This is a genomic window from Luteibacter sp. NPDC104163 (assembly GCF_055584245.1).
In genome coordinates, this window is record NZ_JBVJMK010000017.1 from 1 (window position 1) to 55,330 (window position 55,330).

54 protein-coding genes, 1 tRNA gene and 1 riboswitch (1 of these 56 cut by a window edge) are annotated in these 55,330 nt (G+C 64.7%); of the genes, 37 read left to right on the forward strand and 18 right to left on the reverse strand.

Annotated elements, in window-relative coordinates:
* Positions 1-104 precede the first annotated feature (104 nt).
* A complete protein-coding gene (locus ACZ6YI_RS17270) occupies positions 105-1,133 on the reverse strand; it encodes an alpha/beta fold hydrolase (protein WP_465779742.1) in 1,029 nt (342 codons plus the stop codon).
* A gap of 121 nt (positions 1,134-1,254) precedes the next feature.
* On the opposite strand from ACZ6YI_RS17270, the gene ACZ6YI_RS17275 reads away from it, so the two are divergent.
* Positions 1,255-3,186: a M61 family metallopeptidase gene (locus ACZ6YI_RS17275; RefSeq protein WP_465779743.1), complete on the forward strand. Its 1,932-nt coding sequence runs from the start codon at positions 1,255-1,257 to the stop codon at positions 3,184-3,186.
* A 91-nt stretch (positions 3,187-3,277) separates the two neighbouring features.
* Here ACZ6YI_RS17275 and ACZ6YI_RS17280 read toward each other — a convergent pair whose 3' ends face one another.
* The gene (locus ACZ6YI_RS17280) at positions 3,278-6,928 is read right to left on the reverse strand and encodes a LamG-like jellyroll fold domain-containing protein (protein ID WP_465779744.1); all 3,651 of its coding nucleotides are present in this window, start codon (positions 6,926-6,928) and stop codon (positions 3,278-3,280) included.
* A gap of 231 nt (positions 6,929-7,159) precedes the next feature.
* Between ACZ6YI_RS17280 and ACZ6YI_RS17285 the strand changes: the two genes are divergently transcribed.
* Genes ACZ6YI_RS17285 through ACZ6YI_RS17295 form a run of 3 tightly spaced genes read left to right on the forward strand, consistent with a single transcriptional unit; the run spans position 7,160 to position 9,575 of the window.
* Positions 7,160-7,615 (forward strand): MarR family winged helix-turn-helix transcriptional regulator, encoded by a 456-nt coding sequence (locus tag ACZ6YI_RS17285; protein ID WP_465779745.1) that lies wholly within the window; start codon positions 7,160-7,162, stop codon positions 7,613-7,615.
* Entirely contained in the window at positions 7,612-9,012 is a 1,401-nt protein-coding gene (locus tag ACZ6YI_RS17290; RefSeq protein ID WP_465779746.1) for an MFS transporter, read from the forward strand. The genes ACZ6YI_RS17285 and ACZ6YI_RS17290 overlap by 4 nt, the downstream gene beginning before the upstream one ends.
* A gap of 11 nt (positions 9,013-9,023) precedes the next feature.
* Positions 9,024-9,575, forward strand: coding sequence for an isochorismatase family protein (locus ACZ6YI_RS17295; protein ID WP_465779747.1), 552 nt, complete (start codon positions 9,024-9,026; stop codon positions 9,573-9,575).
* 109 nt (positions 9,576-9,684) lie between these two features.
* On the opposite strand, the gene ACZ6YI_RS17300 is transcribed toward ACZ6YI_RS17295, so the two are convergent.
* Complete coding sequence (locus ACZ6YI_RS17300; protein ID WP_465779748.1) at positions 9,685-10,413, reverse strand: hypothetical protein; 729 nt, start codon at positions 10,411-10,413, stop codon at positions 9,685-9,687.
* 67 nt (positions 10,414-10,480) lie between these two features.
* A complete protein-coding gene (locus ACZ6YI_RS17305) occupies positions 10,481-11,479 on the reverse strand; it encodes an SDR family NAD(P)-dependent oxidoreductase (RefSeq protein ID WP_465779749.1) in 999 nt (332 codons plus the stop codon).
* Positions 11,480-11,573: 94 nt separating this feature from the next.
* Here ACZ6YI_RS17305 and ACZ6YI_RS17310 point away from each other — a divergent pair, with 94 nt between their 5' ends.
* The 5 genes from ACZ6YI_RS17310 to ACZ6YI_RS17330 all read left to right on the forward strand — a co-directional run bounded on the left by ACZ6YI_RS17310 (position 11,574) and on the right by ACZ6YI_RS17330 (position 15,855).
* Complete coding sequence (locus ACZ6YI_RS17310) at positions 11,574-12,476, forward strand: LysR family transcriptional regulator (RefSeq protein ID WP_465779750.1); 903 nt, start codon at positions 11,574-11,576, stop codon at positions 12,474-12,476.
* A gap of 119 nt (positions 12,477-12,595) precedes the next feature.
* Entirely contained in the window at positions 12,596-13,192 is a 597-nt protein-coding gene (locus ACZ6YI_RS17315) for an anthranilate synthase component II (RefSeq protein ID WP_465779751.1), read from the forward strand.
* Between the two features lie 20 nt (positions 13,193-13,212).
* The gene (gene trpD / locus ACZ6YI_RS17320; protein WP_465779752.1) at positions 13,213-14,244 is read left to right on the forward strand and encodes an anthranilate phosphoribosyltransferase; all 1,032 of its coding nucleotides are present in this window, start codon (positions 13,213-13,215) and stop codon (positions 14,242-14,244) included.
* Between the two features lie 48 nt (positions 14,245-14,292).
* On the forward strand, positions 14,293-15,144 hold the full coding sequence (gene trpC / locus ACZ6YI_RS17325) for an indole-3-glycerol phosphate synthase TrpC (protein WP_440327357.1): 852 nt from the start codon (positions 14,293-14,295) through the stop codon (positions 15,142-15,144).
* Between the two features lie 6 nt (positions 15,145-15,150).
* A complete protein-coding gene (locus tag ACZ6YI_RS17330) occupies positions 15,151-15,855 on the forward strand; it encodes a haloacid dehalogenase-like hydrolase (protein ID WP_465779753.1) in 705 nt (234 codons plus the stop codon).
* Between the two features lie 50 nt (positions 15,856-15,905).
* On the opposite strand, the gene ACZ6YI_RS17335 is transcribed toward ACZ6YI_RS17330, so the two are convergent.
* Positions 15,906-16,652, reverse strand: a complete 747-nt coding sequence (locus tag ACZ6YI_RS17335; protein WP_465779754.1) for a sulfite exporter TauE/SafE family protein — start codon at positions 16,650-16,652, stop codon at positions 15,906-15,908.
* A 143-nt stretch (positions 16,653-16,795) separates the two neighbouring features.
* On the opposite strand from ACZ6YI_RS17335, the gene ACZ6YI_RS17340 reads away from it, so the two are divergent.
* Positions 16,796-17,746 (forward strand): bifunctional helix-turn-helix transcriptional regulator/GNAT family N-acetyltransferase, encoded by a 951-nt coding sequence (locus tag ACZ6YI_RS17340; RefSeq protein ID WP_465779755.1) that lies wholly within the window; start codon positions 16,796-16,798, stop codon positions 17,744-17,746.
* 17 nt (positions 17,747-17,763) lie between these two features.
* Here ACZ6YI_RS17340 and crp read toward each other — a convergent pair whose 3' ends face one another.
* Positions 17,764-18,459, reverse strand: coding sequence for a cAMP-activated global transcriptional regulator CRP (crp, locus tag ACZ6YI_RS17345; RefSeq protein WP_465779756.1), 696 nt, complete (start codon positions 18,457-18,459; stop codon positions 17,764-17,766).
* A 343-nt stretch (positions 18,460-18,802) separates the two neighbouring features.
* Between crp and speD the strand changes: the two genes are divergently transcribed.
* Positions 18,803-19,588 carry an adenosylmethionine decarboxylase gene (gene speD / locus ACZ6YI_RS17350; RefSeq protein WP_036109987.1) on the forward strand — a complete coding sequence of 262 codons (786 nt, stop codon included), beginning with the start codon at positions 18,803-18,805 and terminating at the stop codon, positions 19,586-19,588.
* A 130-nt stretch (positions 19,589-19,718) separates the two neighbouring features.
* On the opposite strand, the gene coq7 is transcribed toward speD, so the two are convergent.
* Complete coding sequence (gene coq7, locus ACZ6YI_RS17355; protein WP_465779757.1) at positions 19,719-20,360, reverse strand: 2-polyprenyl-3-methyl-6-methoxy-1,4-benzoquinone monooxygenase; 642 nt, start codon at positions 20,358-20,360, stop codon at positions 19,719-19,721.
* Positions 20,361-20,633: 273 nt separating this feature from the next.
* On the opposite strand from coq7, the gene rplM reads away from it, so the two are divergent.
* The 5 genes from rplM (at position 20,634) to ACZ6YI_RS17380 (ending at position 23,723) form a co-directional block, all read left to right on the forward strand.
* Complete coding sequence (gene rplM / locus ACZ6YI_RS17360) at positions 20,634-21,062, forward strand: 50S ribosomal protein L13 (RefSeq protein WP_045828717.1); 429 nt, start codon at positions 20,634-20,636, stop codon at positions 21,060-21,062.
* Between the two features lie 9 nt (positions 21,063-21,071).
* On the forward strand, positions 21,072-21,464 hold the full coding sequence (gene rpsI / locus ACZ6YI_RS17365) for a 30S ribosomal protein S9 (protein ID WP_045828716.1): 393 nt from the start codon (positions 21,072-21,074) through the stop codon (positions 21,462-21,464).
* A 48-nt stretch (positions 21,465-21,512) separates the two neighbouring features.
* Positions 21,513-21,586: transfer RNA gene (locus ACZ6YI_RS17370), tRNA-Gln, on the forward strand.
* Between the two features lie 80 nt (positions 21,587-21,666).
* The gene (locus tag ACZ6YI_RS17375; RefSeq protein WP_465779758.1) at positions 21,667-23,148 is read left to right on the forward strand and encodes a DUF6538 domain-containing protein; all 1,482 of its coding nucleotides are present in this window, start codon (positions 21,667-21,669) and stop codon (positions 23,146-23,148) included.
* Positions 23,145-23,723 carry a hypothetical protein gene (locus ACZ6YI_RS17380; protein WP_465779759.1) on the forward strand — a complete coding sequence of 193 codons (579 nt, stop codon included), beginning with the start codon at positions 23,145-23,147 and terminating at the stop codon, positions 23,721-23,723. Before ACZ6YI_RS17375 ends, ACZ6YI_RS17380 begins: the two co-directional genes overlap by 4 nt.
* 323 nt (positions 23,724-24,046) lie before the next feature.
* Here the strand turns inward: ACZ6YI_RS17380 and ACZ6YI_RS17385 are convergent, their stop codons facing one another.
* Positions 24,047-24,376, reverse strand: coding sequence for a hypothetical protein (locus ACZ6YI_RS17385; protein WP_465779760.1), 330 nt, complete (start codon positions 24,374-24,376; stop codon positions 24,047-24,049).
* A gap of 150 nt (positions 24,377-24,526) precedes the next feature.
* Between ACZ6YI_RS17385 and ACZ6YI_RS17390 the strand changes: the two genes are divergently transcribed.
* Positions 24,527-24,778, forward strand: a complete 252-nt coding sequence (locus ACZ6YI_RS17390) for a hypothetical protein (protein ID WP_465779761.1) — start codon at positions 24,527-24,529, stop codon at positions 24,776-24,778.
* Between the two features lie 241 nt (positions 24,779-25,019).
* On the opposite strand, the gene ACZ6YI_RS17395 is transcribed toward ACZ6YI_RS17390, so the two are convergent.
* The gene (locus tag ACZ6YI_RS17395; RefSeq protein ID WP_465779762.1) at positions 25,020-25,481 is read right to left on the reverse strand and encodes a hypothetical protein; all 462 of its coding nucleotides are present in this window, start codon (positions 25,479-25,481) and stop codon (positions 25,020-25,022) included.
* A gap of 53 nt (positions 25,482-25,534) precedes the next feature.
* Here ACZ6YI_RS17395 and nhaA point away from each other — a divergent pair, with 53 nt between their 5' ends.
* The 3 genes from nhaA (at position 25,535) to ACZ6YI_RS17410 (ending at position 31,408) form a co-directional block, all read left to right on the forward strand.
* The gene (gene nhaA, locus ACZ6YI_RS17400) at positions 25,535-26,731 is read left to right on the forward strand and encodes a Na+/H+ antiporter NhaA (protein WP_465779763.1); all 1,197 of its coding nucleotides are present in this window, start codon (positions 25,535-25,537) and stop codon (positions 26,729-26,731) included.
* 323 nt (positions 26,732-27,054) lie between these two features.
* Entirely contained in the window at positions 27,055-28,704 is a 1,650-nt protein-coding gene (locus tag ACZ6YI_RS17405) for a MobA/MobL family protein (protein ID WP_465779764.1), read from the forward strand.
* A 94-nt stretch (positions 28,705-28,798) separates the two neighbouring features.
* Positions 28,799-31,408 carry an AAA family ATPase gene (locus tag ACZ6YI_RS17410; RefSeq protein WP_465779765.1) on the forward strand — a complete coding sequence of 870 codons (2,610 nt, stop codon included), beginning with the start codon at positions 28,799-28,801 and terminating at the stop codon, positions 31,406-31,408.
* A 17-nt stretch (positions 31,409-31,425) separates the two neighbouring features.
* On the opposite strand, the gene ACZ6YI_RS17415 is transcribed toward ACZ6YI_RS17410, so the two are convergent.
* From ACZ6YI_RS17415 to ACZ6YI_RS17425, 3 genes are all read right to left on the reverse strand, one after another.
* Complete coding sequence (locus tag ACZ6YI_RS17415; protein WP_465779766.1) at positions 31,426-32,616, reverse strand: site-specific integrase; 1,191 nt, start codon at positions 32,614-32,616, stop codon at positions 31,426-31,428.
* A gap of 818 nt (positions 32,617-33,434) precedes the next feature.
* A complete protein-coding gene (locus ACZ6YI_RS17420; RefSeq protein ID WP_465779767.1) occupies positions 33,435-33,944 on the reverse strand; it encodes a hypothetical protein in 510 nt (169 codons plus the stop codon).
* A gap of 28 nt (positions 33,945-33,972) precedes the next feature.
* Positions 33,973-34,359: a hypothetical protein gene (locus ACZ6YI_RS17425; protein ID WP_465779768.1), complete on the reverse strand. Its 387-nt coding sequence runs from the start codon at positions 34,357-34,359 to the stop codon at positions 33,973-33,975.
* Positions 34,360-34,484: 125 nt separating this feature from the next.
* On the opposite strand from ACZ6YI_RS17425, the gene ACZ6YI_RS17430 reads away from it, so the two are divergent.
* Positions 34,485-34,796 (forward strand): helix-turn-helix domain-containing protein, encoded by a 312-nt coding sequence (locus ACZ6YI_RS17430; RefSeq protein WP_465779769.1) that lies wholly within the window; start codon positions 34,485-34,487, stop codon positions 34,794-34,796.
* 33 nt (positions 34,797-34,829) lie between these two features.
* On the forward strand, positions 34,830-35,243 hold the full coding sequence (locus ACZ6YI_RS17435) for a very short patch repair endonuclease (protein ID WP_465779819.1): 414 nt from the start codon (positions 34,830-34,832) through the stop codon (positions 35,241-35,243).
* A gap of 8 nt (positions 35,244-35,251) precedes the next feature.
* Here the strand turns inward: ACZ6YI_RS17435 and ACZ6YI_RS17440 are convergent, their stop codons facing one another.
* The 4 genes from ACZ6YI_RS17440 to ACZ6YI_RS17455 all read right to left on the reverse strand — a co-directional run bounded on the left by ACZ6YI_RS17440 (position 35,252) and on the right by ACZ6YI_RS17455 (position 39,026).
* Complete coding sequence (locus ACZ6YI_RS17440) at positions 35,252-35,998, reverse strand: GIY-YIG nuclease family protein (protein WP_465779770.1); 747 nt, start codon at positions 35,996-35,998, stop codon at positions 35,252-35,254.
* A complete protein-coding gene (locus ACZ6YI_RS17445; protein WP_465779771.1) occupies positions 35,976-37,220 on the reverse strand; it encodes a DNA cytosine methyltransferase in 1,245 nt (414 codons plus the stop codon). The genes ACZ6YI_RS17440 and ACZ6YI_RS17445 overlap by 23 nt, the downstream gene beginning before the upstream one ends.
* Positions 37,221-37,538: 318 nt before the next feature.
* Positions 37,539-38,144, reverse strand: coding sequence for a carbonic anhydrase (locus ACZ6YI_RS17450; protein WP_465779772.1), 606 nt, complete (start codon positions 38,142-38,144; stop codon positions 37,539-37,541).
* Positions 38,145-38,210: 66 nt separating this feature from the next.
* On the reverse strand, positions 38,211-39,026 hold the full coding sequence (locus ACZ6YI_RS17455; protein ID WP_465779773.1) for a helix-turn-helix domain-containing protein: 816 nt from the start codon (positions 39,024-39,026) through the stop codon (positions 38,211-38,213).
* A 127-nt stretch (positions 39,027-39,153) separates the two neighbouring features.
* Here ACZ6YI_RS17455 and ACZ6YI_RS17460 point away from each other — a divergent pair, with 127 nt between their 5' ends.
* Together ACZ6YI_RS17460 and ACZ6YI_RS17465 are read left to right on the forward strand one after the other, a co-directional pair.
* Positions 39,154-40,239 carry an acyltransferase family protein gene (locus ACZ6YI_RS17460; RefSeq protein ID WP_465779774.1) on the forward strand — a complete coding sequence of 362 codons (1,086 nt, stop codon included), beginning with the start codon at positions 39,154-39,156 and terminating at the stop codon, positions 40,237-40,239.
* A 117-nt stretch (positions 40,240-40,356) separates the two neighbouring features.
* A complete protein-coding gene (locus ACZ6YI_RS17465) occupies positions 40,357-42,735 on the forward strand; it encodes an HsdM family class I SAM-dependent methyltransferase (protein WP_465779775.1) in 2,379 nt (792 codons plus the stop codon).
* Here the strand turns inward: ACZ6YI_RS17465 and ACZ6YI_RS17470 are convergent.
* The gene (locus ACZ6YI_RS17470; RefSeq protein ID WP_465779776.1) at positions 42,696-43,295 is read right to left on the reverse strand and encodes a winged helix-turn-helix domain-containing protein; all 600 of its coding nucleotides are present in this window, start codon (positions 43,293-43,295) and stop codon (positions 42,696-42,698) included. The two genes, ACZ6YI_RS17465 and ACZ6YI_RS17470, sit on opposite strands and share 40 nt — an antisense overlap.
* A gap of 133 nt (positions 43,296-43,428) precedes the next feature.
* Between ACZ6YI_RS17470 and ACZ6YI_RS17475 the strand changes: the two genes are divergently transcribed.
* From ACZ6YI_RS17475 to ACZ6YI_RS17510, 8 genes are all read left to right on the forward strand, one after another.
* Complete coding sequence (locus ACZ6YI_RS17475; protein ID WP_465779777.1) at positions 43,429-44,127, forward strand: response regulator; 699 nt, start codon at positions 43,429-43,431, stop codon at positions 44,125-44,127.
* 162 nt (positions 44,128-44,289) lie between these two features.
* Positions 44,290-44,817 carry a DUF2589 domain-containing protein gene (locus tag ACZ6YI_RS17480; protein WP_465779778.1) on the forward strand — a complete coding sequence of 176 codons (528 nt, stop codon included), beginning with the start codon at positions 44,290-44,292 and terminating at the stop codon, positions 44,815-44,817.
* 79 nt (positions 44,818-44,896) lie between these two features.
* The gene (locus tag ACZ6YI_RS17485) at positions 44,897-45,499 is read left to right on the forward strand and encodes a DUF2589 domain-containing protein (protein ID WP_465779779.1); all 603 of its coding nucleotides are present in this window, start codon (positions 44,897-44,899) and stop codon (positions 45,497-45,499) included.
* A gap of 65 nt (positions 45,500-45,564) precedes the next feature.
* On the forward strand, positions 45,565-45,822 hold the full coding sequence (locus ACZ6YI_RS17490) for a hypothetical protein (RefSeq protein ID WP_440326482.1): 258 nt from the start codon (positions 45,565-45,567) through the stop codon (positions 45,820-45,822).
* A gap of 378 nt (positions 45,823-46,200) precedes the next feature.
* Complete coding sequence (locus ACZ6YI_RS17495) at positions 46,201-46,626, forward strand: hypothetical protein (RefSeq protein ID WP_465779780.1); 426 nt, start codon at positions 46,201-46,203, stop codon at positions 46,624-46,626.
* A 10-nt stretch (positions 46,627-46,636) separates the two neighbouring features.
* Positions 46,637-46,960 (forward strand): hypothetical protein, encoded by a 324-nt coding sequence (locus ACZ6YI_RS17500; RefSeq protein ID WP_440326479.1) that lies wholly within the window; start codon positions 46,637-46,639, stop codon positions 46,958-46,960.
* Positions 46,957-47,253 carry a hypothetical protein gene (locus tag ACZ6YI_RS17505; protein ID WP_440326477.1) on the forward strand — a complete coding sequence of 99 codons (297 nt, stop codon included), beginning with the start codon at positions 46,957-46,959 and terminating at the stop codon, positions 47,251-47,253. Before ACZ6YI_RS17500 ends, ACZ6YI_RS17505 begins: the two co-directional genes overlap by 4 nt.
* 204 nt (positions 47,254-47,457) lie before the next feature.
* The gene (locus tag ACZ6YI_RS17510) at positions 47,458-47,904 is read left to right on the forward strand and encodes a hypothetical protein (protein ID WP_465779781.1); all 447 of its coding nucleotides are present in this window, start codon (positions 47,458-47,460) and stop codon (positions 47,902-47,904) included.
* Between the two features lie 51 nt (positions 47,905-47,955).
* On the opposite strand, the gene ACZ6YI_RS17515 is transcribed toward ACZ6YI_RS17510, so the two are convergent.
* Positions 47,956-48,918 carry an MASE1 domain-containing protein gene (locus tag ACZ6YI_RS17515; RefSeq protein ID WP_440326473.1) on the reverse strand — a complete coding sequence of 321 codons (963 nt, stop codon included), beginning with the start codon at positions 48,916-48,918 and terminating at the stop codon, positions 47,956-47,958.
* 208 nt (positions 48,919-49,126) lie between these two features.
* On the opposite strand from ACZ6YI_RS17515, the gene ACZ6YI_RS17520 reads away from it, so the two are divergent.
* The 5 genes from ACZ6YI_RS17520 to ACZ6YI_RS17540 form a co-directional block, all read left to right on the forward strand.
* Positions 49,127-49,864, forward strand: coding sequence for an HvfC/BufC family peptide modification chaperone (locus tag ACZ6YI_RS17520; protein WP_465779782.1), 738 nt, complete (start codon positions 49,127-49,129; stop codon positions 49,862-49,864).
* A gap of 39 nt (positions 49,865-49,903) precedes the next feature.
* Complete coding sequence (locus ACZ6YI_RS17525) at positions 49,904-51,040, forward strand: phosphotransferase enzyme family protein (RefSeq protein ID WP_465779783.1); 1,137 nt, start codon at positions 49,904-49,906, stop codon at positions 51,038-51,040.
* Between the two features lie 17 nt (positions 51,041-51,057).
* A riboswitch (TPP riboswitch) is annotated at positions 51,058-51,153 on the forward strand.
* 61 nt (positions 51,154-51,214) lie between these two features.
* Positions 51,215-53,392 carry a TonB-dependent siderophore receptor gene (locus ACZ6YI_RS17530; RefSeq protein ID WP_465779784.1) on the forward strand — a complete coding sequence of 726 codons (2,178 nt, stop codon included), beginning with the start codon at positions 51,215-51,217 and terminating at the stop codon, positions 53,390-53,392.
* Positions 53,382-53,960, forward strand: a complete 579-nt coding sequence (gene pnuC / locus ACZ6YI_RS17535; protein WP_440326465.1) for a nicotinamide riboside transporter PnuC — start codon at positions 53,382-53,384, stop codon at positions 53,958-53,960. The genes ACZ6YI_RS17530 and pnuC overlap by 11 nt, the downstream gene beginning before the upstream one ends.
* Positions 53,961-54,051: 91 nt before the next feature.
* On the forward strand, positions 54,052-55,330 hold the 5' portion of the coding sequence (locus tag ACZ6YI_RS17540; RefSeq protein ID WP_465779785.1) for an aspartyl protease family protein. 530 nt of this gene lie beyond the right edge of the window; 1,279 of the gene's 1,809 nt are visible here — the first part of the coding sequence; its start codon is at positions 54,052-54,054; its stop codon lies off the right edge, out of view.

Here is a 55,330-nt window from a genome sequence, read left to right on the forward strand (position 1 = left end):
CCCCCCCCCCCCCCCCCCCCCCCCCCCCCCCCCCCCCCCCCCCCCCCCCCCCCCCTCCCCCCCCCCCCCCCCCCCCCCCCCCCCCCCCCCCCACAACACGGGGGTCAGGGCTTGAGGTGCGTCAACAACGCCTCATGGAACCGCTCTGGCTCCTGCATCTGCGGCGCATGCCCGGCATCCGGGAACTGCACCAGCGTCGCATGCGGAATCGTTGCGGCCGCCTGGCGTGCCAGGTCCGGGTAGTGGCCGAGCGTGGCCTGTACCGCCGGTGGCGCCGCATCCTTGCCGATCGCGGTGATGTCCTTGTCGCCGATCATCAGCAGTGTCGGTACCTTGAGCTGGCTGAGCTCGTAGACGACGGGCTGGTTCAGGATCATGTCGTAGAGCAGGGCGGAGTTCCACGCGACCCGCTCACGTCCCGGTCCGCGGTACATGCCGGCCAGCATCTGCACGCTTGGCTCGTAGGCATCGCGCCATTGGCCGGCGAAGTAGGTGGCCTTTTCGTAGTTGCGGATCCGCTCATCCGTGGTCTTGAGCTCTCGCTCGTACCACTGGTCCACTGAAATCGGCGGGACACCCTTCGCGCGCCAGTCTTCCAGCCCGATGGGGTCGACGAGGACGAGTTGCTCGACCTGGCCCGGATAGGTGAGGGCATAGCGGATGCCGAGCATGCCGCCGGTCGAATGGCCCATCACCGTTGCCTTGTCGATGTGCAGCGAGTGGAGCAGGTCGTTCGTGTTCCGGGCGAGCTGGGCGAAGCTGAACTGGTACGCCGCCGGCTTGCTGGATTTGCAGAAGCCGATCTGGTCGATGGCAATGACCCGGAATCCTGCGTTCGCAAGGACGCCGATCGTGGGCGCCCACGTCGCCGAGCAGTAATTCTTACCGTGCAGCAGGACCACCGTGCGGCCATTCGCTTTTCCCGCGGCGGCAGGCACGTCCATGTACGCCATCTGCAGATCCTGGCGCTGCGAGTGGAAGGCGAAGCGCTGGACGGGGTAGGGGTAGTCGAAGCCTTCGAGCTCTGGGCCGTAGGTCGGTGCCTGCGCCGCGGCAGCCGAGGTGTCACTGGCTACGAAGAGGGCAAGGGCGGCCATGGCAAGCATTGCCAGCGATGGGCGAGGGAGGGTCATCGGGAGGGCTCGGGACAAGAGACCACCGAGTATCCCGCGGGACCGTGCCCGCGGCATGTGAACAGCAAGCTGATTCCGGATGCGATACTGGCGACGATCACACCCACCCCGCGAGCCCCTCATGCCCTCAGTCCCTCGTAAGTTCTCGCGCCTCGCCCTGGCGCTGGCTATGGTCCTCGCTGCTGGCGCCGCTTCCGCTCAGCAGGCGAATACCGACCAGACCCCACCGCCGCAGGACACGCCGTACGCCGGGACCATCGGGCTCAGCGTCAATGCCAGCGACGCGGCGCAGGGCATCTTCCGCGTCCATGAGTCCATTCCGGTGAAGGCCGGCACCGTGACGCTGCTTTACCCGCAGTGGATCCCGGGCGACCACTCCCCGACGGGGCCGATCGCGATGCTCGCAGGCCTGAAGGTGAGTGCCAACGGCAAGCCGCTCGCATGGGTACGCGACAAGTACAACGTCTACGCATTCCACGTCGATGTTCCGGACGGTGTGTCGTCGATCGATGCGGACTTCCAGTACCTGTCCGAGCGTGCTGACGACGCCAGCTTCGAGATCACCGACCGCATGATGTCCATGGAGTGGAGCAAGGTCGCGCTCTACCCGGCGGGCTACTACACGCGCGGCATCACGTTCGAGCCCAGCGTGACCCTGCCGCATGGCTGGCAGCTCGGCACCGCCCTGGAGACCGCCTCCACGTCGGGCGACACCACCCACTTCAAGCCGGTGACCTTCGACAACCTGGTCGACTCCCCCGTCTACGCCGGCCAGTACTTCAAGCGCGTCGCGCTGAACCCGGGCGACAAGGCGCCGGTATACCTGGACGTCGTGGCCGACGAACCGAAGTACCTGGAGATGACGCCGGAGCAGGTCGCGGTGCATCGCAACCTGGTGACGCAGGCGACGCGGCTGTTCGGCTCGCATCACTACGACCATTACGACTTCCTCTTTTCGCTATCGGACCAGCTGGCCGGCAACGGCACGGAGCACCACCAGTCCAGTGAAGACGGCCTGGGTGCCGATTATTTCACTGCATGGGCAGAAAACGGCTCGGAGCGTGACCTCCTTGCCCACGAGTACACACACTCGTGGAACGGCAAGTTCCATCGCCCTGCCGACCTGTGGACCCCGAACTTCAACGTGCCCATGGGTAACTCGCTGCTTTGGGTATACGAAGGCCAGACGCAGTACTGGGGCTTCGTGCTGACAGCGCGTGCCGGCATGTGGACGCCGCAGGAGTTCCGCGATGGCCTGGCCATGGTGGCCGCCAACTACGAGAAGAACCGCGAAGGTTTCCAGTGGCGATCGCTGGAGGACACGACCAACGATCCGATCGTCGCCCGCCGTTCGCCGCTGCCATTCCGTAGCTGGCAGATGAGCGAGGACTACTACAGCGGTGGTCAGATGATGTGGCTGGCGGTGGATGCCAAGCTGCGTAGCCTGACGCAAGACAAGCGGTCGCTGGATGATTTCGCGCGCGCCTTCTTCGGCGTCGAGAACGGCAGTTACGTGCCGAAGACCTACACGTTCGACGACGTGGTGGCAGCACTGGACGGCGTGGCCAAGTACGACTGGGCGAGCTTCCTCAAGGCACGCGCGTACAGCCTCAACCCGCCCCTGCAGGATGGCCTTGCGGGGACTGGCTGGAAGCTCGTGTACGACGATAAGGAAAGCGAGTTCGAGAAGGCGTATGACGGCCGCCCGGAAAGCTCGCGCCACCTGCTCAACTTCACCTGGTCGATCGGGCTGACTATCACCGGTACCGGCAAGGTCAACGACGTGCGCTGGGATGGCCCCGCGTTCAAGGCAGGCGTCAGCACGGGCGCGACGATCGTCGCGGTGAACGGCGCGGCCTATTCGAAGGATGCGCTGAAGGACGCGATCACCGCCGCGAAGGATGGCAAGGCGCCGATCGCTCTCACGCTGAAGTACCAGGGGCGCTACCAGACGATTCCCGTGGACTACCACGGCGGCCTGCAGTACCCGCATCTCGTGCGCGTCGACGGCACGCCGGACTACCTGAGCGAGATCATCGCGGCGAAGAAATAGCAGCAAGCGCTTTCGCTAGCGTGGCCGCGAGCAACGACGCGCCCATTCCGGGCGGCGCTGCCGCGGCCGCGCAGCGTGCGCCTGGGTCGGATCAGGTCGCAGCGACCATCGATGCCCCCTGCGATGCTCCAAACAGCGTGTTGATGCGCGCAACCTTCAGCAGGTTTGCGCTGATCGCCGTCGACGGGACGATACGCACGCCATCGGTTTCCTTCACGGCGAACTGGCTGCTCAGTTTCATGGCGCGGGTTTCATAGGCAAGACTGACCTGCGCCTTGATCACCTGGCCGGCGGCGACCAGCTCGATGCCGCCGATGCCTGGCTTGATGTTGATCTGTAGCTCGCCGCCCGCTGCCACGGGAATGCGGTCGATGGTGATGCGCAGATTGTCGTTGCCGGCCCCGAGGCGGTGCTGGACGACAAGGCTCAGGGTCTGGTCCCGCGTGCTCTTCACCACCAGCCGGCTGTTCTGGCTGCCAATGTCGGATACCGCGAAGCTGTGCAGCGCATTCGCTGCGGCATCTCCGGTAAGCAGGTACTGGCTGAGGCCGCTCTTGATGGCGTAAGTCATCCGTCCGCCGCGGAGGGACCTCGTGGTGTGGATGAAATTGCCCGATACCGCAGGGAACGGCGTGGCGCCCGCGCTGCCTGGCGCCTGCGCTGGACCGAGGATCTTCCGGAAGAGGTCGTCGCTGGCCAGATGGTAGATCAGGCGACCGTTATTGGCGGCGACAAAGTCCGGCTGCTTCGCGAACCGTTCGCGTACATCCGCAGGCGCTACCTGGCACAGGTATTCGCGCAGCGTCAGGCGTGTCCATTCGCTGCCATTGCGCTTGTTCGGCGGGGTGCGAGCGCTGATGACCCTGGGCGCGGAGCGCAGATGCACCTCGGACGTCAGGACACCGTGCGGCCGTGGGCGGCGCGGCTCATCCGGCGGGTTGGGTTTGTCGCGTGGTGGCCCGGCGCATTCGCGAACGTGGTTGAAGCCCTTGTACGAGACAAACTTGTTCGCGATCGACTTGCCTGCCTGCAGCCGGGCGACCGAATCCGCGCCGAACGCATCGAGGTCCACACCATGTTCATCCGTGAGGCTCTGGGTCTCTCCATCATCGCCAAGGATGATGATCACGCCGGTTAGCAGCAGCATGATCGCTTCGAATACGGGTGTCCTCGGCCGGGAATTCAGGAGGTCATAGGGCATGTAATGCATCCGACCGCCGCTCCACTCGCCACCGGAGTAGTCATAGATGCCGCTGTACGCGAACGTATTCTTGTCAGGGTAGACGCTGACTACACGCAAGGGGTCGCTACTCGTCGCTGTGGGATAGTTCGGATCGTGGATGCGGATTTCCCAGGGATACACCTGGTCATTCCACTCGACCGGCAACAGGACGTGCGGCGCGCCGCCGAAGTCGTAATTTTGCGCGACACACAGGACCGGGTCGCAACCGGCGTTCTTCGCGGCGCGCGTCGCCTTGAACACGGACACCGGATCGTGCGTCTTGCCGGAGAGGAACTCGCCCACGAACCACCAGATCGCGGGTGCGCCGACCTGGTACTGATGCTTGATGTTGAATTCGTTCTTTACCGGGTCCCATGTGTCGAACCGGTTCAACGGCAGCCGGAGGATGCTTCGGTGCTTCTTGCTATAGATCGCCGATAGCGACATGCCAAAGCAGTTGCCATGGCTGGCCAGGCCTTTCACGGCGGCGTAATAGAACGCCTTGGCGAGCCAGTCCGTCGGATCCCACGCCTCTGGATCTGAATCGACATCGCTGAACGCGCTGGCATATTGCTCGTAGGTCAGCGGATCGGTCCCGACATTCTTTACGCCCCACCATTTTTCGGCTTCCGTGAGCAGGGCTTCATCGACGCGGGGCGAAACGGACCAGGTGATCGCATTGATGTTGTCGAAGGAGCCGCTGTTGAAGAGGCCGGTCGGGTTGTCGCGCAGGCCCCATGCATTTGCCATCTCGAGGGTATACACGTACGTGCCGAGATGATCATCGTCATCCGGCCAGTCGCTGTCCCAGACATCGAGGGTCATGGTGATGATTCGCGCCGGCGAATTGGGCACGATGCCCGACGGTCCCAGGTCGAACGTGACGTTCGGCTCGTAGATGTTGTTGCCATCGGAGTCGCCGCTCGACGGCAGGCGCTGGGCGTGAATGACGTGCCCGTTATCTTCGATGGTGGCGTGCAGGTAGACATCGTTCTCCCCGCGTAGAAATCCCTCGGATTCCTTGGTGTCCAGCCGGCCCAGGTTGATATCGAACGCGGTACACACGATGGGCGCACCACCAAACCACAGGATGCTGCCGTTCTGGAAGGTGTTGTATCGGGCAGGCTGGCTGGCGCCAGGGATGTCCGTTTCGTCCGAGGTGGGAAAGCCCAGGCTGCCGGCGGGGCCCGTGAGGCTCGTGTAGGCATCGCGAATCGCACCATGGACTTCGAAGGCACCGGTGCCGGCGCTCCAGTAAATGGAGCAGCCTTCGAACTCGCTGGCCCGGCCGATCGCCAGGGTGCCGTTGAATACGTCGCCTTCGTTGCTGACCGGGAATCCCCAGGTCGCCGTGGCGCCCGTCGCCAGGAACTTCGCCAGGATCGCGCCGTGCACCTCGAAGGCCTTTGCGCCACCGTTCTTCAGGTACATCTGCGCACCCTGGAACACCTGTCGTTTGCCGCCGGATACCGCCGTGGCCACGGCGAGCGGGAGCCCAATGGCTGCGGCTTCGCCCATGCCCTCGTAATCCACCCAGATCTGTTCCAGTACGGGGATCGCGCCGGTTTTAGCATTCCAGTAGAGACCACCGCGCTGAAAGAGGTTCTTCCGGCCGCCGGGCACGGTGCAATCCATCTCGTCGGAAATGAGGTAGCCGAGGGCGATGCGGTTCGGCATGGCCCAGTACGCTGCCAGGATCGCGCCGTGCATCTCGAACGCCTGGCCATTCACGTCGTGGTACAGCAGCATGCCGCCAGTGAATTCCTGTATCCAGCACAGGCTGGGGAAGTCGTAGTAGAACTCACCCGTGATGGCGCCGAAGGCGAGAGAACCCTTGATCGCTTCCTGTTTGTACGTCAGGTGCCACTGGGGGCTCGAACGCCGTTCATCGAGCTGTGATTCCAGTTCGATCGGCATGTCGGCCAGTAGCTGGAGAGCAGCCATGGTGCCGACGAATGCCTGGCCGGAGCCGCCAGCCGCAACGCCGGCGAACAAGGTGTCATCCGCGCCCGTCGACAATGCGCCCGCCGGAAACGCGTGCACGGAATAGATCGTGCCGTCGACGAAGGTGGCGAGCGTGTCCGTGTCGTAGGCGAGATCCACGGCGTACCACTGGCCGGATTGCAGCTTCAGCAGGTACTGGGTGGAAGCGCTGCCAGTGCCGGAGGCCTGCGTGGTCACGGATGAGACAAGATGAAAGTCACTGCCATCGGAGCCAGGGTCGACGCAAAGCGTGAAGGGCAGGGCGGCGGACGCGATGAGCACCTGTCGGCTCGTTACGGTGGCATCCACCTTGATCACCGTACGCACGCAGAATTTCGTCCGGTCTAGCTGGGCCAGGGGCAGCGACACCTCGAGGGAGTCGCTTCCATCGAACGCCAGTGCGCTGGTGAACGTACCTAGCGATGTGGCACCGGGTCCGGCGACGACACTGCAACCTGTCACGTTGGCTGGCAGCGAGGCATCGGGGTTGGCAGGTGTAAGGCTGTCCAACACGTAGTCGATGATCTTCTGGCTCATGACACGGTGCTCCTCATTCGCCCCCTTTACGGGCGGCGATCGGGGAATCTACGCCGGGCCTGCACGCATCGGCCATTGGCGAAACGGCCTAGCGGCCTCGGTGTAAGCCAGAGGTTTTACGAAATATGCCTAGGAAATTGCGGATGCGTCGCTATCTGGACGTGAAATCTTTCGAAGCCAAACTTGGAAGTTTGCCTTGTAATCGTCATGCGGCGGGCCTAGATTGGAGGCATGCCCAAGAACAGCCCGTCGCCCGTCGATATCGCCGCCAGTGACCTGCTCACCGCGTGCGGCCTGCTGGTCCGCCGCGTGCGTGCCGAGTCCAACAATCTCGGCCTGACCTGGTCTCAGGCGGCAGTGTTGGGCCGCCTCGAGATGAGCGGGCCGCTTTCCACCGCCGACCTCGCGCGTGCCGAAGCGGTCAAGCCGCAATCGATGGGCGTGACCCTCGCGACGATGGAGCAGGAAGGCCTGGTGGCGCGTGAGCCACATCCGTCGGATGGGCGGCAGTTCCTCTACGGGCTGACGGCGGAAGGCATCGAAGCGCGCCGGCGCGTGAAGGCAGCGAAGCATGCATGGCTGGCCGAGGCGATCTCGCGGCTTTCCCCGCATGATCGCGATGACCTCGCCGTGGCGGCGCGGGTGATCCGCAACCTGGCGGAGACGAGCACGCAGGACGCACCGTGAGCCCCGCGGCCGACGGCCGCGCCGTGGCCGGCAAGCCCTTCGGCGTACGGTTCGTGCTGCCCATCGCGCTGGGCTCGTGCCTGAACCCGATCAACTCCACGATGATCGCGACAGCGCTTGTCCCGATCGCCGCGGAGTTCCACGCCGGTGTCGCGCAGACAGGTTGGCTGATCGCCGCGCTTTATCTTTGCTGCGCGGTGGCACAGCCGACGCTGGGTCGCATTGCCGACCTTGTCGGTGCGCGCCGTGTCTACCTCGTCTCGCTGGTGCTGGTGATGATCGCGGGCATCGCTGGGCGTATCGCCCCTTCGCTGGGCTGGCTAGTGGGTGTGCGCGTGTTGCTGGGCATCGGTACCTCGGGGGCTTATCCGTCGGCGATGCGCCTGTTCCGCGAACGGGCGGATGCGACGGGAAGTCCGCCGCCCCGCACCGCCATGGGCGTGCTTTCGCTGATGGGCGTGGCGACGTCGGCCGTAGGGCCGGTGCTCGGAGGCGTGCTCACGGGCATGTTTGGCTGGCATGCGATCTTCACGGTAAACGTGCCGCTGGCCCTGGTTACGTTCGTTCTCGTGTTCGCGTGGATACCGAAGGATGCACCGCGCCACGCTCGTCGCAGTCTATGGCGCGAACTCGACCTGCCAGGCATTGCGTTGTTTTCCGGGTCACTGCTGGCGCTGATGGTATTCCTGTTGGATATCGACCATCCGCAGTGGCTGGCGCTTCCCATCGCGGCGGTGCTCGGTGTGCTGCTTGCGTGGCACTCGCTACGCCGTGCCGATCCCTTCATCGACCTGCGCATGCTGGGGAGGCACCTGCCACTGAGCGTGACTTACCTGCGCGCCGCGCTGGCCTTTACCGTCGTGTACTGCATCTTCTATGGCTTCGCGCAGTGGGTGGAGGGCGCGGGTGGCTATTCCGCGGCGCAGGCGGGTATCGCCACCGTGCCGCTTTCGATTCTCGCTGGTGTCGCGTCGATCGCCGGTGCGCGAACGCGTGGCCTACGCGGTCCGTTTCTACTGGCGTTCGGCTGCTCGGTCGTCGGCGGCATCGCGTTGCTGTCGATCCACGCGACATCGCCGCTTTGGCTGATGGCAGCGGCTGTCGCCCTGTTCGGTGTGCCGCAGGGCCTCGTGTCCGTGACGACGCAAGCGACCGTCTATGTCCAGGCACCGGCCGGGCAGATGGGCACGGCGTCGGGCCTGCAGCGCACGTTTTCCTATGTGGGCGCCATGGCGGCCACCGTCGTCATCGGCCTTTGCTACGGCCACCAGCCCACCGACCAGGGGCTGCATACGCTGGCCCTGGTGATGGCCGCGGTCTCGGGCCTGTTGCTTGTCGCCACGATCTTCGACCGCACGCTGCCGCGTGCGGATGAGCTTTCCACCTCCCACCCCTGAAGGAATTCCCCATGGCACTCACCCAGCTCGACGCCAACGCGGCGCTGATCGTCATCGACCTGCAGCACGGCATCATCAACCTGCCGGTCGCTGCACCCGCGGGCCCGATCGTGGACAAGGCGGCATCGATCGCACGTGCGTTCCGCCAGGGCGGCCGGCCGGTCGTTCTCGTCAACGTCGATGCCGCCGCGCCGGGCCGCACCGATAGCGGCGTCCCCCAGATCCCGCAGGATCCCGCGTTCAAGGCATTCGATCCGCGCCTCGAGCAGGCACCCTCTGACTACGTGGTGACGAAGAAGCGCTGGGGTGCGTTCCAGACCACCGATCTCGACTCGTGGCTGCGCAGCAAGAACGTGGAGCAGGTCGTGATCCTCGGCATCGCCACCAGCATCGGCGTGGAATCCACCGCGCGCTTCGCCAGCGAACTCGGCTACAACGTGGTGCTCGTCACCGACGCCATGACCGACCTGAAAGCGGATGCGCACGAGAACAGCGTGAAGAACATCTTCCCGCGCCTCGGCGAAACCACCACGACGGAAGAGATCCTCGCCAGGCTGGGCTAACCGTCCGTTGTAGGAGCGCGCTGTGGGAGCGCGCTGTGGGAGCGTGCTTGCACGCGATGGGTGCTCGCGCCATCCCCATCGCGCGCAAGCGCGCTCCCACAGAAGAGCGCTAGCTAGCGTGGCCGGTGTCGTCGTCGGTTGCCAGGCCCAGGCCCGCACCGGCGCCTGCGCCAGCGGCCATGCCACCACCAAAGCCGAGGCCGCCACCCATGCCTCCGCCACCACCACCGCCGCCTTTCCCACCACCGCCACCGCCGCCACCACCATCGCCTTTGTTCCCACCGCCCTTGCCACCCTGGCCGGTGACGCGGGCAGGGCCTTGCTTCGGAATCACGACGCTACGCGGGATCGGGTCGAGGTCGAGCACTTCGCGAATGAAATCGCGCAGGGACACCACGAGTTCGTCGGTGTGCACGGTGCGCCCGGCAACGAGTTCATTGGCCGCGTGTGCGGCGAGTTCCACCTGCTTCTCCGTGCCGAGCAGCACGATGTCGGAGAGCGCAGCCTCCACGGCGTCGCGGACGCGACGTGCACGGTCGTTGCCGGTCGCCGCGGCGAGCAGTAGCGCAGCGGCGGGATCCGCCTCGCCCTGTTCGCGCAGCTGCCGCAGGTGCGTGGGATCGACGGCAAGGTTGCCGGTGAACGATCCACCCAATGTCTTGTAGGCCGCGATCAGGGTGCGCAATCGCTCGTTGATCTGCCGGTTTGCCCGCTCCCTCCGCTGCTGCACCACCTGCATCGCCAGCAAGCGTATGCCGACGCCGATGAGCGTGATGATCGCCAGGCCAAGGAACGTCGAGAGCAGGGCCTGCCAGGAACTGAAGTCGAGGTTGCGCATGGCGGGCATCCTGTCGGCAGCGTCGCGAAGGGGGTGTGAGCCACCCCGAGGTATCGCGAGGATACCGTCAGCTTCGCGCCGGCAGGCAGCCCAGACCACGCAAGGTCTCCTCCACCGCATCCTCGAGCGGCGTATGCGGCTCACGCCCCAGGATGCCTAGCAGCCCGTCATTGGCCATGCGCACGGGCCGCTGCCACAGGTAGCGCATCTCCATCAGTTCGCGGATCGTCGGCTGGAACGGTGCGATCAACCGCATCATCCACCAGGGGAACGGCTTGATCGTCGCCGCCTGCCCGTGCCGCGCGACCACCCGCTGGATCGTCGTGACCATCGCCGTTCCGTCGCTGTCCCAGTGGCCTGCCATGTTCACCCGGCAGAACGGCGGAAGGGTGTCGCGCCGCTCCAGCAGCGCGAGCATCGTGCGCGCCACATCGGGCAGGTACGCCCATTGATGGCCGACGCCGCGACGCGCCGGCGAGCGGATGGTGCGTACCGGTTTGCCCGGCACGACAAGGCCCTGGGAAAACCAGCTGCTGCCCGCGTGCGGGCCGAAGAAATCACCCGCCCTCACGACGATGGCGCGGGCGCCCCGCTTCGTCGCATCGCGCAGGCGCGCTTCGAGTTCCGCGCGGATGGCGCCTTTGCGAGTCACCGGATGCTGCGGAGAATCATCGTTAATCAGCGGGAACGCATCGGGGCCGAAGTTGTAGACGGTGCCCGGCAGCACCACGGTCGCTTTCTCGGCGGTGGCGGCGGCGAGGGTGCTGTCCAGCATGGGAAGCACCGTGCCAGCCCAGTTCCGGTAACCCGGTGGATTCACCGCATGCACGATGACGGCGACGCCCCTGGCCGCCTTCGCGACATCACCTGCCTGCATGACGTCGCCCTGGATCCACTGGATGCCCTCGGCGGCGCTGGCCCGTGCCGCCTCCGTGGCGGTCCGGCGGGTGAGCGCTCGCACCTGCCATCCCGCGGCGAGCAGCTGGCGGGCCACTTCGCCGCCAATGCCGCCGGTGGCACCGAGCACGAGGGCGGTTTTGTCGCGGGCTGTTTCGGTAAGGCTCATGGTTTCGTTCCTAAGGGCGGCGAGGGACTCAGTGTCGGTCGCCGCACGTTGCAAAGGAATTAGCGATCTCTAGGTACCTGCTATACATTTATGTATGGCCGATGACATCAACTGGGAGCTCTACCGCACCTTCCTCGCTGTGCTGCGCGAGGGCTCGCTGTCGGGCGCCGCGCGGCGGCTGGGCATCACCCAGCCCACCGTCGGGCGACACGTCGATGCCCTCGAGGAAGTCTTCGGGCAGCGGCTTTTCACGCGCACCCAGACGGGCCTGATGGCCACCGATGCCGCCCGTGCCCTGCAGGGTGATGCGGAATCCATGGAACGCATGGCGGCAGCGCTCCGGCGCGCGGGCACGGGCTATAGGGAAGGGCAGGTGAGCGGCACCGTCCGCGTCTCCGCCAGCGAGGTGGTCGGCGTGGAGGTACTGCCGCCCACGCTCGCGGCCCTGCGCCAGGCGTGGCCGGCACTGCGCATCGAGCTGGTCGCCACCAACGCCGTGCAGGACCTCCTCCAGCGCGAGGTGGATATCGCTGTGCGCATGGCGCCGCCGACGCAGGATGCGCTCGTCGCGCGCCACGTCGGCAACGTGGAAATCGGCTTGTTCGCCCACGAGGACTACCTCGCACGCGCGGGCGCGCCCGTGCGCGCTGACGACCTCCGGGAGCACGCGCTCATCGGCTACGACCGGGAAACCCCGTTCCTGCGCGCTGCAAGCAAAAACTGGCCGCATTGGCGACGCGATGCCTTTTCGTTCCGGGCGGACAGTGATCTCGTCCAGCTCGCCCTGGTTCGCGCCGGCGCAGGTATCGGTGGCTGCCAGGTGCCGATCGCCGGGCGCGACGCGCGGCTCAGGCGGGTCCTGCCGGAGGTCGCCTTCCCCCTGCCCACCTGGATCGCAATGCACGGCGACCTGCGCGGCAGCCAGCGGCACAAGGTCGTTTTCGATGCCCTCGCGGCCTGCCTGCAGGCCCATGTGCGACCCTTGCCGCAGGCATGAACCCGGGCCGCACCCATGGCATACAATGACCAACTACCCCCGCGGTAGCGCGTCCCCACGCGCGACAACCCATGGGGGCGCTCCCGGCACCCACGCGACACCCACGACTTAGGCCGCCCATGCTCCTGATGATCGACAACTACGACTCGTTCACCTTCAACCTCGTCCAGTACCTTGGCGAGCTGGGGCAGGAAGTGAAGGTGGTGCGCAACGATGCGCTGACGGTGGCCGACATCCGCGCGCTGAAGCCCTCGCGGATCATGATTTCGCCGGGGCCGGGCACGCCGGATGACTCGGGCGTCTCCATCGATATCCTCAAGGAGCTGGCCGGCGAGCTGCCGATCTTCGGCGTCTGCCTCGGTCACCAGGCCATCGGCCAGGTGTTCGGGGGCAAGGTGATCCGGGCGCGCGAGATCATGCATGGCAAGACTTCCCCGGTGAAGCACCTGGGCAAGGGCGTGTTCGCCGGCCTGCCCAATCCGTTCGAAGCTACGCGTTACCACTCGCTCGTCGTGGAAAAGGATTCGGTGCCCGACTGCCTCGAAGTCACCGCATGGACGGAACGCGAAGATGGCTCCATCGACGAGATCATGGGCCTGCGTCACCGCACGCTCGAGATCGAAGGCGTGCAGTTCCACCCCGAATCGATCCTGACCCAGCACGGCCACGACCTGCTGCGTAACTTCCTCGGCATGCCGCTGCCGCTCGCTGCCTGATCCACCGTCCGGGACGTTCCATGCCGATTACTCCTTCCGAGGCGCTGCAGCGCACGATCGAACACCGCGAGATCTTCCATGACGAGATGATCGAGCTCATGCACCAGATCATGCGTGGTGACGTGAGCCCGCTCATGACCGCGGCGATCCTCACCGGCCTGCGCGTGAAGAAGGAGACGGTGGGCGAGATCACCGGCGCGGCGCGGGTCATGCGCGACCTGTCGGCGAAAGTCGAAGTGAATCCGCATCCGCACTTCCTCGATATCGTCGGCACCGGCGGCGACGGCGCATCGTCGTTCAACATCTCGACCGCCTCGATGTTCGTGGCCGCCGCCGCGGGCGCGCGCGTCGCGAAGCACGGCGGCCGCAGCGTGTCGTCGAAATCGGGGAGCGCCGATGTCCTCGAAGCGCTGGGCGCGCGGATCGAGCTGCTGCCCGCCCAGGTGGCCGTGTGCATGGAAGAGGTCGACATCGGCTTCATGTTCGCCCCGAACCACCATCCGGCCATGAAGGTGGTCTCGCCGGTACGCCGCGAAATGGGCGTCCGGACGATCTTCAACATCCTGGGACCGCTGACGAACCCGGCCGGGGCCCCGAATATCCTCATGGGCGTGTTCCATCCGGACCTCGTTGGTATCCAGATCCGCGTTCTCCAGGCCCTGGGCGCGAACCACGCCATGGTGGTCTGGGGCCGCGATGGCATGGACGAGATTTCGCTCGGCGCGGCGACCCTGGTGGGCGAGCTGCGCAACGGCAAGGTCACGGAATATGAGGTCGAGCCGGAAGATTTCGGCCTCTCGATGGCCTCCAGCCGTAATCTCCGCGTGGAAAATGCGGAAGAATCAAAGGCCATGCTGCTGGATGCGATTTCCGGCGTCCCCGGCGTGCCCCATGACATCGTCTGCCTGAACGCGGGTGCCGCCCTGTACACCGCTGACGTGGCTCCCAGCATCCAGGCAGGCATCGACCTGGCCCGCGCCACCATCGCAAGCGGCGCCGCTCGTGCAAAAATGGATGCGTTCGTGGCCGCGACGCAGCGGCTTGGCGCCTGATATCGTCGGGGTATCCCCACCCCCGCCTCACTCCAGGAAGCGACACCGATGCCCGACATCCTCCACCGTATCCTCGACCGCAAGGTAGAAGAGATCGCCGAGCGCAGCCGCAAGCGCACGATGGACGACCTTGCCGCGCAGATTGCCGACCTCGGGGAGACCCGCGGATTCGTGGCCGCGATCGATGCGCGGCTGTATGAGAACAAGCCTGCCGTCATCGCCGAGGTCAAGAAGGCCAGTCCGTCGAAGGGGCTGATCCGTCCTGATTTCGACCCGGCGGCCATCGCCCGCAGCTACGAAGCCGGCGGCGCCACCTGTCTTTCCGTCCTCACCGATGCGGACTTCTTCCAGGGCCACGAGGATTACCTCCGCCAGGCCCGCGAGGCGTGCAACCTGCCGATCCTCCGCAAGGACTTCATCATCGATGAGTACCAGGTGTACGAGGCCCGCGTGATCGGTGCCGACTGCATCCTGCTCATCGTCTCCGCCTTCGGTTCGAAGGAGAGCGATGGCGACACCATCTACGATGAAAGCCGCCTCACCGAGCTCTCGCTGCTGGCGGCCGAGCTGGATCTCGATGTCCTGGTGGAAGTGCACAACGAGGAAGAACTCGAGATCGCGCTGGGCATGCCCGCGCCGCTGATCGGCGTGAACAACCGCAACCTGCGCACGTTCGAGACCTCGCTGGGTACCTCGCTGAAGCTGAAGGACCGCGTGGGTCCGGATACCGCGATCGTCGCGGAATCGGGCATCCACACGCCGGAAGACGTGCGCACGCTTCGCGAGAAGGGCATCCACACCTTCCTCGTCGGCGAGGCGTTCATGCGCGCCGCGGATCCGGGCGCGGAACTACAGAAGCTGTTCGGCACGCACGCGCCGACCCACCCGCACAAGCACTGAGCAAGCATGGAACAGGGGCATGAGCCGGAGGTGCCTGGCACCTCCGCCGACGCACGACGCGTCGTGTTGTTCGATTTCGATGGCGTGATCGTGCGCCACCAGACGCTGGAACTCTTCTTCCGCGAGCGCCTCTCCGGTTTCGGCCGCTGGCGCCTGTTGCTCGCGCTTCCGTGGCTCCCCGTGCTGCCGTTCATGCTGCGCAGCGCGGCGGGCACGCGGATCCTCGGGCGCGTCTTCCTCCGCGTGATCACCTTCGGCCGTACCGAGGCGAACTACAAGCGCCTGCTGACGGCGTTCGGGCGTACCTATGCGCGACGCCCCGGTGTCTTCGTGCGCGATGGCGTGGCCACCCTGCGCCGGCACGTGGAAGCTGGCGATCGCGTGCTCATCGTGACCGGCAACGACGGCACCCTGGTGCAGACGATCCTCGACGAGGTGGACCTGCGCGGCGTCGAACTCCTTGCATCGCGCGTGCGCGGCGGCCTGTTCGGCGTTCACTTCGTGCAGCACAACGTCGACGGGATGAAGGTGAAGGCTGTCGAACGCGCCGGCATCGCCCGACCCTGGGCCATCGCCTACGGCGACTCGGTCTCCGACCTCGCCATGCTCAAGGCCGCCGACGCGGCGAAGCTGGTAAACCCCAGCAACCGGACGCTGAAAAAGATGCGCAAGCCCCTAGGCGAAAAGCTCGAGATCCTCGGCTGGTACTGAGGGATCCCACGCTCCCGCGCCCTTGTGGGAGCGCGCTCGCGCGCGATAGCTCACCCGAGGAACAGATTCCCCAGCTGATAAAGGCTGATCCCGACAATCAGGCACCCCACCGCCCCCATCACGTATCGCGGCGGCAGGTGCCGCACCAGCCACGCCGCCAGTGGCGCCGCGATCACACCACCGGTCAACAGCCCCAGCACGATGGTCCAGTGCTGGACACCCATATGGGCGATGAGCGTGGTCGAGATCGCGATGGTCACGACGAACTCCGCCGCGTTCACCGTACCGATCGTGTGGCGCACGTTGCCGCCGCGGGCGAGCAGGGTGGAGGTAGCAATCGGGCCCCAGCCACCGCCGCCAATGGCGTCGAGCAGCCCCGCGAAGAAGCCCACCACGCCTTTGTAGCGCACGCGGTGATGCGAGACGATGCGGCCGCTGGCGCGCACCAGCACCACTACGCCGAGGATCAGCAGGTAGGCGTAGACGTAGGGTTTGATCGCATCGCCCGGGACGCTGGCGAGGAACCACGCGCCGATCACGCCACCGATCACCCCGGGAATGGCCAGCCGCCGGAACGACTTCCAGTCCACGTTGCCGAAGAAGGCATGCGCACCACCGGAGACGCCGGTGGTAACCATCTCGGCGGTATGGACGGTGGCGCTGGCGACGGCCGGGGGCAGGCCCATGGCGAGCAGCACGGAACTGGACACGAGCCCGTAGGCCATGCCGAGGGCGCCGTCGACTAGCTGCGCGAGCAGGCCGACGCAGGCGAACATGAAGAACTGGCTCCAATCCATGGGCGCTCCATCTCAGGGGTACGGCGACCACCATAGCGGAGCGAGCTGCGTGCGGTGGATGAAGATGCTGCGCCGTCGCTTGCGTGCGGCATCCCGCCACGGCTAGCCTCGCGTTCTGCGCCCCGTCCCCACATGGATGCCCGATGTACCTGTCCTCCCTGCGCGAGCTAGCCCTTGGCAGCCGCCTCAAGGCCTTGAGCGATTACTTCTACCAGGCGGTGGATGAGGTTTACCGTGCCAGTGGGGCAGGGATCGAATCGCGCTGGTTCCCGGTCATGCGCTTCCTGCGCGACGTGGGCCCTACGACGGTCACCGAGGTCGCCACGGCCATTGGACAGACCCACTCGGCCGTAAGCCAGCTCGCCGACCGCCTGGTCGAGGCCGGCATGGTCGTACGCCAGCGCGACCCGGGCGACGGGCGCCGCAGCGTGCTGGCGCTGACCGATGCAGGTGAGCGGGCGCTTGGTGCGCTGGGTCCGGTCTGGCTGGCCTTGCGCCGGGGCATGGCTGAATCGCTCGGCCCCCGCATGCTTGACCTGCTCGATGCCATCGATGGCTGCGAGCAGGCGCTGGCCGCGAAGCCGCTGGTCGCCACGGTGCTCGAACAAGGCGCCGCGCTCGCCCGCGAGCGCGTGCAGGTCGTGCCATGGGATGCGGCCTATGCCGACCATTTCCGCCGGCTCAACCAGCAGTGGCTTGAGCGGCATTTCCGAGTCGAGGATGTCGATCGCGCGCTGTTCGCCGATCCGGAGTCGCTGGTGATCCACCCCGGCGGCGCCATTTTCTTCGCGCTCTACGCCGGCGAAGTCATCGGTACCTGTGCCCTGCTGCATGAGGGCGAGGGCGTGTACGAGCTCTCGAAGATGGGCGTGGACGAGAACTTCCGCGGCCTGGGCGCTGGCAGGCTCCTGCTGGATGCCGCCATCGCCGCCTTCCGCGAGCGCGGCGGCAAGCGCCTGTTCCTTGAATCGAACAGCCGCCTTGGCCGGGCGCTCGGAATGTACGAGCGGGCCGGCTTCGTCAGGCAGCAGGCGATCCGCCCGGGCTCCCATTACGAGCGGGCGGATGTCTACATGGTGTTCCAGGGCCCCTGAGCGGGGCCCCTGGGGCCTTAGCGGGTGCCGCGCACCACGATGGTCTTGCCGGACACGTCGATCATGCGCTCTTCCTCGAGCTGCTTGAGCACGCGGCCGACCATTTCGCGGGAGCAGCCGACGATCCGGCTGACTTCCTGGCGGGAGATGCGGATCTGGGTGCCATCCGGGTGGGTCATGGCGTCCGGCTCCTGGCACAGGTCCAGGAGGGTGCGCGAGACCCGGTTGGTCACATCCATGAAGGCCATGCGGCTCACCTGGCGCGACGTGCGCAGCAGGCGGTGGGTCAGCTGGGAGCCGATCGCGAAGAGCAGCTTCGGGCATTCGGCGGCCAGCGGGCCCTCGAGCAGCTGGAACAGCCGTTCGTAGCTGATTTCCGCCATTTCCACGGCCGTGCGGGTACGGACCAGCGACTCGCGCTGCGCCTGTTCCACGAAGAGGCCCATTTCACCGATGAACTGGCCACGGTTGATATAGGCCAGGATCAGCTCTCGGCCTTCCTCGTCCTCCGTGCAGACGGCGAGCGAGCCATCCACCACGTAATAGAGGGTGTTGGCCGGGTCGCCCGGACGGATGATCGCGGTTTTACCCGGGTAGCGGCGCCGGTGGCATGCGTCGAGGAAACGGCCCATGGAAGCCGGGTCGGGAGCGAAGCTCAGCGGAGCCTGCGACCGTTCGAACGCCTGTTGCAGCAGATATTTAAGTTGTGCCACAGCTGATTCCGTTGAGCTTCTATGGCATGGCGCCCCCAAGATCGGCACTCACCGACGGTTTTCCGTCAGGTGTCGCCGACTCGCCATGTCCCCGGCGGGATTATTGCAGACTTAGGGTGGGCAAAATCCACCATAAATGACGATCCGTTCGAACTTGTTCAAATCCTCGCCACTTTGCCCCATAATTTTACCCCCTCGGAGCCGGCCCCCTGTCTCAGGCCGTTCATAAACGAGGGGCAGACTGGTCGTCTGTTCGTTCGCCATCCATTCCTTTGTTGCGGGGACCCTTGCTGCTAACCCGTGTCTGCTGCTGGCCGTCATCTACCGGCCTCGGAGAGTCGCTGTGGTCAAACCGCTTCCCCGCCTTCGCCTCCAGGGTTTCAACAACCTCACCAAGGCGCTGAGCTTCAATATCTACGACATCTGCTATGCCGTTTCGGAACAGCAGCGCCAGAACTACATCGAGTACATCGATGAGCAGTACGACGCTGACCGCCTGACCCAGATCCTCACGGATGTGGCCGAGATCATCGGCGCCAACATCCTGAACATCGCGCGCCAGGATTACGATCCGCAGGGCGCGTCGGTCACAATCCTCATCTCCGAGGAGCCGGTGGTCGAGAAGCTGGGCCGCGACACCATTTCCGGTGCCGTGGTGGCGCACATGGACAAGAGCCACATCACCGTCCATACCTACCCGGAAACGCACCCGCACAACGGCATCGCCACGTTCCGCGCCGATATCGATGTCGCGACCTGCGGCGTCATCTCGCCGCTGAAGGCCCTGAACTACCTGATCGACAGCTTCGAGTCGGATATCGTCATCGCCGATTACCGCGTGCGCGGCTTCACCCGTGACGTGAAGGGCAAGAAGCACTTCATCGACCACAAGATCAACTCGGTGCAGGATTACCTGGCGAAGCACATCCGCCAGAAGTACGAGATGTTCGACGTGAACGTGTACCAGGAAAACATCTTCCACACGAAGATGCACATCAAGGACTTCGACCTCGACACCTACCTGTTCGAGGCCCAGGCCGACGATCTCTCGTTCAAGGAGCGCCAGCGCATCGAATCGCTGCTCCGCCGCGAGATCGAGGAACTCTTCCACGGCCGCAACCTGATGTAACTGAAAAGCCCCGCGAAAGCGGGGCTTTTTTGTTGGGTCGCTGTCTCCGTAGGTATCGCGCGCAAGCGCGCTCCCACAAGAGCGACGCAGATCCGGTGTGGGAGCGCGCTTGCGCGCGATCCCGGTTGCCTCAGATCCGGTAAGCGACAGCCTTCATCACAGCCGAAGCCGCATGCATCAGCCCCGGGATCGGGAAGGGCAGGTCGATCCCCCCGCGCGCCTGCGCCGCATCCGCATGCCGGACCTCATCCTCCTGCATCTGCTTCAGGATGGACCGCGAGCGGTCATCCTGCGTCGGAAGCTTCTCCAGGTGCTCGGCCAGGTGGGCCTCCACCTGACGCTCCGTCTCGACGACAAAGCCCAGGCTGATCGGATCGCCCACGGCCGCCGCGGCCACGCCGATGGCGTAGCTGCCTGCATACCAGAGGGGGTTGAGCAGGCTGGGGCGGGAATCGAGCTGCTTCAGCCGCTCGGCGCACCAGGCCAGGTGGTCGGTCTCTTCCTGCGCTGCGTGCAGCAGGTGGGCCTTGGTTTCTTCCGTGCGGGCCAGGGCGGCCTGACCCATATAGAGCGCCTGCGCGCACACCTCGCCCACGTGGTTGATCCGCATCAGGCCGGCGGCGTGGCGGCGCTCGGCATCGTCCAGGGCGGCATCGGGCACGGCATCGCCCGGGGAGCGGCGGTGCGCCTCCGGCGAGCCGCCCACGGCCTCCATGGCGCGCTCCAGCCCGGCCAGCAGGCGATCGAACGGGGTCAGGGTGCGGACGGACACGGGGATTCCTTTGAACGTGGGGACCTGCACACGTTACAATGGACGGGTGCCCTGGCGGGGTGATCGTGTTGCGGCTGCTTGTCGCGGCGAGCGGACCCGGCCAACGGCATCACTTGTGTAAAGGCCGCGTCATCATGCTATGATTGTCGGCCCGAAGCTCACCTGTTAGGTGGGCTTGCGCGATGCAGGATAAATCGCTATTCTCTCGCGTCTTTGCTTTCACCGATTCCGTGTTCCGTCCCTTTGGTGGGCGGCAAACCAGGTATTTTCGAAATGAAAACGTTCAGCGCCAAGCCGGAGAGCGTCAAGCGCGATTGGTTCGTGATTGACGCCACGAACAAGACCCTGGGTCGTCTGTCGACCGAGGTCGCGCGCCGTCTCCGCGGCAAGCATAAGCCCGAGTTCACCCCGCACGTCGATACCGGCGATTACATCGTCGTGATCAACGCCGAGAAGGTGGCTGTCACCGGTGCGAAGCTGGACGACAAGATGTACCACCGCTTCACCGGCTACGTCGGCAACCTGAAGACCACGAGTCTCAAGGATCTGCTGGCTACGCACCCGGAGCGCGTGATCGAGATCGCCGTCAAGGGCATGCTGCCGAAGAACCCGCTGGGTCGCGCCATGTACCGCAAGCTCAAGGTGTACGGCGGTGCCGAGCACCCGCACACCGCCCAGCAGCCGCAGCAGCTGGACATCTAAGGAAACGCCATGGCTATCCAGCAGAATTACGGTACCGGTCGCCGCAAGACCTCGGCAGCTCGCGTGTTCCTCCGCAAGGGCACCGGTGGCATCGTCGTCAACGGCAAGCCGCTTGATGTGTTCTTCGGTCGCGAAACCTCGCGCATGATCGTCCGTCAGCCGCTCGAGCTGACCGAGAACAGCGAGAAGTTCGATATCATGGTCACGGTTGCTGGCGGTGGTATCACCGGCCAGGCCGGCGCCATCCGCCTCGGCATCGCCCGCGCCCTCGTCGAATACGACGAAGCGCTGAAGTCGCCGCTGCGTAAGGCTGGTTTCATGACCCGCGACGCCCGCGAAGTCGAGCGTAAGAAGGTCGGTCTCCACAAGGCCCGCCGCGCCACCCAGTTCTCGAAGCGCTAATCCGCTTCTACTCGACGCTCCAAGGTCAGAGCGCGTCGACAGGTTTCTTGGGAGATCGTCTAACGGTAGGACAACGGACTCTGACTCCGTTTATCTAGGTTCGAATCCTAGTCTCCCAGCCACATTGATCAGGGCCCCGGTTTCCGGGGCCCTTTTCTTTTGGGCCGTAGCCGCGCTTGGTCAACTTGGTTGGTCAACCTGTATGCGTCTACCCCACCATCTTCTCCGCCACGCTTCCGGCGTGTGGCACTTCCGCATCATCGTCCCGAAGGACCTTCGTTCCTTCCTGCGGCTGTCTGTCCTCAAACGATCCCTTGGCACCAAAGACCCGACCATGGCCCGAGCGTGGGCATATGCACTGGGAGCGCGGTGTGCTGAAATGTTCGCCACCGCACGCGCACGGATGGGGGCAGGGATGAGCGAGATGGATGACGACTGGGACGAGGATTACCAGGGCTTCTTCAGCACGGGGAAGCCTGCGACGAACCCGCCCAAGGTCGGCAAATGGGAACTGGAGACGCCCGAGGGCTTCCGGTTCAAGACGGATGGCTCGGAGCGGGAGCACAAGCAGGGCATGGAGGTGCTGCGAGCCGTTCTCGATGCCCGCCCCTACGCGCCTCCTTCCGCCGATCGCTGGGTCGCACCGACGCCGGCCTCAACCTCCCGGCTGACCCTGGCTGACGCCATCAAGGACTACGCCGAAGTCGAATCGCTGGCGATGAAGCCGAATACGTGGGCGCAGCGCAAACGGGCGTTGGACCACTTCTGTAAAGCCATCGGCCCCTTCAGTTTCGTGGCCCAGTTGACCCGGGAGCGGGCCAGCAAGTGGAGCGATGAGTTATTGCGGTCGGGCCAGAGCAAGCCTTATGTTGCCAACCAGGTCAGCCACGTCGCTCAGCTTTTTGAGTCCCTGATCCAGAAGGGCATCATTCGCGAGAATCCGATCAAGGGCCTGGTCGTTGCCAAGAAGGCGGAAAAGGCCGCGCGCCGGTCCAGTGGGCATGGCTGGGAGCCGTTCGAGCAGCCGACGCTTAAGCGGATTTTCGATCCCGAGAACTTCAAGCGGATTCGCAAAGATCATGTGCGCTGGGGCGCCATCCTCGGTCTTTATACGGGGGCGAGGGTCGGAGAGATTGCCCAACTTTTTCTGCGGGATTTTGTGGTGCTCGATGGCGTGCCATGCGTGAGGATTTGTGCGGACTCCGACGGCCAGAGCATCAAGACGGGCGAGGGTGGCGAACGGCTGGTCCCGCTTCATCCCGACCTTCTTGCTTTGGGCATCATGGAGCGCGTCGACCGTCTCCGTGACGAGGGCCACGAGCGCTTCTTCCCGCACATGCGCATTGACAGCGCGGCCGGCAAAGGCAACAGCATTTCCAAGGGCTTCAACTACTACCTTGGCACCATCGGAGTGAAGCCGAGGAGGGCTCACGGCATCATCGGCATTCATTCCTTGCGGAAGACGATGATCCAGCAACTTCAGGGGTGGGCACCGCTGCCTGCGGAACGTCGCCGCGCGCTGGTGGGGCATGAGAATGGTGATCCAATGCCGGACACGCACGCTGGCTCATACATGCGTCCATGGAAGCCGGAGGAGTTGGCCCAGTTTTTTCCTGGCCTACCTTGGCATGATTGGTTGGACATCCGAATGATCGCCGTTGCTTTGAACGGGACTGCCAGATGACGAAGGAAAAAGTCGTATACAACAGGCGCCAGAACTTGAAGCTGGCTAGAGAACGGCTGGCGCGTTTGTTGCCCCGATCTGTGCCCGCAAAGAATCTGCCTGAATGGCTGTATCGGCATACGCCAGTCCTTGCCTTCGTTCTCTTATTTTCCATTTTTAGCCTCTATACCGCGGTGATCCTTGGCCTCAAGGCACATGACAGCATAGACATCGAAGATACAAAAAACGCGTTCGATTTCCTGGCCTACGTGTTTCCTTGCTTCGCTGGCATCGCGGCCGGTTATGGAATATACAAAGACAAACATGCTCGCCCACTTTTTGCGCTCTCGTGCGTGCTCCTTGCCGGCGGGCTCTCGTGCCACCTCGCAGCGCATGTTTCAGGCCACGTATTCATGGCAGTAGTGCTATGTATGCTTTTGATCGGCCCCTATATCGCGCTCGCTAATGAGGCTCGACTTTCTTTCGCAGAACCAGCGGATGGGTCGATTTGGATTTTGAGGGTTATGACCGCTCTGACCGGGGTGGGCGTTATCTGTTTGGGTTCGGTGATCATGGAGATCGGATCTAACTCATAGTGACTTGAGTAAGAGGTCGATCATGAGCGCAATGGCTACAAGACAAAGCCCGCCTCCGCACCATAAAACAACCGTGATTGCTTGATCGCCGGTCAGCTCCGTTAGGCGCTCTCCGCGAACGACCATTTCCGGCTTTTCATGCCTATGAGTTGGCCGCTCATGCGAACGGCTCTGATGCTTGCGGGACATGGTCAACTCCGAACGGACGTCGGAGCACCTTAGGACGATATGGTCACCCGTCAAGCCAAGATCCAACGGCCACCAAACCTGTCCCACCCTATTCGACTCGAACGAGACCCAGCCCTCGGTTGACTGATGGATGGCTAGCCTAGCTCCAGCCGGTCGTCGAGGGCCCTCGATAGTCGGTCGAAGGCCAGGCCCACCCCCGTGGGCCGCCCTTCCGCCGCCGCCAAGATGGCGTGCTCCAGCCCGGCGGCCAGCGCATCAATGTCGCCCAGATTGGCCAGCCGTGCCACTTGGTGGATTACCCGGGCCCGGGCGAGCGCGTGGGTCAGGTCACTCTGGAGCAGCGCCGCGCCAGCGGCTTGGCAGTCCTGGATCAAACCGGCCATGACGAGCGTCAGGCGGTCGTCGGGCAGGTCGCTCGGGTCGGTTCCGTCAGGGCCGATTGGCGGAGAATCGAAGGGGCACATGTGCGTTATCTATCAAAACCGCGATCCTCGTGAAAATCGGAAAAAGTCATGGATTTCACATTTGTGACTGCGACCGATTCAACCGTTCGCCCGGGTGGCCGACATAGAGGGAAGTGCCAGGTCCCCGGCTGGCGGCAGGACGGGTGAGGAATGTTTGGCAAGGTGATTTGGTTTCACGACGAACTGCGCATGGCGCTGATCGAGCGCTGTGGCGGGTTTACCGTCGGCTCGCTGGAGGAGGGTTTTCTCACGCTCGGCGGTTGTGTCGAAGGTGATTTTAGAAATCCCGGCCCCACGGTGCTCAAAGACGTGACCACGGGCGCGCCCGTGTCGTTCTTCGTCGAAGCAGAGGCCATGACCGAGGACGAGGCCAACGACTTGCTCGGAATCGTCCGAACGTGAGCCGTGGGTGTTATGCGCCCATTGAGCGCGGTTTCGGCAGATCGCTCCTAAGAGGATGAAATCGCCTGCCGCTTCCTCCATGATCACCACCGGCGGGATCCCCCACCCCCTCCCGCCATCGGCCGCCCCTGCTTGGTCTGCGGGGGCGGCTTTTTCATTCTGGCGCCCGCACACGTATCCCGCCGTTGCCTTCTCCGTCGCCACGAGCGCATGGGATCTCGACGGAGCCAGTCCTGCTGTCTTACGACGCCATGGCTCGTCCATACGCATCCAGGCGAGCCCAGGCCAACACCCTGCGGATGTCGTCGAGTTCATAGGGCGCCGCAAGGTAGTGGCAGCCGTTCGGGCCATCCTCGTGCGCATGGCTGGTCTGCCCGCATAGCCCAATCAGCGCCAGATCAGGACGGATGGCGGCCAGTTCCTCCAGCAGGGTCAGGCCAGGCTGCTCGCCGGACTGGTGGCACCGGCAGATGACGGTGTTGATAGCGGGAGCCGCCGCCAGGATCAGACGAGCCGCCGCAGCGGTGTGGACGATCACCGCTTTCTCGCCAGTGCGTTCAAGGGTGACGGCCAGCGCCGTCAGCAAGGGTGCCTCGTCGCCGACGAGCGCGATGGTCGGGGGCATGTTCGACGTGTCGGGCATCCGTTCGACAATACCGCAAACATGGGGGAGGCGAGCGTCGGATTTCCTGGCGAAGTTCACCTTTCTCTCCCATTCCCTTAGGGTGGGATGTCTTCGTTTTTGATCGGATCGTGATGCTTTCCACCCTGATCTGGCGTCCGCTTCAGCGGGTCCTTGACTTCATGTCCGGCTCGGCCACGGGCGGATTGGTCCTGATGGGCACCGCCGCCCTGGCCATGGTCGTGGCCAACTCGCCTTGGGCCGACGCCTATGAGCACGCGCTCCACGTCGAGGTTGGGCCGCTCTCGGTGCTCCATTGGATCAACGACGGGCTGATGGCCGTGTTCTTCCTTCTCGTCGGCTTGGAGATTAAGCGGGAGTTCGTGGATGGCGAACTAGCCACCCCGCGGCTGCGGATTTTGCCTGGGCTGGGCGCGCTGGGCGGGATGGTGGTGCCGGCGTTGATCTACTTGGCCCTCAACGGCGCCCACCCCGAATCCCGCAACGGCTGGGCCATCCCGTCGGCGACTGACATTGCGTTTGCTCTCGGCGTGGCCGCTCTCCTGGGGCCACGGGTCCCGACCTCGTTGAAGGCCTTCCTTGCCGCCTTGGCCATCATTGACGACCTGGGTGCGGTGGTCATCATTGCGCTGTTCTACACCCCGGACCTTCAACTCGGGTATCTGGCGGCCGCTGTGGGCGTCGTCGTGGCCATGGCGGGCCTCAACCGGGCAGGGGTCCGGCGATTGAGCCCCTACCTGCACCTCGGTGCGGTGCTGTGGGTGCTGGTCCATGCCTCCGGCGTCCATGCCACGCTGGCCGGGGTCGCCACGGCCCTCTGTGTTCCTCTCCGGGATAAAGACGGTCGGCCACCCTCGGACGGCGACTGCTCGCACTCGCCCTTGCTCCAACTGGAGCATGCCCTCCACCGCCTGGTTCCGGTGCTCGTTCTTCCGCTGTTCGGCTTCGCCAACGCGGGCATCTCCTTCGCAGGCTCGGGGGTAGACCAATGGCTCGCGCCCACCACCCTGGGCGTCGGTCTGGGCCTCGCGATCGGCAAGGTGGTGGGCGTGTTTGGGGCCGCCTGGCTTGCGATCAAAGCCGGCTGGGCTGAACTTCCCCCGCAGGCCAGCCACGGGCAACTGTTCGCGACCGCGTGGCTCTGCGGCATCGGCTTCACGATGTCCTTGTTCATCGGGATGTTGGCCTTTCCGAATCACCCCGAACTTCAGGGCGAGGTGAAGTTGGGCATCCTGGCCGGCTCGCTGCTCGCCGGCGTAGTCGGCGCGGTGGCGTTCGCCCTTGCCTCCCGGTCCCGGCATCCGCAGTAACTTGGAAAACCAGGGCAACATCACGAGCAAGAGCGCGTCTATGTGTTGTGCCAACACGCCGCTCAAAGCCAAAGTCACCTGCAACTGCTGAAAGTCCAGAGCAGGCCCAGGCCGCGCCCCGTGCGCGGCTTTCTTTTATCTGTTGGTCAGCCGTCCCGGGGTTAGGCTGCCTCGCTTGTGTCAAGGACGCTTGACACATCCCTTCCGTCTGCTTTGATGTCTTCCCATGGGGGCGGCGTGTCCGACCGGACGCACCCGCCGAGACGGTCACAAAGGCCGCAACCAACACGCCGCGCGAAGACGGCGGACAAGGGGACTGTTACATGGTGCTGCGCCACGCTCGCCCTCACCTAGAGATCCATACGCGTTCTAAGGGCCATAGCGCCGTTGCCGGCGTCGCCTACCGCCTCGGGTTGAGGCTATGGGACGAGCGCCTACAGGTCTGGCAGGACTACACCCGCCGGGCCCTGGGCGAGGAGGTCGTTATGGCCATGACCGTGGCGCCGGAGGGTGCGCCCGAATGGGCTACGGATCCGGGGCAACTCTGGAATGCCGTGGAACTGGCGGAGAAGCGGAAGGACTCCCAGGTCGCCCGGGATTACCGGATCCCCATCCCTCTCGGTCTCGATGACCAGCGGGCCGGGCGCCTGGCCGAGAAGTTGGCCCGCTTCATCATGGACCAACTCGGCACGCCCGTGTCCGTCGGCCTTCATCGCGACGCGGCAGTGGACGCCCTGGGCCAGGTCAAGCCAGACCACCTCCAGGGTTTCCACGCTCATTTGTATTTCCCTTCGCGCCCGCTGGTCACCCATCCCGCCGACGGTGGCGACTCCGGGGTCGGGGAGGTGTCGGTGGTGTTTGGTGCCCGTCACCCGATGCTCGCGAGCAAGGCATTGGGCCGGGGCATGGTGGAGACCTTCAACCGGGTCTGGTCCGAGTTAGCGACCGAGGCCGCCGCCGACGCCGGCATGGATGCCCGCTATGAATATCGGAGTTACGAGCGCCTAGGGCTCGACCTGACCCCGCAGCCAACCCTTGGGTCCAATGCCGTGGCACTTGAGCGGAAGGGATTCTTCACCCGGAAGGGCGATGCCGTCCGGGACATCATGGTGGCTAGCAGGGCTTACGAGATCGCTCACTCCGGGGACGTCGAAATCCAGCGCGGTGCGGCCAGGGCGGACGTGACCAGAGAGCGTTCGGCGTGGAGTGGAGCAGAGCCAGAGCCCGCGGTGGGGGACCTTGCCCCTTCGGTCGTCGTTGACCCTGCCTCATACGTTGATGAGCGCGCCGACGAGGACAAACTGGCCGACCTACCGCCTGACGCCTCCCTCGTGGTCCGGTTCGAAGCACTGGCCCCGCGGACGGTCCCCGGTGATGAACGATGGGGAAGAATCCTACGGCTGGCGCGGGCCGTCCAACGGGCGCTCGGTCTGCTCCGCGGACTTGCCGGCCGCCTCATCGAGGTTGAAAGCGCGGCCCGTCGAACGAAAGCGGCCGAACTGGAAGCCTCGTTTGAGCTCGACGAGGCACGCCGGCAGCGCACCGCCGCGAATGAACGAGCCGAGGCATGGGCCCAGGCGCATCCTATTCGGATGCGAGCGGGCAGGCTGGTGGGCCGAAAGCCAGCCGCGTGGCGTGACCTGGCCCATGACATCGCTTTCCATCAGCGTGCCGTCCAGGCCACTAAGGGCATCGTTGAAGGCCAGCGTTCCGAAGCCAAGGCACGGGCTGCGGCTGTTCGGGAGATCGAGCGGCGGTTGTCGACAGCCCGAGGCCGCCTGCGGTCTGCGCTTACCTCGCTGGAGAGGGTCGGCCCGGATCTCGTGGCGCCGCTCCTGGCGGCCATGACGCCGGAGCAGCGTGCCGAAGCCATGCCAAGCGTGGGGACTGATCCCAGCGGGAAGGTGCCGGCCGTGACCATCCTGGAACCCAGGCTCACCTACCGGGTGCCGGGGCCTCGACCACGCCCCTAACGGACCCGTCCACCGCAGCCGCCAGTCGCAGTAATCTGGGCCCGCTTGCGGGGGCAGGGTGCTTCCGTGGCAGGACGCCAACAGGGGAGGAGCAATGACGATATTGGACGAAGTGAGGGCTTGGTCGCGCGGCCAGGTGGATTGGCAGCGGGAGGCGGTCGCCCGGTTGGATGAGGTCGGATACCTCACCGCGGATGACGACAACGACCTCTTGGCCATTTTGAAATCGAAGCACGGCATCGCTGACCCGGACGGACGAGAAGCGCGAGCGCTCGGCGGAGAGGTTCCTGCCCGAGGGCAAGCCGGCCCACCTGTGGGTCTCCTGGCGATCCGCAACCCGCGCAACGTCAACGCGCTGGCCACGACCGGAAACCTGACCTTTTCGACATCGGGCCTGACGGTGATTTACGGCTCGAATGGCTCGGGCAAATCGGGCTATGCCCGAGTCCTCAAACAGGCCTGCTTTGCCCGGGACAAGACCGAGAAGGTCTACCCGAACACAAATCTCCCGCAGAACGAGGCAGGGGTTCCCGGCGCTGAACTGGTCACGGTTGTTGGCGATGAAGAGCACACCATCGCCTGGGTCAACGGAACGGTTGAAGTTCCACCGCTCGATCGGATTGCCGTGTTCGATCACCGGTGCGCCCGCGCCTTCCTCGACAACAATGGCGACTTCGCTTACAGCCCCGCAGGCCTCGATATCCTGGCCGACCTAGGAACCGCGTGCGGTCGCCTGAAAGCACTGGTTCAGAAGGAAAGCGGCGAGCACGCGCCGGACGTCCAGCCGTTCGACGACTTGGCCAAGCGCACCACCGTCGCGGGAAAAATCGCAGCCGGGCTACCCGGCAAGGTATCGGAGGCCCAGGTCATCGGAGCCGCAGGCTTGAATGCGGAGCAAGAGGAACGGCTGGAAACCGTCATCCGGGCGTTGGCCGTCCCAGACCCAGCAGCGCAGGCCTTGGCCCTGAAGAACCAGGCGCTCCGTGTTCAGGCGGTCCGGGACTGTGCGGCAACCGCTACGGCGGCCATCGGCCCTGACAAAACAGAGAGCCTCAAAGCCCTCATCGCCCGTTCCAATGAGGCCAAGTTGGAAGCGGCGCTGACGGCTAAAGCCTTCCACGAGAGACCGGACCAACTGCCTCACACTGGTGGCGACCTCTGGCGCTCGATGTTCGAGGCGGCTCGTGCGTTTGCGATTACGTCGGAACCGGTCAAGGCCTTCCCACACCTCCACGAAGGGCAGGCCTGCCCCCTCTGTCAGCAATCATTGGACGCAGAGGCCGCCGAACGCCTCGAATCCTTTGAGCGGTTCGTGACCGGTGAGGCACAGAAGAGGGCAGACACCGCGAAGGAGACGGCATCAGCCGCCTTTCTGGAGTTGCGCGGGGCGTCCATGGATATCGGCTTGACGGAGGCGGTTAAGGGCGAACTTCACCAACTATCCGAGCCTCTGGCTCTGATATGTGCCGACTTCCAGGAGTCCTTGAAAGAGCGGCAGGCTGCCATCGTGCGCGTCTCTGGAAACAACGAATGGGGAGAAGTTCCAGAGTTGTCGGAAAGCCCGATCAAAGGATTGGATGACCTGATTGACGTTCTCAAAGGTCAGCAGGAGACCATGGAGAAGGCGACCGACGAAGAGTTGAAAAAGTCCTTGGTATCGGAGCGGGCCGAACTCGAAGACCGGCGTCTGCTTGGCGAACTCAAGGAAGCGGCTCTTCGGGCCATAGCCCGGCATGCGCATCAGAAGAAGTTGCTCGCCTGCGAAGAGGATTTGTTAACCGGCGGCATTACACGGAAGTCCACCGAGTTGACCAAGAACATGGCCACGGAGATCTTGGCAAACGCACTTAACGAAGAGTTGAGCATTCTGGACATCGCTGACCTGAAGGTGGCAATGAAGCCTGAAGGCGAGCGCGGACGATCAACATTCAAACTCGTGCTTGAGCGGCCCGGCAAGCATCCTGCCAAGGATGTGCTAAGTGAAGGCGAGCAGCGTGCGGTGGCCATCGCTTCATTTTTGACCGAACGCCGTCTGTCGGGGGATGGCAGCGGCATCATCTTCGATGATCCGGTGTGTTCCCTTGATCACCTGCGGCGTCAGCGTGTGGCACGTCGGATTGCCGGGGAGGCGAGGGACCGCCAGGTCATCGTGTTCACCCATGACATCTTCTTCCTGTTCGCACTTACTAAGGCGGCGCAGAAGTTCGAGGTGAAGTTGACCACACGCACGTTGTCCCAAACCCGCGATGGTTTCGGTGTTGCTACCGATGACCTTCCATTTGAGGGAATGAGCACCGCAGCCCGTGTTCGAAGGCTACGCGATGACCAAGTCAACTGCGTTCGACTTCGACGGGACGGCGAGCAGTTGGCTTACAAGGAGGCGGTCGGGAAACTCTACAAGACCTTGCGCGAGGCTTGGGAGGGGTGTGTCGAGGAGGTGTTGTTAAATGGGACCGTGGAGCGTTTCAGGAAGTCGGTCGAGACAAACCGGCTAAAACAGGTGGAGGTCCGTCATGAAGACGTGGCTACGGTGGTTGAGAACATGGCCCACTGTTCAAGTCATGCGCACGACACTCCCAAGCATGGCGACGTCGAAGTGCCGACACCGGAAGAGGTCTTGGCTGACATCAACAAGTTGGACGGTTGGCGGGAAGCGATTGAACGAAGGAAGCCCGAGTTGAAGCGAGTTCCGGCTCGCCACTGATCGTTATGGGGTCGCTGTTAACCCCCGCTCATAGGAGCGGGGCCTTTCCTTCGTTTGAACTCTCCGCCTTCGGCCTTTGTCCGCTCCTCCCGCTCCCGTTCGGCCGCCGCCCTTGCCAGGTATCGGTCGAACCGCCCTGACGCATATGGCTCCAGTGCCAGGGGAGGGAAGGGCAACGCCTTCAACACCTCTTGGCACTCCAGCACGGTCGCATCGGCGACATAGGTTTTCTTGTCCACTCCCTCACCGGGGGAGTGTCCATTGATGGCGCAGATGATGCTGTCCGGGACCTTCCGCCGCTCCATGAGGGTCGTCAGGGTGTGGCGCAGGCAATGGAGAGTTTTGCGTGGGCTTTTGATGCCGCACACCTCCCGCAGGTGGACCCCGTTGAACCACTGACTCACAGTTTTGCCTGGGCCGCCTTCCTCCCAAGGGATGCCGGGAAAAAGGTGTTTTGCTCCGCTGGCGCGGACATCTTCGATGTAGCGTTCAAAGCCAAGATCCAGGAGGGTTTTCGGCACGGGGATGGCGCGGATGCTGTAGGACGTCTTGACACTTTGGCCATCGCCGTCGGGGGTAATGTTGAAGACCAGCACCTCATGCTCCTCGCCCTCTTCATCGAGGTAGGGTTTTCGCATGACGTCATCGAGGTAGAGTTGAGTGATCTCGTTGACCCGCATCCCCGTAAAGTGACCGATGAGGGGGACCCAATACTTATGCGGTGCGTTGTGCGTGCGCATGTGGGCAGCGTCGAAGATGGCGCGCAGGTCTGACTTGGAAAAGGTGTCCTTCTTCTTGCGCATCCGGCCGTTTTCGTCTTTTCGATAGCGGGCAGTGTCCACGTAATGGAAGGGGTTGGCCGGGATCTCGCCGAGTTTCACCGCCCAGTTCATCAGGGCGTTCACATGCATCAAGTGCTTATGTTGGGTGCCCAGGCCGATCACCGGCAGTTTGGCCCGCTTGGCTCGGGCGGCCACCTCGGGTGCGGGCAGGTCGGCGAGGTGAGGGAAGTTCTGGCGCCGCTTCGGCCAAACGGCCAGAAGATCGGCAAACACAATGGCATCGGCAGAGGTCAGGTCAGCGATCGGCCGGTCCCCAACCGTTTCCACCAGGAGTTTGAGCGCGGCCTGCCGGTCTCGCGTGGCTGGCGTTGCCCGCTTCGGCCCGTGCCGCAGGTTGGCCAGGTGGAGGTCAATCAGTTCGCTCAAGGTCTTCCCAACAACGACCGTGGAGGTCTCCGCAGCCGGTGACACGGGGGCAGGCTCCGCGATAGCCCGAGGTGCCGGGGGCGGCGCTGGCATGTGGGGACGGGGGACCGCAGGCGGCGGCACGGTAATGGGAAGTCCCGCAGCGTCTCGGGGCGAGGCGTCCCGGATACGGTCCAGTTCCCACATGCGCTCAATGAACGCCATGCCCAGGGCATGGCCCTCGGCGCAGGTTGGCGAAAAGTCGATTGCGCCGTCTGGCCCCGTATGGAGGTGGTAGAGGGGCGGACGAGGGGGCGATTGAGGGAGGCCAGCGGACGGCATGGGCAAACAATGCGAAGAAGGGGGCCGTTTTGTAGGCCGACCGTCAGAAACGTCAACCGCGTCCCCTGTCGTTTACTGCCGAAAACGCGTGACGCCCGTCACATTTCCCACCTGCGCAACCACTTACGCAGTTTCCTACGCTGACTTGACTCCCTGGACGGCTGTGGGAGGGTGACGTAGATGAGCCGATGCCAAGCCACCCCTATAACGCTTCGAAATGGTCATTTTTTGACCAGCAAACGAGACCGGGAGAGTATGTAGGGTCTATAGGTGTTAATACAGAAAAGCCAGTAACTCTCTGTCACCCCTCCCATATTTTTCCCGGCTACTCGCCGCCGTTCTCCGGATACTCTCCATCGCCGCTCGCTCCTGGGCTTCTCATGAAGGTGACGCATCAGGTCACCTTGTCATAATCCGCCGTCCCACCGAAGTCGGATTTTTGCCCCTCACATCGAGCCGCAAGAGCGCCAGGGGGCGCCCCTGCGGCATTCTGCCCATCAGTCATTGAGGAACGTGGTCAGTCGGTTCTGCCACTCGGATGCTTGTTCGAAGTTCCGATTGCCATTGAAGGCATCGGAGTAGCGGCGGAACGCCACCCGGATCACGGGGGTGTCCAGTCGGCGGACCCGGATGCCAATCTCATTGCGGATCCTGGACCGCTTCCCGAAGCCATTTGCCGTGTCGGTCCAGGTGTGCTCCCACTCCGCGATCTCCGCCCGGTCGAGGATGTAGCTGCGGCCGCGCAGGTCCTTCAGCCAGAGCCGTTGAGTGGTCAGGTCGAGGGCAATGTTGTCAGCGGCATAGGATGCCGTCAGTGGTGGTTCGCTCTTCGCAGTGAACTGGCGATCCTTCAAGGGCTGGGGGCCCCAACGCAGGCGGGTCAGCCCTCCGGTCATGAGCGCCGGCACAAACGCCAGGACGGCCGAGACGGTAAACGGGGCGCCGAGAACCAAGAGCAGCCCGGTCACCAGCAACCAGGCCACCACCAAAACAGGGATAAAAGGCATCTCTTCCTCCTTGGTAGGTTAGGGGTGCTTAGTGCGGGTGGGCTTGGCGGATGCCGGCGCGGCGGGCCTTGCCCAGATACAGCGTGGGCTGGCGGCAGATGTTCCACTGAGTGATGGTCATCGGCCCCCGGTCGGGGTAACTCACCCGGAGATCGAACACGCACTGGCCATCGGGGAATGCGACCATGACTTGGCCGGCCCGGCCGCCCTGGAGCGATCCGGCCGTGTCCAATGGGCGGTAGTCGTTGGTTCCCGTGGGCGCGGCCTCAACGGAGGTGGCCGGGACGGCGTCGTCATTAATAACGGTCAGGTAATGCGTCGCGGCGTGGGCAGAAGGCCCCCACGCCCCGCAGATGGCCAAAACCAAGGTGCAACCCAGCGGGCGGCTTCTGCCACCAAACATCCAATCCAACATGGTCCCTGTTCCTGAAGAGCGCCATCAGCGGCGCGTCACGGAGATTACACCCGTTTTTCGGGTGCATGCCTGAAAATAGTGTAAACACACGCTGGGATTAGCGTGCGGGGTCCGTCGAGGTCCGCATGCCCAAGCACGTTCCCAAACTGACATCGGTCCATAAGCACGAGCAGCAGGTGCTTTGCTCGCTGCTGCGCGAACTTCGGCTGGCTACGGGGCTGCGCCAGGACCAGGTGGCGGAACAGATGCGGACCAGCCAGACGACCATCTCGGAGATCGAACTGGGCCAGCGAGGCGTGGACCTGCTGGTATGCCGGCGTTTGGTTGGTGTCTATGGCGCCGACTGGGAAGCCTTCATTGCCGAACTCGAACGTCGGCTGTCGGTTTCGCCCAGGCCCGCACATGAACTGGTGAGAAGGCCGGATAGGTTACGGTGAGACGGCATGCAACCATGGGATAGGCTGACGCCTATGGACACATTGACTCCGAAACAGCGCTCGGAACGCATGTCCCGTGTCCAGGCTAAGGACACGAAGCCTGAAATGGTGGTCCGAAGGCTATTGTATGGCCTGGGATACCGTTACCGGCTTCATGTCGCCGCCTTGCCGGGAAAGCCTGATTTGGTTTTCCCTGGCCGGAAATCGGTGATATTCGTGCACGGCTGTTTTTGGCATCGACATGACGGATGCAAACTGGCACGCCTGCCAAAATCACGGCTGGACTTCTGGATCCCGAAACTGGAGGCGAACGTGTCACGGGACCTGCTGGCTATTCATCGTCTGAAGGCGGAAGGATGGAGAGTGATGGTCGTCTGGGAGTGTCAAACAAAGGACGCCTCGCTCTTATCGGACCGAATCCAGTGCTTTCTACAGTCGGAGTCGTGAGCGACCGTTTATCCTGATGGCGAATCAATGACACTTAGCGCATGAGGATAGGATTTACTAGTCTTGTATATCACCATGCCGTAATAGAGAACTGCGGCGCGCCAGCCCGGATCGAAGGTCGCCATGGCCGCCCTAAGCAGTGCGATCGCCGTGTGTGGCACCCCATCCAGGGTGACGACCGTTTCTGAAATCTGATTCGGAAGCGATTCATAGCGAAAGACGAAGGGAAGGGTCTGTTTCAATCTGGCAAACAGCGCACCAATGGTCTCCGACGCTTCCAATCCCGCGATCGGAAAATCCACATTAATGGGATGGGTCTGATCGAACTTGCTAGGGCGGGTCGTGTCTCGTTCTTTGCCAGGGTCTTTCGGTCCAAAGCCAGAGTTGTTCCACATCCCTGTATGGTGCTGCATAAACAGCCCCATTAGGATCGTCTCGTTGGCGGCCGTGCTCATGCTCTTGTCGAGGAGCAGGCACTTGTAGGCTACGTTTTCCATGTCCACGTGTAGCCGCCCTGAAAGTTTTGTCCGGTGTTGAAACAGCCTGTCGCGGACATCGTCGGCTTTGCCTATGTAGACGGGATTTCCATCCACATAAAGCATGTAGACCCCCTGCCGGGCCATCTTTTCTGACTGAAAAGCCGCCAGTTCACCCAGCGATGTAGGCGTCAGCGCGGTGGCTGGCAGGGCTCCCAGCCTTTCGTAGAGTTGGCGGGAAATCGTGTCAAGAAAGTCAAAGTTGTAGATCGCGTGCATGTTGAGGCGGGTTGTCCGTGGCAGCCAACGTGGCCGCCACGCTCCCTGCCACGACCTTCGCCAGGTCTACTGGAACCGCGTTGCCAAGTTGTCTCATTGCTTCGCTCCATGCGCCCCGGAAATGCCAAGCGTCAGGGAAGGTTTGGATGCGGGCGGCTTCGCGGATTGTGAAATACCGGTAGCGCTTCTCCCCACCCACGCCGAAGTCAATCATATTTTCCCCGCCAGGGACACCATGGTCGCCTGCCTTCAGCGTTTTTGAGGGGGCGTCGTAGGGACTACCGGTGTGACCAGGGTAGGGACGGGCACCAAGTTGAAGGCGATGATTGAAGATCTCACCATGGTGATCTTCTTTGGCAAACGGCTTGGGCAAATCGCAGATGGCTTCCCGGATCGTCTTCCAGGGGAGCGTGTTCGAAACGTCCATTTTTTCCAGACTGTGAAGCCGACGCTTCACGGCTGGGGGCATGGCCGTGGCTTTGGCTCCCACCCGCTTCCAATAGGTCTTGGACACCCATTGATCTTGAAGGAGCCGCTCCTGGGAATGAGTCGGAGTAGGGAAGGTCCAATGAGCATCGATATCACAACGGAATCCGACTACGAACAGACGTTCCCGGCATTGGGGGACGCCGAAGTCAGCCGCATTCAGAACCCGATGGACCACGTTGTAGGCCAGGCCCTCCGCCCGGGGGGCGGACGTGTGGTGCTGCTCCAGCCGAGCCAAGTGTTCCTCCCACTCCTCGCCAGCCCTACGCTCAATCTCCGGGTAGGTCAGTTGAAGAACCGACCAGTTCAGATAGGCGGCGAATGCTTTGCGCGTCAGACCGCGGACGTTTTCCATGATAAACGCGCGTGGACGAGCCTCTCGGACAGCCCGAATAAACTGCGGGATCATATCCCGCTGATCTTCCATGCCCTTGTGGCGCCCTCCGAGGGAGAACGGCTGGCACGGCGGACCGCCCGCCACTAGATCAATGCCGTCGAACTGTCCGAAAGCAGCGGCACGGACATCTCCTTCCACGACCCTTCCCCGCCAGCGAGAGAGCCCTCTAGTGGCAGGATGGGCCGAGTTGGTCCTAAGCGTCTCACAAGCATCAGTGTTCCACTCGAAGAGGCTTTCGTGGTGAAACCCGGACATATGAGTGGCTAGGGCCAAACCGCCAGCGCCAGTGAAAAGTTCAATGGAACGGGGGGCGGCCGGAAGCGGGGTGGCTCTGGACATCGGTTCAATCCTGCAGGTGTCCGGCCCTAGTTTGATCGTGCTCGGACAGTTGTTCAACCTCGGGAGAGACCCCTGCTGACACGTCTCAATGGCCGAGACACGCTTGTGGCAAGCCAGGTCCGGAGATGGGCTGCAGCCGTCGCCGTCCGTGATAGGCTTCGCTCTCTTGGTCAAAATTGGAGAGCAATCCCTCCAATGCTGACCGAGCGCCGAATGGCCTGAAATCAAGTAGTTGGGTAGACTTTATGCATGTCCTAGTCTCCCAGCCAAACCGGAAAGGGCCCTGAGCAATCAGGGCCCTTTCTTTTTGTGCGTCACTCAGCCGCGAACAGCGGGATTACGCACCACTTCCGTGAGTTCACCGGTGTCGGTGTTGTAGAACAGGCCGAGGATGTCGGCGTGCTTCGGTACGCCCGGCGCTGCGCGCAGCAGCGCAACGTCGTAGGCCAGCGAATCCTCGTAATCGCTGATGCTCACCGAGCCTGCGTCGTACGCTTTGGAAATATCGGCGCCGTCGTGTTCGTGGGCATAGTTCGCGACCATCCGGTCGGCGGTGTACGACGTGGCGCCGCAGTTCGAGTGGTGCACGACCACCACGGTCTCGATGCCGAACAGGTATTCGCCCACCGTGACCGAGCGGATCGCATCGACGGCGCGGCCGGCGGCGACTGAGACCGTGCCCATGGTCGTCGTCGAACCCACCCGGCTGCCATTCGCGTCGAGAATGACGTCGCCCGGGTAGACCTGGTTGCCCAGGAACTTCGCCACGGCCTCCGGGATCTCGCGGACGCGCGGGTCATAGCAGTAGATGACGACCGACGTAAGCGGTACGGCCTGCGAGAACGCCTCGCGCAGGGTCGGTTCGTCGTAGCCCGGCTGGGCACTGAAAACATAGTCGCTGAAGCGGGAAGACGTGCGGGTCATGGTTGCCTCCACAGGCAGGGTGTTGGGTGTGGAGACCAGTCTGTGCAGCGCCCGATAGGCCGGCAATTACGCCACAGGAATAACGGCGGCGTGCCAGGCTTCGGTGGCCTCATCCACCGGTGACATGCACTCCAGTCGCCACTCCTCGGGCCCCAGCGCGCGTGGCGTCCCTACCGTGGTAACGAGCGAGAAGTAGCTGAGCCGGCGTTCGCCATCGCTCAGGGTCAGCGGGATGACGGGAAGATCGGGCGCAGAGGGTTCGAAAGCGGCGGTGCCATCGACACCGGGGTAGGCGCGCAGCTGGGCCAGCAAGGCCTGGGTGTCCTCATCCATCACGCCAGCCACCGCTTCGCGCCGTACCCGCTGCAGGAGCGCTGCGGAGAAACGCGGCCAATCGGGCACGAAAGGCCGCAGCCCGACTGGATCGAAGAACAGGTGCAGAAGGTTTCGCGGGCGCGGCCAGCGGTCCAGGTCGATGAAGGCATTGAACAGCCGGGTGGTGGCGCTATTCGCCATTACGACATTCCACCAGCGATCCATCACGACCGCGGGATACGGCTCGTGCTGGCGAAGCATGCGTTCCAGAGCATGGCGAACGACCGCCATGCCGGCGGCATCCCAGCTTTCTTCCGCAAACTGTGGCGCGTAGCCGGCGGCGAGCAATAGCTCATTACGTTCCCGAAACGGCATGTCCAGCCCATCGGCCACGGCCATCAGGGTCTGGCGACTGGGAACGGTGCGTCCGCTCTCGATGAAGCTCAGGTGCTTCTGCGATACGCCCGTCTCCAGCGACAGGCTCAGCTGGCTCAGCCCCCGCATGCCGCGCCAGGCCTTGAGCATGCGGCCGAGCTCGCCGCCAGGAGTTGGCTCTGGGTGTGGCATGGGACGGCGCCTGCACGGGGATCCTGCCGATGATTGTGGAAGGGACGCCAGCACGCAGGCAACCGGCGGGTGCAACGCCGGGGAAGCCCAATGGCACCTACATCACCGGTTCCGGGAACGGCGTGGCATGACATACCGCAATATCCAAGGCATGCGTGCCATCGCGGCGCTCATGGTGGTCTCGTGCCACATGTTCTGGAACCTCGGCCCGACCCGCCTCTACTGGGTCAAGCCGTTCTTCGCGGCCATCGGCCCGGCCGGCGTGGATGTCTTCTTCGTCATCTCCGGCTTCATCATCTACAACGTGCTCCAGCGCTCGATCGGCGAGCTCGGGCAGGTAGGCCGGGGCAGGGCCGTCTTCGTCTTCGCGATGAAGCGTTTCATCCGGATCTACCCGCTCTACTGGATCGCGTTCGCCGCGGCCTTCCTCGTCATGCTGTGCGGGCCACCGCTGCCGCGTGGGCAGGAGAAGCCGCTGCTGGAACTGCTGACACTGGTCAACGGCGCGCCCAACTACATAGTGGGTGTCGCATGGACGCTGACCTATGAGGTGTATTTCTACGCGGTGGTCGCGCTCAGCCTATGGGCGCTTGGGAGGAGAGCCATGCTTGGCCTGGCGGCGTGGTTCGGCGTGCTCGTGGTCGCGACCGCGGCAGGCGCCGGACATGCCGCGTCACCATGGAACTACGTGTTCGCGCCCATCCTGCTCGAGTTCTCGTTCGGCGTCGCTATCGGCATGCTGGTCCGGCGAGGTTTCCAGCGTTTCCACGGGGCGCTCTGGGTAGTTGCCAGCATCTGGATGCTAGCGGGCACCTGGTTCGTCGCGCACGACCCGGTGTCGTACCCGCTACGTGTCGTCGGCTGGGCCGCGCCCGCTGCCTTGCTCATCTACGGGTTCGTGGTCCTCGAACTACAGGGCCGCTGGATCATGCCGCGGTGCCTCCAGTACCTCGGTGATGCCTCGTTCTCCATCTACCTCTGGCATCTGATCGTCTTCGAAGGGGTCGCCGCTGTGTTCGCGCGGCTTGGATGGATCGGCGTCGTCGATCCCGCCCTGCTCATGGCCGGCATGGTGGCCGCGGGCCTCGCGTTCGCCCTGGCCAGCTACCACTGGATCGAGAAGCCCTTGTTGGCCTGCCTCCCCGGTGTTGCGGGCTTGGGCGGAGCCCCCGTCGCGCCTGCCGAGGCCGCCCCGCGACCTGAACCATGCTAGCCTAGCGACCCGGCAAACGCCGCTCCGGCCGCCCGGAATGGCCTGTCTCGCCTCCTGAGACATCCGCCCCCTACCGTATTTGTTTTCTGCCGCACAGCGGACGGCAGCGGAGTCGTGATGAGCAAGACCAAGGGAATCTCCGAACGGCGCAGCGAGAAGTTGCTCGATGAGCTGCTGAGCGCCCAGGGGTGGTCCCCGAAGAAGCCTCCCGTCGGCGATGTCCTGCTGCAGAACGAATACGGCGCCTTCCCGCTGATCGAGAAAGCCCTGAAGCAGGCCAGCAAGACCGGCGGCGGCAGCGGTTACCCCGAGGCCCTGCTGGTCGACAAGGTCACCGAGAAAGTCCTGGCCGTGGTCGAGGCCAAGAAGCTCAGCAGCGAACATGGCAAGGCCCTGCGCGAGGCGCAGCATTACGCTGAGCGTTTCAAGCAAAAGGGTTATGCGCCGCTTGCGATCGGCCTGGCCGGTACCTCCGACGATAGCTTCGAGCTGCGCGTCTCGCGCTATGCCGATGGCGAATGGTCGATCGTGACCTACGGCGGCAAGCCTGTCTCCTGGATCCCGAACCGCGCCGACCTCGAGCGCGTCGCCTCGCCGCACGGCCGTCCGGAACTGCGCCCCACGATTCCTCCGCCGGAGGTGCTTGCGCGCCGGGCGGAAGAAATCAACCGCCTGTTGCGCGAGGCGAAGATCAAGGACGAGTTCCGCCCCGCCGTGGTCGCCGCGATCATGCTGGCGCTCGCGAGCTCGAAGGGCCGGATCCGCCGCGACGAAGACCACATCCTCTCCGACATCAACGCGGAGTGCCTGCGCGCGTTCGAGAAGGCCGGCAAGCCCGCGCTGGGCCGCAGCCTGCATGTCGAGGAGGCGAACGCGAAGCTCGCCACGCGCGCGGTGGAAATCGCCCGCATCCTCGAAAAGCTCAACGTCAGCGTGCTCACGGCCGAACACGATTATCTCGGCCAGCTCTACGAGACCTTCTTCCGCTACACCGGTGGCAACACCATCGGCCAGTACTTCACGCCGCGCCACATCGCTCAGTTCATGGCGGATGTCTGTGAAGTGGGCCCGCGCGACCACGTGCTCGATCCCGCGTGCGGTACCGGTGGCTTCCTGGTCGCCGCCATGGATCGCCTGCTCCGCGCGCACGACCTGAGCCGCGCGGAGATGGTCAAGGTCGCACGCAAGCAGCTCTACGGGTTCGAGACGGAACCGGTTACCGCCGCGCTGTGCGTCGCCAACATGATCCTGCGTGGCGATGGTGCCACCCAGATCCACCAGGAAGATTGCTTCACCGCGCCCGATTTCCCCGAGGGGAACGTGGACGTGGTGCTGATGAACCCGCCGTTCCCGCACAAGGCCTCGGATACGCCGTCCGAAGACTTCGTCGATCGCGCGCTGGACGCGCTGAAGCACCGCGGCAAGGTGGCCGTGGTGCTGCCGACGAGCCTGATCGTGAAGAAGAGCAAGGGTGCATGGCGGCAGAAGATCCTGAAGCATCACCGCCTGCTGGCGGTGTGCCAGCTGCCGGATGAACTGTTCCAGCCCTATGCCTCCGCCACCACCTCCGTGGTCGTGCTGGAGAAGGGCGTGAAGCACGATCCGACCGTTGCCACGGTGTTCGTACGCCTGCACCACGATGGCCTGACCCTTCGCAAGGGCATCCGGGTGGAGCGGCCTACCGAGCCGAACGATATCCCGCAGGCGGTGGACGCTATCGTCAACAAGCGCGCCATCCCGGGTTTCTCGGGCCTTGGCCACGTATCGGGCGAGCGCGAGTGGGCCGCAGGCGCCTACGTCGATTCCGCCCCGCCCAGCCGCGATGAAGTGCAGGAAGCCGTGGATGTGCACCTGCGCCGCCTGGCCTCGTTCTATACGCGCTATGCGCGCGAAGTCACCGTGCAGCGCGACCAGGTACGCCAGGGCGGCATCCGCATGTCGGGCTACCGCAGCCTGATGTCGCAGGCGAAGAAGGACAATGCGAAGGCGCTCTCCGATGCGGCCCGCCCGGGCACGATCGGCGATGCCTTCGATATCGTGTACGGCATGAAGGAATTGCACAGCCGCGATGGCATCGCCGACGGCGAGACGTTGGTGATCTCGCCTACGGAAGCCTACAACGGCTGCTACGGCTGGCTGGAGTTCGGCCAGGTCATGCAGCCGCCGTTTGTCACGGTGGCGCAGACCGGTTCAATCGGCGAGGCCTTCGTGCAGTTCGAGCCGTGCGCCGTGAACGACGATTGCCTGGTGTTGCTGCCACGCCGCCGCCTGAGCGAAGCGATGCTCGTGATCGCTGCGGCCTGCCTGCACGAAGAAAAGTGGCGCTTCTCCTACGGCCGGAAGCTGACGCCGGCGCGCATCGCACAGTTCGCGTTGCCCGACGATCCGGTGCTCGAGGCGTGGGTGGAAGAGCGGCTCGCCCAGACGCGCCGCGTCGTGCTCACGGCATTGACCGGCTACGCCGGCACGGAAGACGCGGCGTTCTTCGTCGACTGACCAGGTCGGTCCACCTTGTCGACGAGCCAGCCGCGTGCTTCGTCGACCGCGCCCAGCGCACCCGGCAGGACACCGTCGGCCACCAGCGCGGATGCCACGCGCAACAGCACCGCGGTGAGCACCTGCCAGCTCGCCTCATCGTGCGGACCCAGTGCGCGCATCCGCCGCTGGAACGCCGGCGACTCACCCCATCGGCGGATGGCAGACTCCAGCCGCTCATCGATGCGGCGTAACGGCGCGACACGCGCGATCAGCAGGTAACCACGTTTGCGGATGGTCTGGATGTAGCGGGGGCGTCGAACGTCGTCACCCAGCGCGCGGCGAAGTATGGCGATCGCCTTGTGCACGGGGTTGTCCCCGAAGAATCCGCCCTTCCAGCAGGCATCCAGCAGTTCTTCCACGCTCACGACCTGGCCCTGGCGGGACGCAAGCACACACAGCACATCGACGTGCCGGGGCTCGAGCGCGCGTGTTGCCCCACGGCTTTCGATAACCCGTCGATCCGGGTGGACAACCCAGGCGCCAATGAGAAAGGGAGAAGACACTTCGGAATGCTGCATGCCGCCAACGGTGGTTGCCGGCACAGGCAACTACTTGAATATAGATATGTTTGTCGGCCCGTAAGGTTCCCGGAAGGACGTGAGAATGTTCTCTCGCCGACGGTACGCGCCTGCCCAAACAAGGAGTAGGTAAATGCAAGGGAACCATGTAGGCGGACACCGTGCGGATCGCATTCTGTCACAGGGAATAGACCGCCCTGTTCGCGTCGTCCTCGCGGACGACCAGGAGTTGATGCGGGAAGGGCTTGCCGCGTTGCTGTCCCAACAGGAGCGGTTCGAAGTCGTGGGTACGACGGGCGATGGGCGCGACTGCCTGCGCCTGTGCGTCGACCACAAGCCCGACCTGTTGTTGTTCAACGACAGCATGCCCGGGCTCAATGGCATCGAGGCCGCCCGCCGGGTCGCGTCACGCTGCCCGCAGACGCGCATGCTCTGCCTCGCGGAGACGGGCGACCGGCCCTGCGTGCGTGCCGCGTTCGACGCCGGCGCCCACGGCTACGTGCTCAAGCGCTGCACGTTCGCCAACCTGGTCGATGGCATCGACAGCGTGCTTTCATCGCGCTACCACGTCAGCCCCGAGCTGGCGCACGTCCTCGTGGAAGCATTCTGCCGCGACGATGATCCGGCATCCGTGCTGACGCCACGGGAAAAGGAGGTCGCACAGCTTTACGCCGAGGGCCTTTCGACCCGGCAGATCGCGGAGCGGCTGCATATCAGCATGAAAACGGTGGGCACGCACCGCGAGCACATCCTGGCAAAACTGGAGGTCGATGGCATCGCCAGCCTCACGCGTTACGCCCTGCGTGCGGGCCTGGTGTCGCTGGATCCGTGAGCACGCGGAGATCAGCGCATGTGCGACCGGGATATCAGTGCATCGCCGATAGCACCCGGGTCGCGGTGAATCCATAGTAGGCCCACGGCGACGCACACCATCAAAGGAGATACGGATGTCGATGCAAGTGAACGGGAAGTTCCGCTGTGTGTGCGTCGCTCGATGACGGCTACGTCACTCGAAGGAATGATCGAGGCGATGGCTGGTGCCGTGGTCGAGGCCCAGGCTCGCATCGAGCAGGCCCAGGTCGCCCACCTTGGCGAATATTTCGATGAAGACAACAGGCCGAAGAGCGTGGTGATCCGCATGCCCTCGATGAAGGTGGGTACGGACGATGGCGATGAGGATCTCTACCGGGCCCCGCTGTTGCCGCTGGTCCCCACGACATCGCTGCGGATCAAGGATGTCGAGATCTGTTTCGATGCCGAGCTTGGCGAGTTCAGCGACAGCGGTGAGAAGGACGGTGACGGTATGCCTGATTTAGAGCAAAGCCGCTGGGCTTTCCTCTCACGATCGAGGAAACAATCCGTGCAACTGGATACCGCTGCGCGCCACCGGAACGACCAGGGCGGCAAGGTGCACGTGAAGCTCCGCGTCGAAGGCGTCGAACCCACGGACGGTGTCGCGCGCCTGACCAACCATTTAGCGATGACCCAAGGGGTCTTCCAGACGTTCAGGCCGGGCGACTAACCCCTCCCCCGATACCGGCCGAACCCCGCGGCACATGAAGTGCGGCGGGACCCATGTCGATACGTAAAGGAGTTACATCATGACTATTTCCGAACAGTTCCGTGGCCTGCCCATGGGCGACCTTGTCGGTGCCCCCCTGCTGGCGGCGTGTGACGCACAGGTGCGTCTTGCGCAGGCCACGGCCGATTTCATCAGGAACGTCGGCTTTGAGCAGAATGAGGACGGAAGCACCGGCGCGACCCGTACCTCGACCTTTCAGTTCACCCGGCCGGTGCAGGATGCCGATGGAACCTGGAAGGACGAGCTCGTCGAGATGAACGTTCCGTTGCTCTCGATCGTCAAGGTGCCGACCCTGGCCGTGGAGAATGTCGACATCACGTTTGACATGGAAGTTAAGGCCTCGACGCACGACAAGAGCTCGCTGGATGCGACCGTGGGCTTCGACGCCTCCTGGGGTGGGTTCGGCGCAAAGGTTTCGGTCCAGGGCTCGGTGGCTTCCCATAAGGAAAACACTCGCACCACGGACAACTCGGCCAGGTATCACGTCAATGTGCAGGCGCGTGATGCGGGCATGCCCGAAGGCCTTGCGCGGGTGATGGATATCCTGCAGACCGCCGTTGTGGCGAAGCCAGGCAAGGTCGTCGAACCGAATGTGCCCACGCCCGCGCCCGGGGTCCAATAACCCGCGCATCGCGAACTGGCAATGGTCGTGGCACCGAGGTGCCACGACCATGTGAGGAGCAACCCATGTTTGATGTCACCGATGTTCGTTTCGTGAAGCGCATCGTGGTCGGCAGCAACAACCCGAGCCAGATGTCGGGCGAGGAACAGATCGAGGAAGCGCGCGCCATGCTCAACCGTTGCCTCAATGAGTCACCACGCGGCCACGTGATGGCCACGGAGAAGAGCTTCACGATCCTGCAGATCGGTGAGCACCAGGTGGTGCTGCAATGGATCTGTTACCACGTAGGTTTCGCTCGCAAGCCCCCGTGGCTGGCGGACTGAGATGGGTCGCCGTCCGATGCTGGCGACGACGCTCCTGGCTCGCGTTCGTTCCGCTGTCGAATCAGCGCAGGCGCTTGCCTTGCGCCGCCGCGGGGAAGCCCTTTGTGGGCCGCCGTTGCCGCTCCCGTGGCTCGAAGGCGCAACAACGGAACGGGTGCGGTGGGTTCCACGCGTGCTCGGGATCCACATCGTGTTCGAAGGAACGACGCGTGGCGAAGGACTCACGCTGCAGGTGATACCGGGACGGCCGCCCTTTGCGCGACTGACACCCTGGCGGATCCGCCAGATCGAAGTGTGCTGTGACGCCGCGAAAGACGGGGTGGCACGGCTTTACATCGACGGCCGCGCCGTCGATGCCTCGGGGCCAGGTCCCCAACCATGAAGGAGAGCGACATGTCACATGGAACGTTGACGAAGATACGAGGCCTTGGTTTGTGCACCATCCTGTTTGCCGCCTGCGGTGTTGCAGACGCGCGCATCCCCGACGGCCAATGGTCGGGAGTGCTGAGGGCTGGGGATGATGCAACGCGGGTGGTCGCCATGCGCCGCGGCGAGAAGCTGCAGCTGCGCTTTCGCGAACCGCATAACTGCCAGCTTCCCGCTGAACTGCTCGACGAGAAAGATGGCGAGGCTCAGTTCCGTTTCAACCCACCACCGAACGGAGGTGGCTTCTGTGCCGGCCTGTATCCGGGTGACGTCCTGATCCGCGAAGGGGAATCGGGCCTGAGCCTGGCATTCGAGCGTTCCGGACGCGCGTGGTCCGGTGACCTGTCACCTTCGCCCGCCCCCTGGGGCAAGCGCTAAGGAGAACGGCATGGATACCCTTCTGCTGAATCGCTTCTGGTTACTCCTCGCCGCCGTCGGCGGTGCCGTCCTCCCTGTCGCCATGACGAGCGTCGCGTCGCGTGGGCGTGCCGTCATGCAGGTCGTGTGCGGCACGCTCATCGCCGTGTTCCTGGCACCCGCGTTCCATCGTCACTTCCTTCCGGATGCGGGCGTGGAAATCCAGGCCGGGGTGTCGTTCCTGGTCGGGTGCTTTGGGCTCAAGCTCACATCGATCGCGCAGCACGTGCTCGATCGCCATGGCGAGGGCATGGCCGATCGCCTTATCGGCCGGGTCACCGGAGGTGGCAAATGACCGCGGGTTTGCTTGGCATCGATTTCCTCGCCTGCACGACGGTGATGCTCACGGCCGGCTGGTTGCTGACCGATCGCCTGCTGTCTCGCATCGCACGCGTGGCATGCGCCCTGGTGGCTGCGGGTGCCTGCGTCAACGCCATCGGCATCTACGGGATGCTGACCAGCGTCGATGGCTTCTTCTACGGCGATGTGTGGCCTAGCGAGGTGCTTGTCGATGTCGGCCTGGCAGCCCTGATGGTCCGCTGGGCGATGCGCCTGCACCTTGCGGCGAGCGAGCCGGCGTGCCCGTGACGGTCGGTGCCGGTGGGGGCGCCTGAACACCGGCGCCCCCACCAGTGCGCGGAATCGGCATACCGGGCCGCTATTCTCCAGCTGTTGGGGGAAAGTCAGGAGCATCGACCATGGGGCCAGCGCCCGTGGGCGCCCCCCAACGTCGATCTGCCGGTAACCGCCGCGTGGTGCGGCGGCCCGGATACCATGAATGGGGATTCCGTCATGTCTTTTTCGCTCCGTGCGCTCGCAGTTTCGATCTCGTTCCTCACCCTTGGCTTCGGCGTCGCCCAGGCGCAGACCGCCACGTCGGGACTTGGCCAACAGTGGCCTAACGCTACCGACGTCAGCAGCAGCCCGAACTACCACGTCTACGTATTCCAGCGCGGCGCCATCAAGTACGTGCAGGTCAATGACGCGAATGGCACGGTCCGCGCGGCCGTCATGCTTACACCGACCGGGCGCTTCGGTACGCCGGTGGGTAGCGACGCCAACAACGTAGCGACCTCGGATGAGCCGCAGGCCGCGCCGGCGAGCACGGCCAGCCAGACGGTCTACTCGGACGGCGCGAACCAGATCGCCGTGGCGCCACAGTCGAACGGAACCATGCGCGTGATGGCCGTGGCGGTGGAATGCAAGAACCCGGTGGAGTGCTCGTCGCGCGGGCCGTAAGCGCTGCGCGGTGACGCCGCCGGGCAGGATGCCCCGCGGCGTCACGCCCCGTCAGTGACGGGGCGACGGTGAAGGCGCGGGGGCGATGCCGGGATGCGTCGCCGCCCGTGCCGCAGCGATCCGCTGGGCGATCTTCACGCCGAAGATGAGCGCCGTCGAGGCCACGAACGCCAGAACCGCCTGGGCGCGGATCATCGACGGATCCTGGAGGTGGAACGAGGTGCTGGCCTGGGCCACGCTGGCGAGCATGCCGCCCACGGCGGCGCCATGCCAACCATGCCGGAGGGTCATCAGGATAACGGGCACGACCATCCCGAACCGGACGCAGGTGAGCAGCCCGTCATCGTCGCTCGCACCGCCGGACACCAGCAACAGCAGGGCCAGGCAGGGCACCACGAAGAGCAGGGCATCGCGCAGGAGGGGGCTTTCACGCACGGCTCGCCAGGTCACGACGCCGCCGGGCAGCGTGGCCACGCGTTCGCGGATGGCAAGGATGAGCGGGGTCAGGGTCAGGGCGCCCAGGTAGCAACCCAGCAACCAGGCCAGCAGGATCGGCAGGGTGATCGCGGGCGCAGGACTGCCGTCACCCATGCTGACGGTGGAAAGCACCAGGGCATTCGCCCCCATGGTGATCACGGCGCAGACCAGGGTGGCGGCCAGGATCAGCCCCATGTTCACGTGGCCATCGGGGCGCAGCAACGTGAACCGGCTGCGCAGCCAGGCCATGGCCGGCATGCAGGCCAGGATCGGCGGAATCGAGGCCATGCCCGCCCAGAGGAAGCCGAAGCTGGTGGCGTGGAGTGCCGCCATTTCCGCGATGGGCAGGGCTTCGCCGACGGCCAGGGCCGGCCAGAACCGGCGCGGGACGAGGAGCAGGCAGGCCAGGCGCAGGCCGGCGGGCAACATCCAGTGCGAAAACGAGATGTTGCGGGTGAGCTCATAGCACGCGGCATACGCGCCCGCGACCGCCAGATAGCGGCCCCAGGCCAACGGATCCTTGTTTGAAGTGCCCACCGCCACCCTCAATGCCGCGATCGCGGCCTTCAGCCCGTTGCCGACGGGAACGATCCCGTTACGACTGACGCTTTGCAGTTGGATGATATAGCGGCAGGCCCGGGGCGGAATACAGAGCCCCGGGCAACATTTGCCGAAATAGCATTCGGATCGGTGCCGCGTGGTCAGCCACGCAGTTTCTGCACATCGCTGGTGCTACCGTCCAGCCATGAACCTTCGCGACCTGCAGACCCGTTTCGCTTCGACGCTCCGTGGTGGGCCGGCCGTGGAGGGCCTCGATGGGCGCGGCATGGCCGTGTACACCAACCGGTTCCGCGACCAGCTGGTGGCGTCCCTCCGGGATACCTACGCGAAGACCCGCCTGTGGCTGGGCGACGGCGTGTTCGATGAGCTGGCCGAGGAGTACGTCGCCGCGACCCCGCCCGCCTCCTGGACCCTCGACGCCTATGGTGAGAGCTACATCGCCTGGCTCGACGCGCACTACCCCGCGGATCCGGAGATCGCGGAGCTGGCCTGGCTGGACTGGCACCTGCGCCGGACCCTCTCGGGCCCGGACGCGCGGCCGATCGGCCTGGACGGACTGGTCTCGGCCGACTGGGAAGCCGTGGAAATGCGCTTCGTACCGACCCTGCGCTTTCGCTGGACGCGGAGCAATGCCGCGGCCATCTGGCATGCCCTGGCGAGCGAGACCATGCCGCCGGCGGCCGAGATCTTCGATGTGGATGCCGGGGTGCGCGTATGGCGCCGCGACTGCTCGCCGCGCTTCACCAGCATGCTGGCGCCGGAATGCGCCTGCCTCGACCTGGCCCTGGCCGGCGCCTCGTTCGGGGAGCTGTGCGAGGCCCTGACGCGGCTGCACGAGCCGGATACGGCCGCCCGACAGGCGGGCGCGTTGCTGCGGAGCTGGGTCGAAGACGGCATCGTCGATGCCCTCATCGGGGACTGACCCCGGGGTGGGGCGCGGCCCCGCGATTACACTGGCGGGATGATCGATGACGCCCACCTCACCCACGGCCTGGCTGGCGATGAACTGCCGCCCGACTGGCCGGCACTGACCGACGACGAAACCGCGCGCCTGCTCGCCCGGATTCCCTCGGCAGGGGCCGCTCGCCGCATCCGCTGGCGCTCCCCGCGGCCGCTCTCGGCGGCGGCGCTGGTGGATACCACGATGGGCACGGTGTTCGTGAAGCGCCACCACGTGAGCGTGCGCAGCGCGGCCACGCTTTCCGAGGAGCACCGGTTCGCCGCGCACCTGCGCGCGGGCGGCATCCCCCTCCCGGCGCTTTATCCGGACGACAGCGGCGAGACCGCGATCGTCATGGATGATTGGGTCTACGAGGTGCACGAACGTTCACGCGGCACGGATATCTACCGTGACGCGTTCTCCTGGTCGCCGGTGGGCGGATGGCAGCACGCTCGCGCGGCCGGCGAGATGCTCGCGCGCCTGCATCGCGCGGCGGAAGGTTACGTGGCACCGCAGCGGGCGACGCACATCCTCGTGGCGCGAGCTGAGGTGCTCGGCGCGGACGATCCCGTCGCGACGCTCGAAGCCCAGCTGGCAATGCGCCCGGCACTCGCGGGTTACCTCGCGGACCGTGACTGGCGCGGCGAGCTCCAGGCCACGCTGGCACCCTGGCATGCCGCCGCCCACGCCGGCATCGCCCGCCAGCCGCGTCTCTGGACGCATGGCGACTGGCACGTATCCAATCTTTGCTGGAGCGATGCCGGCGACGCCGCCACGATCACCGATGTGCTCGACCTCGGACTCAGCGCAGCGACCTTCGCCCTGTTCGACATCGCAACGGCCATCGAGCGGAACGCCATCGCCTGGCTCGATATCGCCCGGGGCGAGATTGCCCATGCCGAGCTTGCGCTGGCCCTGCTCGATGGTTATCGCGCCGTACGTCCTCTCGATGCTGGCGACCTCGACGTACTCGCCGCCCTGTTGCCGATCGTCCACGTCGACTTCGCCCTGTCGGAAGTGGAGTACTTCGAGGGCATCACGCGGCGGCGCGATCACGCCGACGTGGCCTGGCACACCTTCCTGCACGGCCATGCGGCATGGTTCGGGACGGCCCCCGGGAGCCGCCTGCTGGAGACCCTCCGCCACGCCGGCGGCTGATTCGTGGTTCAATAGGCGTCTTGAAGCGGGGGTGCCTGGCGTTGCCAGGCTGAGAGAGTCCCTTGGAACCTGACCCGGTTAGTACCGGCGTAGGGAGCTTGCAGAGCCACGGTACCAGCCTCGGAGGCGGTGCGTGGCCGGCCGTCGCTTCGTTTGTTTCCCACGAAGACGACCATGATCCCGAACCGTACCCCGCTCGCCCTGGCCCTGCTTTCGCTGGCCACTGCTGTCCACGCCGCCGACGACGATGCGCCCCAGCAGGCGCGTACGCTGCCCTCCATCGATGTGCGCGCGACCACGTCCGATGGCTACCGCGCGGCGGATTCGCAGCTGGACACCTTTGGCAGCTTCGGCAGCGCGCCGCTGCACGACACGCCGGCGGCCATCACCGTGATCACCCGCGCGCAGATCGACGACCGCCAGCCGCGTTCGCTGAGCGAGCTCGTGCGCAGCGATGCGGCGATCAACGACAACTACGCGCCGGCGGGCTACTACCAGGATGTGTCGATCCGCGGCTTTCCGCTGGACCTGGCCACGGGCTTCCGCTTCAACGGCATGATCATGTCGGCCGAGCAGCTGCTGGCGCTGGAGGGTAAGGAGCGGGTGGAAGTGCTGAAGGGACTCGGCGGCCTGGAAGCAGGCGTCGTCGAGCCGGGTGGCCTCGTGAACTACGTGAGCAAGCGTCCCGCCGATGTGCACACCGTCACCGTCGGCACCGATTCGCACGGCTCCGCTTACGTAGCCCTCGATCTCGGTACGTGGTTCACCTCGTCGTTCGGCATGCGCATCAACGCGGCGAACGAGCGCACGCATGCGGTGGTCGAGCATACCGATGCACGGCGCAGCTTCGTGTCGATCGCGGCAGACTGGAAGATCAGCGATGCGGCGACCCTGCTGCTGGATACGGACTACCAGACGAGCGGCGGCCGTTCCGTCTCCGGCTACCAGATGCTTGGTGGCGCCGTGATCCCGGATCACCCGAGCCGTACGCGCCTGCTGGGTTACCAGCCATGGCAGCGCCCGGTCGGCATCCATTCGAGCAACACGTCACTGCGTTTCAATTACCGTTTCAGCGACCAGTGGAACGCGCAGGTGTCGGCGGGCCATAGCCATACGGTGATCGACGACAACGTGGCCTTTGCTTATGGCTGCTTCTATGCCGAGTCGTGTGCGAGCGGTGCTACGCCGGGCAATTACTTCGCGCCCAACGGCGACTACGATGTCTACGACTATCGCAGCCCGGACGATACGCGCCAGAACGATGAACTGCGTGCGTCGCTGACGGGTACGTTCGCGACCGGCACCGTCGATCACGAGCTCAACGTCGGCGCATCGACGTTCCGCCGCACGGTCGACCAACGTGCGGATGTGTACGACTACGTCGGCACGGCGAACATCTACGACACGGTCGTTCCGGTGTTCCCCGCGTCACCGAACCAGCCCGGCCCTTCGGAGCGTCGCCTGACGAGCTGGCAGCGCACGCTGTTCGCGATCGACCGCGTGCATCTTTCCGACACCTGGCAGGTGCTCGCTGGCGCGCGCCTCGTGAAGTTGAACGAGCGCGCCTACGACGATGCCGGCGTGCTCGAACGCGACACCCGCATGACGAAGACGCTGCCGCAGGCGGCGGTGCTCTGGCAGCCTGTCGCCGCACTGACCACCTATGTCAGCTATGGCGAGGGGATCTCGCTGGGCCGCGAGGCACCGTACTGGACCGCTAATGGGGGCACGAACCTGCCGCCGCTGCATTCGCGGCAGATCGAAGTCGGTGCGAAGTACGCTGTCAACGATGCGCTGGATCTCCAGGCCGCGGTGTACCGGATCCGCCAGCCATACCAGTTCTCCCAGCCGGATGGCAGCGCGGAGGGCTTCACCTTCGTCCAGCGCGGGAAGGAAGTGCACAGCGGTGTCGAGCTGAGCATGGCGGGCAGGGTGACCGACAACCTGCGCCTTACCGCCAGCGCCAACGTGATCCGCGCGCGCGCGGAAAACACCGGCACGGCATCGTATGAAGATCACCAGGTGGTGAACGTTCCGCGCTACCGCACGGCGCTCTACGCCGACTACAGCCTGCCGTTCGCGCCCGGGCTCGCCGTGCTCGGCGGCTGGCGCTATGCCAGCAGCAATGTCGCCACGCCCGATGGCGCTACGCGCGTGCCGGCATACCACGTGGTCGACGCCGGCCTTCGCTTCGCCACCTCGCTCAGCGGCCATGCGATGACGTGGCGGCTGAGCGTGGATAATGTGTTCAACCGCTTCTACTGGCGCGACACGGGGTCGTCCGGTGGCGATAGCTACCTCTTCCCCGGCATGCCGCGGCTCGCCCGCCTGTCGATGACCTATGAACTTTGAACTTTCGCTGTTCGAGCTCGCCGCCGCGCTGGTCAGCGCGGCCGGCGTCTGGCTGACCGCGCGGCGCAGCCCGTGGAGCTGGCCCGTGGGCCTCGTGTCGGTCATCGCGTATGCGTGGATCTTCGTCGATGCAAAGCTCTATTCCGACACGCTGCTGCAGGTGATCTTCGCGCTGCTCATCGTCTATGGCTGGCACCGCTGGATGCGCAATCTCGATGAAACCGGGCATGTCCGCGTGGCCTCGCTCGACTCGCGCAGCGCCACGCTGCACCTGGCGGTGGGCACGGCGGCGGCGCTCGCCCTCGGTTACGCGATGCACCGTTGGACCGACGCGTCGCTGCCCTGGCTCGATGCGTCGCTCACCGCCTTCAGCCTCGTCGCCCAGTGGTGGCAGGCACGCCGGCACGCCGCGGCGTGGTGGCTATGGATCGCGGTCGATGTGATCTATGTCGGCGAGTACGTCTACAAGTCGCTGCCCATCACGGCCGTGCTCTACGCAGGCTTCGTGGTGCTGGCCGCCATGGGCTGGCGCGCCTGGAACCGCGAGCGTGCGGTGAGCCCGGCATAAGGGCGTTCGCACCGGCCCCCGGTCTTATGGCGTATAGGCTTGGCGGGCGGGCCACGTAGAATCCGCCAGACACCTCGCCGGAGCCTTCGCCATGCATCGGATCCTGCTGTTCCTGGCCCTCGCCGGCCTGTCGTCGCTGGCCTGCGCCAGCCCACCCCCGGCGGTGCCGTCGTTCGAGGCGAGTGGCACGCTCTCGGGTGAAGGGCTGGATAGCACCTGGCACCAGGCGGTCGATACGGCGAGCGGGGCCTGGCGGATCGATGTGACGCATCCCGCGCGCTCCTATGCCGATGGCGCCGATACCGGCGGACGCTGGCATCGCGATGTCTCCGGTGGCGTGCACCCCTTCGATTCGGCCGAGGGCCGCGCGATCGCCAGCACCGAGGCCTGGTTGTTGCGCTTCGGCTGGCTCGACACCGACAGCGCGGCGATGGGGCCTTCGGTGATCACGCGCGAACGCGGCCTCGACCTGCGCCGTACCGTGGCGACGCCACCCGGGGGACGTGAGGTCACGTTGTGGTTCGACCAGACCAGCGGCCACCTCGTCCGTGCCAGCTTCCGTGCGTCCTTCCTCACCGTGACGCGCGACTATGCGGATTACCGCGACACACGCGGCGTGGCATTGCCCTACCGCGTGGAAAGCGTGGCGAAGACGGATAGCGGTACCGAAGACAGCCGGGAGACCGTCCGCGTGGATCGCTACGACGTGCCGTCGGCTTCCGGCCTGGCCAAAGCGATCGCGCGCCCGCCGGCGTTGCCTGGCGATGTCACGATGCGCGGCGGAGCGGCGGTGGCGCACGTACCCATGATCCTGGAAGGCGGCGCTCTGCTGGTCATGGCCTCGGTCAATGGATCGAAGCCGTTGCCCTTCATCCTCGACACCGGTGGCCACGCGATCCTCACCGAAAAGACCGCCGCGCTGCTCGGCATCAAGGGCCAGGGCAAGGGCGTGAGCACGGGTTCGGGTCCGGGCTCCATGTCCATCGCGTACGCGCGGGTGAAGAGCCTCGCCATGGGCGAAGCGGATATCCGCGACCAGACCTTCCTCGTCATGCCGTTCGGCTTCGGCTTTTCGGATCGCGGCGATCGCGAGCCGGTGGCGGGCATCCTCGGCCTCGAAGTCTTCGAGCGGTTCGCGGTGACCTTCGACTACGACCACGGCCAGCTCTCGCTGGCGCCCTTCGATCTCGCCACGCCCGCGCCGGGGGCAGGGCAGGCGTTGCCGCTGCGTTTCACCTTCGACATGCCGCTGGTGGAAGGCACGCTGGATGGAAATCCCGGGATCTTCGGCATCGACAGCGGGAACAGCGGCTACCTGCTGATCTTCCCGCAATGGGTCGAACGCAACGGCCTTGCCGAGCGTTACCGCA

Coding starts and splice junctions, on each gene's coding strand:
- ACZ6YI_RS17455 (WP_465779773.1), bottom strand. CDS start 39,026: ATGCCACACCCAGAGCCAACTCCTGGCGGCGAGCTCGGCCGCATGCTC.
- ACZ6YI_RS17410 (WP_465779765.1), top strand. CDS start 28,799: ATGACGATATTGGACGAAGTGAGGGCTTGGTCGCGCGGCCAGGTGGAT.
- nhaA (WP_465779763.1), top strand. CDS start 25,535: ATGCTTTCCACCCTGATCTGGCGTCCGCTTCAGCGGGTCCTTGACTTC.
- ACZ6YI_RS17330 (WP_465779753.1), top strand. CDS start 15,151: ATGGAACAGGGGCATGAGCCGGAGGTGCCTGGCACCTCCGCCGACGCA.
- ACZ6YI_RS17445 (WP_465779771.1), bottom strand. CDS start 37,220: ATGTCCAGAGCCACCCCGCTTCCGGCCGCCCCCCGTTCCATTGAACTT.
- ACZ6YI_RS17465 (WP_465779775.1), top strand. CDS start 40,357: ATGAGCAAGACCAAGGGAATCTCCGAACGGCGCAGCGAGAAGTTGCTC.
- ACZ6YI_RS17530 (WP_465779784.1), top strand. CDS start 51,215: ATGATCCCGAACCGTACCCCGCTCGCCCTGGCCCTGCTTTCGCTGGCC.
- ACZ6YI_RS17500 (WP_440326479.1), top strand. CDS start 46,637: ATGGATACCCTTCTGCTGAATCGCTTCTGGTTACTCCTCGCCGCCGTC.
- trpC (WP_440327357.1), top strand. CDS start 14,293: ATGCCCGACATCCTCCACCGTATCCTCGACCGCAAGGTAGAAGAGATC.
- ACZ6YI_RS17420 (WP_465779767.1), bottom strand. CDS start 33,944: ATGCCTTTTATCCCTGTTTTGGTGGTGGCCTGGTTGCTGGTGACCGGG.
- ACZ6YI_RS17435 (WP_465779819.1), top strand. CDS start 34,830: ATGGACACATTGACTCCGAAACAGCGCTCGGAACGCATGTCCCGTGTC.
- ACZ6YI_RS17285 (WP_465779745.1), top strand. CDS start 7,160: ATGCCCAAGAACAGCCCGTCGCCCGTCGATATCGCCGCCAGTGACCTG.
- ACZ6YI_RS17375 (WP_465779758.1), top strand. CDS start 21,667: ATGCGTCTACCCCACCATCTTCTCCGCCACGCTTCCGGCGTGTGGCAC.
- ACZ6YI_RS17310 (WP_465779750.1), top strand. CDS start 11,574: ATGGCCGATGACATCAACTGGGAGCTCTACCGCACCTTCCTCGCTGTG.
- ACZ6YI_RS17300 (WP_465779748.1), bottom strand. CDS start 10,413: ATGCGCAACCTCGACTTCAGTTCCTGGCAGGCCCTGCTCTCGACGTTC.
- ACZ6YI_RS17425 (WP_465779768.1), bottom strand. CDS start 34,359: ATGTTGGATTGGATGTTTGGTGGCAGAAGCCGCCCGCTGGGTTGCACC.
- ACZ6YI_RS17270 (WP_465779742.1), bottom strand. CDS start 1,133: ATGACCCTCCCTCGCCCATCGCTGGCAATGCTTGCCATGGCCGCCCTT.
- rplM (WP_045828717.1), top strand. CDS start 20,634: ATGAAAACGTTCAGCGCCAAGCCGGAGAGCGTCAAGCGCGATTGGTTC.
- ACZ6YI_RS17525 (WP_465779783.1), top strand. CDS start 49,904: ATGATCGATGACGCCCACCTCACCCACGGCCTGGCTGGCGATGAACTG.
- ACZ6YI_RS17295 (WP_465779747.1), top strand. CDS start 9,024: ATGGCACTCACCCAGCTCGACGCCAACGCGGCGCTGATCGTCATCGAC.
- ACZ6YI_RS17440 (WP_465779770.1), bottom strand. CDS start 35,998: ATGCACGCGATCTACAACTTTGACTTTCTTGACACGATTTCCCGCCAA.
- ACZ6YI_RS17520 (WP_465779782.1), top strand. CDS start 49,127: ATGAACCTTCGCGACCTGCAGACCCGTTTCGCTTCGACGCTCCGTGGT.
- ACZ6YI_RS17315 (WP_465779751.1), top strand. CDS start 12,596: ATGCTCCTGATGATCGACAACTACGACTCGTTCACCTTCAACCTCGTC.
- ACZ6YI_RS17485 (WP_465779779.1), top strand. CDS start 44,897: ATGACTATTTCCGAACAGTTCCGTGGCCTGCCCATGGGCGACCTTGTC.
- ACZ6YI_RS17470 (WP_465779776.1), bottom strand. CDS start 43,295: ATGCAGCATTCCGAAGTGTCTTCTCCCTTTCTCATTGGCGCCTGGGTT.
- ACZ6YI_RS17490 (WP_440326482.1), top strand. CDS start 45,565: ATGTTTGATGTCACCGATGTTCGTTTCGTGAAGCGCATCGTGGTCGGC.
- ACZ6YI_RS17480 (WP_465779778.1), top strand. CDS start 44,290: ATGACGGCTACGTCACTCGAAGGAATGATCGAGGCGATGGCTGGTGCC.
- ACZ6YI_RS17280 (WP_465779744.1), bottom strand. CDS start 6,928: ATGAGCCAGAAGATCATCGACTACGTGTTGGACAGCCTTACACCTGCC.
- ACZ6YI_RS17430 (WP_465779769.1), top strand. CDS start 34,485: ATGCCCAAGCACGTTCCCAAACTGACATCGGTCCATAAGCACGAGCAG.
- ACZ6YI_RS17405 (WP_465779764.1), top strand. CDS start 27,055: ATGGTGCTGCGCCACGCTCGCCCTCACCTAGAGATCCATACGCGTTCT.
- ACZ6YI_RS17460 (WP_465779774.1), top strand. CDS start 39,154: ATGACATACCGCAATATCCAAGGCATGCGTGCCATCGCGGCGCTCATG.
- ACZ6YI_RS17340 (WP_465779755.1), top strand. CDS start 16,796: ATGTACCTGTCCTCCCTGCGCGAGCTAGCCCTTGGCAGCCGCCTCAAG.
- ACZ6YI_RS17385 (WP_465779760.1), bottom strand. CDS start 24,376: ATGTGCCCCTTCGATTCTCCGCCAATCGGCCCTGACGGAACCGACCCG.
- ACZ6YI_RS17495 (WP_465779780.1), top strand. CDS start 46,201: ATGAAGGAGAGCGACATGTCACATGGAACGTTGACGAAGATACGAGGC.
- trpD (WP_465779752.1), top strand. CDS start 13,213: ATGCCGATTACTCCTTCCGAGGCGCTGCAGCGCACGATCGAACACCGC.
- ACZ6YI_RS17475 (WP_465779777.1), top strand. CDS start 43,429: ATGCAAGGGAACCATGTAGGCGGACACCGTGCGGATCGCATTCTGTCA.
- ACZ6YI_RS17510 (WP_465779781.1), top strand. CDS start 47,458: ATGTCTTTTTCGCTCCGTGCGCTCGCAGTTTCGATCTCGTTCCTCACC.
- ACZ6YI_RS17335 (WP_465779754.1), bottom strand. CDS start 16,652: ATGGATTGGAGCCAGTTCTTCATGTTCGCCTGCGTCGGCCTGCTCGCG.
- ACZ6YI_RS17275 (WP_465779743.1), top strand. CDS start 1,255: ATGCCCTCAGTCCCTCGTAAGTTCTCGCGCCTCGCCCTGGCGCTGGCT.
- pnuC (WP_440326465.1), top strand. CDS start 53,382: ATGAACTTTGAACTTTCGCTGTTCGAGCTCGCCGCCGCGCTGGTCAGC.
- ACZ6YI_RS17380 (WP_465779759.1), top strand. CDS start 23,145: ATGACGAAGGAAAAAGTCGTATACAACAGGCGCCAGAACTTGAAGCTG.
- ACZ6YI_RS17390 (WP_465779761.1), top strand. CDS start 24,527: ATGTTTGGCAAGGTGATTTGGTTTCACGACGAACTGCGCATGGCGCTG.
- ACZ6YI_RS17450 (WP_465779772.1), bottom strand. CDS start 38,144: ATGACCCGCACGTCTTCCCGCTTCAGCGACTATGTTTTCAGTGCCCAG.
- ACZ6YI_RS17305 (WP_465779749.1), bottom strand. CDS start 11,479: ATGAGCCTTACCGAAACAGCCCGCGACAAAACCGCCCTCGTGCTCGGT.
- ACZ6YI_RS17505 (WP_440326477.1), top strand. CDS start 46,957: ATGACCGCGGGTTTGCTTGGCATCGATTTCCTCGCCTGCACGACGGTG.
- rpsI (WP_045828716.1), top strand. CDS start 21,072: ATGGCTATCCAGCAGAATTACGGTACCGGTCGCCGCAAGACCTCGGCA.